Here is a 57,671-nt window from a genome sequence, read left to right as displayed (position 1 = left end):
CATTGCTTGCAAGAAAAACTGAAGAAGCTAATACATTGCGAACTCAAATTGAAGATCTTTTGTCACAACTCAACAACTTGAAAGTTGAACACCAAAAGGAGGTGAACAGTAAAGAGCTATTAATAAATCAACAAAAAGCAAAAATCCTTCAGGCCATGGCCGACAAACTGGAAGCTGATAAGGCTAAATTAGAGGCGCAGTCAAAAGTTGATCAATTAACAGCTCAACTGGAGGAGGGTATGAAGGTATCTTCAGAAAAGATCCAGGAAGAAGAACATGCTATAGTTGAACAAATAGCTGAATTGTCGCAAAAACTTCAAGAAGAAAAGGAACTTGCCCCGAATAAAGAAAGAACATTTATTGATAATGATGAGAAAGTCGATAAGCCAAAGAAAAAAAGATTTGGCATGAAGGAAAGAGTTTTGAAGGAATTCAACGTTGGCAAAAACTCTCTTGATTTTGAGCAAATAGGTCTGATAGAACGCGAGCTTGAACACTCTATGATTGTATCAGGTTGCGCGGGCAGTGGAAAATCTGTTATCGCAATGTATAAAGCTCAGCAAATTTTAGACGAAGGAGGCGATGTTATCATGATTGCATACACAAAGTCTCTCAATCGTTATATGCAACAAGGAGAGCCAACCCCTAAGACGGAAAAATATTTTTATTATCATTGGCAGTGGCTTGATGCAGGAAAACCGTCAGCTGACTATATAATCGTTGACGAAATCCAGGATTTCTCTCGTGGCGAGATAAATGATTTTATCAGATCTGCAAGAAAGTGTTTCTTTTTCTTTGGTGATACAGCACAATCGATTTATAAAGGAATCAAACAGACCTTAAGCATAAAGGAGTTGTCTGACATGACAGGTATTGCAGTTTCTAATCTTAACAGCAATTATCGGTTGCCTAAGACTGTCGCAAAAATTACACAAGAGTATGTAGCAATAGATGCGAATCCTTATGCCGAGGCTATTTATCAAAGCAAAGAAACAGAACTACCAAGGTTCGTCAAGTTTGACGATGAAAAGTCACAGATTGAAGCGATAATTGACATTATTTCAAAAAAGAACATGAAGAATGTCGGTATCTTGGTACCGAATAACGATTTGGTACTTTCAACGATGAATGCATTCAATGACCTAAACTTCCCCTGTGAGTTTAAATATAATGCTGGCTACAATGATAAACGAAACAGAGTAACACTTGATTTTACAACAGACCTCCCCAAATTGATGACATACCATAGTGCAAAAGGCCTTCAATTTGAAACTGTTATTTTGCCCTTTTATGAAGGGGCGAACGATAAAGAGACGCAAAAAGCCCTTTATGTTGCAATGACAAGAACATACAGATACTTGTATGTAATGTACTCTGGGGGCATCATAAGTAAGCCGTTGCAAAATGTGCCATCTTATCTATATAAGAAAGAATTGTAGCATTATAAATAGTAATAAAAACCAATGTCAATAATATATGGAAGAAACTTATAAAATGATTCCTGCAAAGGACAAACTTGCCAATGCTGTGCAAGTTATAAAGGATGCGATTCTGCAAAGCCAACAGCGAGCGTTAGGTGCTGTGAATCAAGAACAACTGGCTCTTTACTATGGCATTGGCAGATATGTCTCTGCTAATACTCGGACAAAGAACTGGGGAAAAGGTTTTATTGAGGGTATCAGCGAACAATTGCGAAAGGAGCTGCCTGGTCTTCGAGGATTTTCAGCTCGCAACCTAAGGAATATGCGAACCTTCTACGAAGAATGGCAAATCCTTGAAAGTCCTAATTTGGCAGTCCAAACTGCCAAATTGGAGAACGACAAACAAAATTCGTTAGTTGAAACGAACAAAGATTCTAATTTGGCAGTTCCGACTGCCGAAATACAAGGTAAGGATGAAATCCGTCAGTTGCAACTGACGATCTCGCCAGATTTCCCCATTGCAGCATTCTTCAGTCTCAGTTTTACTCATCATACGGCGATTCTGTCGAACGTAAAATCGTATGAGGAGCGTAAGTTCTATATCCAATTCGCTGTAGACTATAAAGTAAAGTGTGAAGATTTGGAACAACTGATGAAAGATGATTTATACAATCACCAAGGATCATTGCCCAACAACTTCAGACGGACTATCCCCGACCAGCTGCAAGCCTACCGTGCCATCACAATGTTTAAGGATGAGTATCTGCTCGACTATATCAATACGGAAGAGCTGTTTGTCCGTGAGAAAGATAGAGACGAACGGGTGATAGAACAAAGCATCATCAACAATGTGAAGGACTTTATCATGACTTTTGGACGTGACTTCACATTTGTAGGCAACCAATATCATTTGGAGAAGTTCGGAATAGAACAGTTTCCCGATTTGCTATTCTTCAATAGAGAGTTATCAGCCCTTGTCTGTGTGGAACTCAAAGATGGTCCATTCAAAACTGCTTATTTGGGGCAGTTGGCTGGTTACTTGCGTATCCTTGATGATGAGGTTCGCAAACCCAATGAGAATCCATCAATCGGAATCATCCTATGCAAGAGTGCAAACAAGAAGTTTGTAGAATATGTTATCCAAGACTATGACAAGCCTATGGGTGTAGCAACATACAAAACTTCTGCTGACATGGATGACAGGCTGAAGAAACTACTTCCTCCTGTAGAAGATTTGGAGAAGCTATTATAACCAATTAGAAATGTAATACGAATATGATATTTGGAAAGAAAATAAAAGAGCTCAGAGAGGAACATGGTCTATTGCAACGACAGTTGTCAGCAGCGTTAGAGATTGATACCCCAATGTATAGCAAAATTGAGCGTGGAGAGCGTAAGGCGAAGCGCAGCCAGATTCCCATTATGGCAAAACTCTTCGAGATAGATGAGAAGGAGTTGCTGACCATCTGGCTTGCTGACAAGGTTCTTGACACCGTCGAAAACGAAGATGAGATAAAGAGTGATGCCATCGTCTATGCACAGAATGAGATCAATTCTCAACTCTAATCGAAATTGCAGGAGTAACTGCAAGTTTTTTAATCGTATTGATTTGCGATTAAAGACATTTATTGGCTTCCTGCAATACACTCTTCATTCCGGAATAGATCTACGATTCATCCCAAATTCGTGCTTTTCTGGTGGGGAAAATTGGTCTCCTTTGCACGAATTCTTGCAGATGTGGGGAAAATGTGGGGAAATTTGAGGAAAGAAAAATCGCTAAACCTCTTGTTCTTAAGGGTTTAGCGATTGCTTTCGAGTCAAACTCGTACCCAGAGCCGGGGTCGAACCGGCACGGATTGCTCCACTGGTGTTTGAGACCAGCGCGTCTACCGATTCCGCCATCTGGGCAACTCTATCCAATAATTCGGATGCAAAGGTAAGACATTTTTCCGAATTAACAAACTTTTTTTCAGAAAAACGCAAAAATGCTTGCGCCATTCGGGGATAATGGTTATCTTAGCCGCCGATTAGAAACCTCATCTTACAGACATATATATATGACTAACATAAACAACAATTACTGTGTAATCATAGCAGGAGGCAAGGGACGACGCCTCTGGCCCTGCAGTCGTGAAGCACGGCCCAAACAATTCATAGACTTCTTCGGCTGCGGGCGCACGCTGCTGCAGCAGACCTTTGACCGCATGCGGAGGATGCTGCCTCTGGACCACATATACATCAACACCAATATGGCCTACCTCGACCTGGTGCACGAACAGTTGCCCGAGGTGGACGACGACCATATCCTGGCCGAACCCATACACCGCAACACGGCACCCAGCGTGGCGTGGGCGTGCCACCGCATCAACCATGCCAATGAGGATGCCTGTCTGCTGGCCATCCCCTCCGACCAGATGGTGCTGGACGAGCAGCAGTTCTTCGCCAACGTGGGCGAGGGCTTCGATTTCGTAAGCTCCAACGACTGTCTGCTCACGATGGGCGTCAAGCCCACCCGTCCTGAGCCAGGCTACGGCTATATCCAGAAAGGCGAAGTGGCCCGCAACGAGGTCTACTGCGTGCAGTCGTTCACAGAGAAGCCCGACCGCGAATTTGCCCGCATGTTTATGGAGAGTGGCGAGTTCTACTGGAACACGGGTATGTTTCTCGCCAACACGCGCTTCCTCTACCACACGTTCAGCACCTTCCTCCCCAGCGTGCTGCGCAACCTCGACGAGAGCAACCCGCAATGGACGCTGGACGAGGAGAACCGCTTCATACAGGACAACTTCCCCTCCTACCCCAACATGTCGATAGAGCGCGGCGTTCTGGAGAAGTCGGGGAGCGTGTATGTGATGGAGTGCCGGTTTGGATGGGCAGACATAGGCACATGGCACAATGTGTATGAAGCCATGAGGCGCGCCGACGGCGACAACGTGGTGATAGACTCGGAGGCGATGACCGAAGACGCCCACAACAACATCATCAAGCTGCCCAAGGGCAAGCTGGCGGTCATCAACGGGCTCGACGGTTTTATCGTGGCAGAGGAAGGCAACGTGCTGCTCATCTGCAAGAAGGAAGACTCGTCTGACCTGATACGCAAGTATGTCAACGACGTGCAGATGAAGCGTGGCGACGAATACGTGTAAACCCTTAATAACATAGGTATGAAAGCAAGAAAGTTTTGGCTTGCAGCCATGGCAGCCATGGCATGCTGGAGCGCACAGGCGCAAGCGGTGAAACCCGTCAAGATGGTGATAGGCCCCGACGGTATGGCCTGTGAGTACATCGGCGAGACCGCCGACAAGTACCACGTGATGTGCCAGGACGACGGATGGGTGGACAAGAAGGAAAGCCGCATCGAGTACTGGTCGCCCGAGAAAGGCAAGGGATGGGTATGCTGTCGCAAGGCCGACGGCAAGGTGAACATCTACAAGTCGGCAGACGCCAAGTCGGCGGTGGTAGGCCAGCTCACCAACACCAAGGGCTACATTCCCGAGTCGGCAGCCTGTCTGGGCCTCGAGAAGGGATGGTACAAGGTAAACAAAGACGGCGTGGTGGGCTATGTCAAAGCCCGCACAGCCTGGTGGAGCGCCAAGTCGCTGGACTAAAGGTCATCCACTACAACACAAGAGCCGCCGGCAGGCCGCTTCTCCATGACCGGGGAAGCGCGCCTGTCGGCGGCTCTCTATGTATGAGGGTGTCGGGGGCGATGCTCAGAGCTTCTGGAACTCGGCGTAGATGCTGTCGGCTATGCGCTGCATCTCTTCAGGCTCGAGAGAGAGGTGCTCCTTGCGGAAATCCACGTCAGCCTCTGAATTGATGGGCATGAGATGGATGTGGGCATGAGGCACCTCGAGACCCAGCACCACCTGAGCCACCTTGCGGCAGGGGAACGCGGCGCGGATGGCCTGTGCCACCTTCTTGGCAAACACCTGGAAAGCGGCCAGTTCGGCGTCGTCCATATCAAAGATGTAATCGACCTCCTTGCGGGGTATCACCAGCGTGTGACCCTTGGTGAGAGGACTGATGTCGAGGAATGCGTAGAAGTCGGCACTCTCGGCACACTTGTAGCTCGGTATCTCGCCGGCTGCAATCTTAGAGAAAATGGTAGCCATAATCGTAATGTTGGTTTGGGTTGATGTATAGAGCGTGGTTGCGAGCCCGCTATCAGTCGATCGAGATGCGATCGATGCGCAGATGGATGACGCCGTTGGGAATCTTGATGTCGGCGACCTCGCCCACCTTCTTGCCGAGGAGTCCCTGGGCGATGGGGGTGTGGATGGAAATCTTGCCCTCGCGCAGATTGGCCTCACTCTCGCTCACGATGGTATAGGTCATCTTAGCCTGGTTGGCCACGTTGGTCATTTCGACCTTGCACATAATCTGTACAGTGTCTGTGCTGAGACGCGACATATCTACTATCTTGGCCTCGGCGATGGTTAGTTTCATTTTGTTGATTTTGCTCTCCAGGTGAGCCTGTGCCTCCTTGGCAGCATCGTACTCTGAGTTTTCACTTAAGTCACCCTTGTCACGGGCTTCAGCGATTGCGGCTGATGCCTTGGGGCGCTCAATCGATTCGAGCCTGCGGAGCTCGGCTACGAGTTTGTCGTAGCCCTCTTGCGACATGTAAGCCATAATTTTTGAATTAATTTGTTCTACATTGGACAGACAACAATAAAATAAGGAATTCCAACAGCTTTGCAGGTTGTCGAAATTCCAACTTTTATTATCCTCTTCTTTTCTAATACTTTTGCAAAGGTAATGAATAAAGAAGACAATACCAAATCAATCATCAATTATTTTTACTTTCTCGTGGTTTTCGCCATCGGCAGAGGCGCCATCAGGGCTCGCTGAGGTTCACTTAACCGTTGAGGGTCAAGCAGATGTTTGATATATGTCAAGAAAAGATACCTTCGGAGACAATTCCGGCCGAAACATTTGGCTGATTCGCGCAATCTGGATATCTTTGCATCGTGTTTTTCATAGTATTAGATTTAAGGTTAACAAGGTTTTGGACTCAGCGGAGTCCATTTTTTTTGCCCTTAACCCAAGTACGCCGGCCGTAGCGCCCCTTGACGACAAGGGATGACGCCACGCGGGAGAGCTCGCGCCATCCAAAGCCCACCCAGAGAAACCGTCCTCTCATCCGCTCACACCATCGACCTCACCCATACACCACAGACGCCCATACGCAGCAGCCCGACCCAACCGCCGCGCGCCATCACTCTACCCCACCGACCAACCCGAAAACCACCGAGCCCCAAGACATCCTAACGGCAAACCACGAAACGGAAAAATCGAACCGCGAAACGATTACGGCAAGCCACGAAATGATTAAGGCAAACCACGAAACAGGAATAAACCACATCGCCACGTAGATTATCGAAACGTAGATAGGCGAGTGGATGCCGAAAAATCAAGCCAAACCCATCAAAAAAGTGCGGGAAAAACACAAAAACGACGAAAAACACCCAAAAAATGTAATACGTAACTTTGTACCACCAAAATTTCGTAAAGTTAGATATTGCTGTCGTTCTGAGCCGCTGCGGTGAGCGTAAGGGCTGAGAGTGCAGAGGCAAGAACAAGCAGCTTGCAGGAAGAATTGTTTCGGTTAATTATCAGTATAGATTTGTTGTTTGAATAATTATTGAGTGATTGTCTTTATAAAACAGTAACAGGAGGGTATGACAATAATGCCACACCCTCCTAAAAAATACCATTACAAAAATCAAAACGTTTTTATTTCGCCATCAGACTTACGGCAAATCCTCCGCCGCGCGCCTGCTTCAGCTTCAGCACATCGCCCTTCTTTACCGTACGATGGGTGATGACGTAGGCTGAAGGATTCTTCTCATAATCAGCATCGGGTGCATCCTGATAGATGGCGCAGTCGTACTTGCGTCCTTTGTCAAGGAAATCGAGGCGCACTACCGACTGATGGCCTTCGGCATCGCACTTTCCGCCCACAAACCAATTGTCTGTTCCTTTAGCCTTGCGGGCTACTGTGATATACTTGGCAGGCTCGGCTTCCAGATAGCGAGAGTCGTCCCAGTCGCAAGCTACGTCGCGAATGAACTGGAAAGCATCGTCATACTTCTCGTAATTCTCAGGCAGATCGGCTGCCATCTGCAACGGAGAGTACATAGTTAGATAGAGTGCCAACTGTCCGCAGAGCGTTGTGTTGACATTGGATTTATTGTTGCACCACTCGCTCAGCTTCGTTACGAATATGCCGGGAGTATAGTCCATCGGACCACCCTGCAATCTGGTGAACGGCAGAATGACCGTATGGTAAGGCTCACTGCCTCCGAATGCCTCATACTCTGTGCCTCGTGCCGACTCGTTGCCTACGAGATTAGGCCATGTACGGCACAATCCAGTAGGACGTGTAGCCTCATGCGCGTTGACCATTATGTGATGCTTGGCCGCCTCCTTGATGCAGTAGAGATAGTGGTTGTTGGTCGACTGCGAATAATGGTAGTCGCCTCGTGGAATGATGTCGCCCACATAGCCACTCTTCACGGCATCATATCCATACTTGTTCATAAGCGTATAGGCTGCCTCCAGATGACGCTCGTAGTTCTGTGTGGATCCGCTCGTCTCGTGGTGCATCATCAGTTTCACGCCCTTGGAGTGGGCATAGTCGTTGAGATACTTTATGTCGAAGTCGGGATAAGGTGTCTGGAAGTCGAACACATAGTCCTTGTAATGACCGAACCAGTCTTCCCATCCGATGTTCCAACCCTCTACCAGCACCTCCTGAAGTCCGTTCTTGGCAGCGAAATCAATATAACGCTTCACATTCTCGGTATTGGCAGGATGCTGTCCGTGCGGCCGGCACTTTGAATAGTCAAGGCTTTCAAGATGCACCGAAGGCAGATCGAAGGTGTAGCTCCACTGCTTGCCTCCGGCTATCATCTCCCACCACACTCCGCAATACTTAGTAGGATGAATCCACGACGTATCCTCTATCTTGCACGGCTCGTTGAGATTGAGTATGAGGTTGGACGCAAGCATGTCGCGGGCATCGTCGCTTACAATCACCGTACGCCACGGTGTGTTGAACGGAGTCTGTACATATCCCTTCATACCCGTAGCGTCTGGCGTGAGCCACGACTCGAACACCATGTTCTTGTCGTCGAGATTGAGGTGCATTGTGGGGAAGTTGACACAGGCGGCTTCATGCAGATTGATGTAGAGTCCGTCGTCGGTCTTGAGCTGCAGTGATGTCTGTACACCCGTAGGCGAGAACGATGTCTGCGAAGCATTGGAAGTTATGGCTGCCTTCATTTTCGAACGTATCTCGCTCATCTTCGATATTACGGTCTCATACTCCTGCGTGTCGTAGTCGCCCGGAATCCAATAGGCTGTATGGTCGCCCGCCATTGCAAACTGGGTGTGCTCTTCCTTCACTACGATATAGTTGAGCTTGGGCTGTTGCGGAAACTCATAGCGCAGTCCCATACCGTCGTCGTAGACACGGAAACGAATGCAGATGTCACGTTGCATTGAAGCCTGATTGAGCGTTACGGCAAGTTCGTTGTAATGGTTGCGTATTGTTGCGGTCTCGCCCCATACCGGTCGCCATGTCTCATCGAACGTGGCAGTCTGCGTGTTCTTCACCGTGAACCCGTCCATGAGGTTCTGTTCGTTCATCTCGTTGGATGCATGCTTGTCTTTGGCAAGTTCCAGTCCGAGATGCGACGGACGTATCACTTCCTTCTTCTTGTATGTCATCTCATACGTGGGACGTCCGTCCTGCAGATAGAACTTCACCGAAACGTTGCCGTCAGGCGATGTCACAGTCTGCGCACCTGCCCCCAATGTGAGGGCAAGTGCAAGTGCTGAAAACAACAGTTTCTTCATGTGTACTGGCTTATTTATTCTACAACAATCATTGTCCAATACTTAAGCTGCGGAACGGTAAATACAACGAAGTCGCCATCCTGACGATATTGCAGTTCCTGCGGAGCGCCTCCGAGTTGGTCGGGCGATGCCACCCACAGCTTCTTTACGTTCTTTGCACGCATACGCAATGTTAGGTTGTCGATGGCTTCGGGCTCGGGCATCGTTCCGTCCTTGTCGCGCCAGCTCAAGCTGTTAGCCTGACGGAAGTTGAGCAGACTCACCACTTGCTTGCCGTCTACGCTCTTGCTGTATGCCGTTACGTTGCCAAGTACGGGCGGCCATGCATTGATCGTTACCACAGACTTGGCTGCTGCAATATCGCATTGTGTCTCTGTTCCACCGTTGCGAAGCAGGTTCTGATAGGCTGTAAGGAAATCGTAGTACGCCACTATCTGCTTCTTCAGTCCGGCGCTCATCTTCACATCGGCATAAGGGAAGTATTCTGAACTCAGCATATGTCCTGCTCCGAGTTCGAGATGTGATGCTCCGAGGGCGAACATTACGGCATCGGTGAGCAGCACTCCGGGTGTATTGAACTCCGGCTTATTGTGTCCGTAGTCCATATATGCGGCATACACCTGACCTAACGTATTTCCGGAATACAGGCGATTGGCCTTCAATATGTCATGGAGGTCACTGAACTTGTCTTCACCATCCCACAATTCGGAGTACATAAAGTCAACGCATCCCGTTGACACAATCTTGTCTGAGCCATAATTACTGACGGCATTCATCACCAGACGTTTGTCGGGCTGACGCTCTTTCATAGCTCGTATGAACGATGCATAGCCGTTAGGCAGATTCACCTGTGATCCATAATAGTCGTAATCGGTGCCACGTGAGCCAAGCTGGTCGATATGGAATCCGTCAAAATCGAGTGCTTCATACACATCGTCGTTGCGGTCGGCAAGGTAATTCTGCCAGTCTTTGTTCGACGGATCGACAAGATATATGTCGCTCTTCCAGTCGGACGGCAACTGATGGCGGTCGCATTTAGAGTGATTCTGGTCGGTATATATATACCAATGGTCGTCCACTCCATCAGCCTTTGCATCGTCAAATGCACCGAAACAGAGATTGTAGAACATAGCCTTCATGCCCAACGAATGTGCCTGGGCAATGTAGTCCTTCACCACCGAAGTGTAGTTGTCGCGGTTGGCAATGTCCTTGTAGCTCTCGAGCAGATTGCCTGGTGTGCCGCCGAGCGGCCAATGCTGCTTGTATTGCCAATCGTAGAACTGCAATCCATTAATGTGGCAGCGGTTGAGAAAAGACAATTCGGAAGCAATAACATCTGAAGTGCGGTCGCTACCGTATGAAGCTATGAAGCCATAGCGTGGGAATCGCGCCCAATCGCTCGACACATCTACGCCAATAGTGGCGTAGATGGTCTGCTGATTGTTGCCGTCAACTGTGTATATGTCGGCCATATAGCCTGTATAATCAGCTTGCGGAGCTGTCCATGTCCACGAAGTTGAACCTAAGTTTTCGTCGGCTATCACCTCAGAACCATGACGGTAGCGTATGCGAGCCGATGCAGGCAGAGTACCGTCAGTCACGTTGAAGCGTACTGTCTCGCCCGGTTTGTATGCCGCCTTGTCTGTAGTGACAGTGAGCGAGAGATCGGCTGTGGTCTTCACCACGGTCTGTATAATGTCCGTAGGAACGGTAGCGGGGTCGTTGTAGCTATTGTTGTCATCGCTGCATGAGCCTATCAATAACGGCAACGCCATTAGCAATACATTCATTTTCATTTTATGCTTTTGTTAGATTGTTATTTTTTTGAGATTATTACGGTCTCGTTGAGCTGGTCGAGCGTTATGGTGTATGTGCCCGACGATGTTATCTTCCACTTGTAGTCGAGGTCGCTAACGTTCACAGTCAGATACTGCGATTTAAGTGTTTCGTCACTCTTGTTGATGAAGAGAGCCTGCTCGGCAGTACCCTTTGGTTCGGCATCGGGAGCAGAAGGCATAAACCACGCTCCGTACCAGTCGCTCTGCTTGTCGCAAGAGAACTTGAGTTCGCCTGCGTTGAGCTGACCTGTCCATGTGAATACATAAGGACTCGCTGTAGAAGTCATCGGTGTGGCATGGCCAAGATCCCATCCGTTGGGTGTAGCATCACCTACAAGGTATATCATTTCGTATGGAGTGAACTCGCTCATCATCATACGTTCCTTGCCCGAACGAATGTCAACGCATATCTTATAAGCCTTGCCGGTCTCGCTGTCCTGCAGATTCCACTTGTTGTCGGGGTCGAAACCAGATACGAATTCCATGCTCTTGTCTGTGTAAGGAGCGTTTGCCTGTGTGGCTTTATACATGTTCTCCCATGAGTTCATGGATGTTCCGAACTTAAACTCGCCGCCAACTCCCTGCTCAAAGTAGCGTCCCATGCGGAAGAGGAAGGGATCAAGAGCATCCTGTTTCATCGGTTCAAAGCTCCATCCGGTTGGATTGCCTACGAAGAACAGCTGGTCGAAGGCAGGGCTTATGCCTTCAGTCTTTTCTATGCTGACTGTAGCAGCAAGCAAATCCACGGTCACCTTATAGTCGTGTGCTTCGTCAATGGTCCATTTCTCGTCGGGTTGGTCGTCGCTTGTGCGGAGCACTGGACCACCGTTGTCGCCGCGTCCGTATGAAGGCAGAAACTGTCCGAGAGTGGTTATGAACTTTATCTCGCCGCTATTGAGCTTGCCTTCCCAAGTGAAGAGGCCGTTGGTGGTGCGTGTCATCTCCGATGCATTGTCGGCGCTCCATCCGTTTGGAGCTGCGCTACCTATAATATACAATGTGGATGTGACGGGTTCGTATGGTGTAGCGGTGAACTGCGTGGTGGCAGTCTGTGTCTCTTCCACGCCGCTGACTATGGCAGTGACGCGTGCTTCGATGTCAATGGGTGTGCCAACGGTGCCTCCCATCTTGTCGAGAATGATGTTGTTAAGATTCTCCACGTTGGCGCTCCACGTGTAAGTCTGCGTCTGTTCGTCCACAGCCACGTAAGGCTGGGCGAAGTCGGTGCCAGCCTTAGCCAACTCCAGACGATAGCTGATGCGGTTGCCGGTACCGTAATTGTTGCCAGTGGTCCAGTTCAGGGTGACGGCGTCACTTGCATGGCTGGTCTCTTCCAGAGCAGACAGGGCTTGGTCAGCCGTGATTGTCAGCTGGTCGCGTCCTTTGTCCAGTTCGGTGTAGTCCTGGTCTGAGCAAGCGGAGAGTGCGAAGCCGATGAAAAGAAGAGCCAACAGACTATGAATGCAATTTATATATCGTTTCATATTGATTCTTTTTTTATTGTTTATAATGTTTCTTGACCTTTAATATCCAGGGTTCTGTGTCATCAGCTTGTTGGCGTCTCTCTCCGTCTGCGGGATGGGGAAGAGCAGGCGTTCCTTTGTGACGCGCGACTTTCCGATGGACTTGAGGAACTTCACGGCATAGTCGCCATGCTGCAAGCGTATCATGTCAAACCAGCGATGGCCCTCAAACGCCAGTTCAATACGACGTTCGTGTATGATCTTTTCGCGCATAGCTTCCTGCGACAATCCACTCACTCCAGGCAGTCCGGCACGATGACGGACAATGTTAAGAGGCTCGGCTGCCTCAGCAGTCTTGCCCTGCTCGTTGAGAGCCTCAGCCTTCATAAGCAGCACATCGGCATAGCGATACACCACAAAGTTGGCAGGATTGGTGTTATATTCTGGTGATACGCTCTTTGAAACGAGAAACTTGCGCACGTTATATCCGGTAGTTGAGTAGCTGCTCTTGTATGTCATGCCGTCAAAATCGGGACATCCATCATACAATACGGTAAGGTCCTTGCGCTTGTCGCCTTCCTCATACTGCGACATGAACTCTTCTGTAGGCAGGTTCCATCCGTAAGATCCTGCCACAAAGTTGGAGTTTCGTGGTCCCATGAATGTCGACAGCCAGCTCGACTGCGGATTGTTTCCCCAAAAATCGTATTCGGTATTGCCAGAGAACTGCACTTCGAAGATTGACTCAGGACCATTGTTGATGGTAGCGTCAAAGTTTGATTCGTACGTGCATTGGCTTAGATCGTAGCCAAGAGCTGTCACATCGTCGCACAGGCTCACAACCTTCTGATAGTATTCATTGTTGTCGGGAGCGAGTGTGAGGTATATATCGGCGAGCATTGTATAGGCTGCGTCCTTCGTAGCACGTCCAAGATTGTCGTTATCAAGCTGGCTTTTGGCAGGAAGCAGATCGGCTGCGCGATTGGTATCGTCAATTATCTGTTTGTAAACCTCGTCAACTGAAGCACGTGCTATGTCCGTGCTCTCGCCTGGATTGAACGGCTTCAGACGCAGAGGTACCCCACCATACAAGCGTACAAGTATATAATAATAATGTGCACGGAGGAAGTAAGCCTCACCGAGCGAACGTCCCAAAATGGTGCCCTTTTCCGGATTCTTGTCTTCGAGAGCATTGATGAGGATGTTGCACTGTCCGATACCGACCCAAGGCGAGCGCCACATGTACAGCGCCATACCATTATCGCTCTGCGTGGTGAAGTTGGAAGCCTGAACGGTCTCAATGCCGTCGGTACCTCCACCAGCGCCTACTATGCTGTTACCAGCAACGATGTCGAGTGTCCACAGACGTTGATTGTACATATTCGACGACTGGAGTGTACGATAGCAGGCATTTGCCATCGACACCGCCACGTCCTCGTCGACCGTCGTTTCGGGGTCGACTGTGTTCTTAGGCTCACGGTCGAGGAAGTCGCTGCATGAACACATCGAGCCTACAAGCGCTATGTTGAGAGCCAGAATAAATATCTTTTTCATAATGATTCAGTTGTTAGAAGTTTAGGTTTAATCCGATGTTGAACGTGCGCGAGATGGGATAGCTTGAGAGGTCGATTCCGTTGACACCCACTTCGGGGTCGAAACCTGAGTATCCGGTTATCGTTGCCACGTTCTCGCAAGAGAATGTGATGCGTGCAGCATTGAGTGTCAGGGCACGAAGCCACTGCTGCGGCACATTGTAAGAGAGCGAAATGCTCTTCAGACGCAAGTATGCACCGTTCTCAACGAAGCGGTCGCTGATGCGGTTGTTTTGGTTGGGATCGCCATAAACGGCACGTGGCATCGTGGTGCTTGTGCCCTCGCCATGCCAGCGTGACAGCACGTCGGTGAGCTGGTTGTAGGCTGCCGACATGCCCGTAAGGTCTATCTTGTTGGCATTGAATATCTTGTTGCCAGCCACGCCCTGCAAGTATACCGACAGTTCCAGACCCTTCCATGCGAGCGTATTGCTCATCGAGAAGATGTGGGTGGGGTTAGGATTGCCTATTACGGTGCGGTCGTTGTCGTTGATAACACCGTCGGGGGTGAGGTCCTTGAAGCGTATGTCGCCAGGCTCGGCACCTGTCTGAATGGCGTGTTCTTTTACTTCCAGCTCGTTCTGGAATATTCCGTCGGTGACATAACCGTAGAACACGTTGATGGGCAGATTGTTGGCGAGCATCGTTACGTACGAGTTGTTCACCTGATTGATATAGTAAGGCACGTCGCTGTTGAGACTCTTTATCTTGTTGCGGTTGTATGTATAGACGATACCTGTCTCCCACTGCAGCGGACCCTGAATGTTGACGGTATTGAGCGAAACCTCAAAACCCGTGTTGCGAACCTTTCCGGCATTGGTGTAAGTGGTGCTTGTGTCCTCAAATCCCGAAGTGATTGGGATGGAAGCCTTTACGAGCATGTCGGTCGTATTCTTTATATAATAGTCGAATGTGAGGCGGGCACGCTGATTGAAGAGTGCTGCATCGAAGCCAATGTTGGTCTGCGCCACCTGCTCCCAATGAATGTTAGGATTGGCAAGCGTTGCCGAAATAAGTGCCGACTGTTCTGTTCCTGTCTTGCCGAACGGATATACGCTGGTGTTGTATGAAGCCAGATAGCTGTAGTTGCCCACACTGGCCTGACTACCCGTAACGCCGTATCCAGCACGTATCTTGAGGTCGTTGAGAATATTGTTCTTCGGGAACCACTCTTCTTCAGAAGCGCGCCATGCCAGCGATACAGACGGGAATGTTCCCCAACGGTTGTTGCGGCCGAAGCGCGACGAGCCGTCACGGCGTACTGTAGCGGTAAGAAGATAGCGGTCGGCATACTCATAATTGAGTCGTGCCATATACGACATAAGCGCCCATTCGGTCTCGTTGCCGCCGATGGCATGCATCTTCTCGCCGTTGTCCATCTCGTGTACGCCATCATAAGCGAACACGTTCTTCTGTGCGTTAAGATAATCAAAGTTGTTCCACTGTGCCGATGTACCAGCCATCAGTCCTACGTGATGCTTCTTGGCGAACGTATGGTCGAAGATGAAATAGTTGTCCCAAAGATATGTGAACGACTTGTTGTCGCTCTTGTAGCGGCTGCTCTCCTCAACGGGCGAGGGTTTCCAGTTGTGCTTGGGGGTATAGCTGTCGTTATACCAGAACTTGGCGTCAATGCCGAACGTGCTCTTCAGCTTGAGCCACTTAGCCAAAGTCACCTCTGCCGAGATATTGCCAAGGAGGTTATAGCCCTTAGTGCTGCTGCGGTCGGTTGTGGTTGGGCCGATCGGGTTGCGTACGCTGCCATACCAAAGCGAATTGCCCTCAGGTCCGGTCCACTCGCCGCTGGCGTCCTTAACGGCAAAGACGGGCAGTGCTCTGTATGTATTGCCCATGTCATAACTGCCCTGCTGCTTGCGGTCGGCCGAAATGGTTATGTTGGATGTCATCTTCAACCAAGGCTGCACCTGGGCATCAGAGTTCTGCTGGAAGGTGAATCGGCGGTACTTGACGCTTCTTACAATACCCGTCTGATCGAGCATACCTCCCGACACATAATAGTGTGCCTTGTCGCTGCCACCCGAATAACTCAACGTGTAGTTCTGCATATATCCGGTACGGAACAACTCGTCTACCCAATCGGTTCCTTTGCCAAGAGCCGACGGATCTGCCCATTCGGGATTGGCGGTGTTGCCCGAATTGTTCATCATGTCGTTGCTCAGCGCTGCATACTGGCTTGCATTGAGCAGGTCGGGAGTACGTGTGGCATTCTGCACGGCAAGATTGGCAGAGAGCGAGAGGCGTCCCTTGCCTTCCTTTCCCTTCTTGGTGGTTATCATTATGACACCGTTGGCACCGCGGCTACCGTATATTGCCGTTGCCGAAGCGTCCTTCAGCACGTCCAGACGCTCTACGTCTGCCATGTTGATGGCATTGATGCCGAGGTCGGTTGGCACTCCGTCTATTACTACAAGAGGGTCGCAGTTGTTGATAGAACCCATACCGCGCACCTTAATAGTAACGTTGTCGCCCGGCTTGCCGGCATCTACAACCTGCAATCCTGCTATCTTACCCTGAATGGCCTGTCCGATGTTGGCTACCGGCGAGTTCTCTATGTCCTTGGCAGCAAGCGAACCGACAGCTCCGGTGAGGTCTTTCTTCTTCATAACGCCATAACCTACAACGACAATTTCGTTGAGTTTGTGGACATCTTCGGTCAATACGATTTCAAGCGACGACTTGCCACCTACGGCAACACGTTGGTTGTTGTAGCCGATGTACGAAATTTCGAGTACTGCATTGTCGGGAACTGAAATCGAGAATTCTCCGTCAAGGTTGGTTACTGTGGCGTTTTTAGTGCCTTTTTGTCCAACGGAGGCTCCAATGATAGTCTCACCATTGGCATCCTTCACTACACCATGTATTGTCTTATTGTTCTGTGCGTATGCGCCTATGGGCAACATTGCAAGAAACGAACAAGCAACAATCTGGCTGATCCATTTTCGATTGGTTTTGTTCATACTATTGGTTTTTAGTTGTTGTGTCGTTATGACGGTTGCAAATGTAGAATTTATTTTCATAAGTTGTTCATTAAAGTACCCAATATGTACACGTCTATGACTAAATAAAATATTAACAATATGATAATCAGATATTTACAAAAGCGCATTCACACTGCCAAGTACATCGTCCGAAAAGCAATAATATTATCAAAGCAAGGGGGAATCAATGAAAAAATATGAATAGGAAAGAAAAAAAGGCAATCATCTAATATGTTATTTCTGCAAAATTTGTAAATTTGCAGAAGCCTATAGAAACCACTAACAATTCACTCTATGCAACGTTACATAGCCATTATCATACTCTTTATTGCCACCGCCACCTCCTCAATGGCAGACACCAACGGCGAGCTTATACAGCGTATTGACAGCATTATAGACAACATAACGCAGATATACGGCAAGAAGCAGGCACGCATCGACTTCTACAAGTCGATGGCACACAAAAGCCAAAAGCCCGAAACGCTGCTTTCGGCTTACGACAAGCTGTACGATGAGTACTTCGTTTTTCAATTTGACTCTGCCATGGTGTATGCCGACAAGGCTATAACGCTTGCCGACCGCATCGGTGACAAATTCCATCACGACAAATGCCGCATTAAGAAAGCGTCGCTGCTGGGCATAGGCGGACTCTATGGCGAAGCCGTTGCGCTGCTTGACGAGATTGATTCGACTCACCTCGACAACGAACTACGGTTCGACTATACCATAGCCTACTACTTCATCTACACCTATTGGGCTGACTACTGTCACGACTATTACTATTCGCCACGCTATCACGAGCGTGCCAACAATTACCTTAAGCAGGCTGTAACGATGCTCCGCCCTACCGACTCTTACTACAATTTCTTCTGGGGTGAGTATTTTATATATGTGGAACGCAACGACAAGCGCGCCCTGGAGCACTACTTCAAGACTCTGAGTACAGCCCCCGTAGAGTCGCGATGGTATGCCATGGCATCGTATGCCATTGCCAACAACTACAGCGCCAACAACAATAACAACAAGTATGAGGAGTACATGCTGCGTGCATGCATTAGCGACCTGCTCAACTGTACGCGCGAAAACCTCGCCATGCAAGACCTTGCAATGTATCTGTTCAAGAAGGGCGACGACAACATTCTGCTCGCCGAGCGCTACATCAATTTTGCTATGGACGACGCCAAGAACTACAACAACCGACTGCGTATCATTGAAATATCGCAGAAACTGCCCGTCATCGTGTCGACCTATCGCGAAAAGCTGTCATCGCAGAACAACATCATGCGCTTCGCATTGTTCGGAGTGTCTATCCTATTCGCGTTCGTTGTAGTGCTGCTATACTTCTACAGCCGACAAAACCGACTGCTGGCACGCCACCGACACGAGCTATCCGAGAGCAACAACCTGCTGTCGTCGCTCAACGACAAACTTAATACTCTCAACTCACGATTGCTCGACACAAACAGCCGACGCGAACGTCTGGCTAAACTCTACATCGACCTTTGCGCCAAATACATCGACCGTCTGAGCAAGTTTGAGACTCTTGTGAAGCGCAAAATAAAGGTAGGCCAGGTCAACGACTTGCTCAATACGGCATCGTCGTCGCGCCTTTCGGAAGAGGATGCAGCTACGTTCATGAACAGTTTCGACACGGCTTTCCTCGACCTATACCCCTCGTTCGTCGACGAATTCAACGCTCTGCTGCGGACCGACGAGCAGATTGTGCCTCCACACAAGGGACGGCTCACCACCGAACTGCGCATTTACGCTTTGATAAGGTTGGGCGTCAAGGAGAGTTCGGAGATTGCGGCATTGCTATTCTATACTCCTCGCACCATCTACAACTATCGCTCTACGATAAAAAGCCGTGCCATTAACCGCGAAACTTTCGAGTGCGACGTCGAGCAGCTGTGCCGTGTAATACACTCCTGACAGCAATGTTCGGCACATGCAAACATTGTACTGACGGTAAGAAATTGTTACAAACGAAAAACTGATTCTATAGATTTCACGGGCGGTTTTTTATAGTCCACGAAAGCGCTTCTGTCACCTCAAAACATAAAAAAAGCGCGGAAAAAACACAAAAACGACGAAAAACACCCAAAAAACAGCACTTTTATCCCCTAAAAAGGGTATATGGAAAATTTGGAGCGTGTCAAAATTCGTTATAAATTTGCAAGCGTCAATAACATCATCTGCGCAAATACGTAAAGTAGCTAACAATTACAAGGATAGATAATCAAAAACAATGAAAAGACTCTAAACAACAACGGCTATGAAAAGATTAAGTATCATTTTGGCCGCATTACTATGCGTGGTGCTGGCCGCCGTGAAAGTTTCGGCAGGAACTGGTGACGCAAACGAAGTAGAGAAGGTGCGCGAATTCTATCGGCAGTATGCTGTAGCTTTCAGCATCAGTGACAACAAGACCAGTTTTGCCAAATGCGACTCTGTAATGAACATCTATTGCTCTGCCGAAATGTGCAAGGATACCAAGAAGGACCGCATATCAGGCATAGCCTATGATTTTGCGACCGACGATATCGGCATTGACTCGCTGGCTCTGCAGACCCTGAATGTCAAGTATGACAATGGTGCTTACACCGTCACCTATAAGTATAACGACATGAACGACAAAAGACAAAAATTCATTCGTAATGCCAAGCTGAAAGTCGGTATGAAAGATGGAAAAATCAACACTGTCAAAGCAATAGAATAACCATGGAGACGATTTGACTTAGATAGCAGTAATAGCTATCAGAGTATCAAAAAGTGGTATAATTGAAAAAACAACAACAGCTATGAAAAGATTAAGTATCTTTTTGGCCGCATTGCTATGCGTGGTGCTGGCCGCCGTGAAAGTTTCGGCAGGAACTGGTGACGCAAACGAAGTAGAGATGGTGCGCGAATTCTATCAGCAGTATGCTGTAGCTTTCAGCATCAGTGACAACAAAACCAGTTTTGCCAAATGTGACTCTGTAATGAACATCTATTGCTCTGCCGAAATGTGCAAGGATACCAAGAAGGACCGCATGTCAGGCATAGCCTACGACTTTGCAACCGATAACATCGGCATTGACACGCTGGCTCTGCAGACCCTGAACGTCAAGTACGACAATGGTGCTTACACCGTCACCTATAAGTATAACGACATGAACGACAAAAGACAAAAATTCATTCGTAATGTCAAGCTGAAAGTCGGTATGAAAGATGGAAAAATCAGCACTGTCAAAGCAATAGAATAGTTATAAAGATGATGCGGCATGGCTGTCCGGTAAATTCCGGATGACCATGCCGCCAACTATTGGCACAACAGCCTACCCTAAAACTATTTACATCCTATGAAAAGGATGGCAGGAACAATAATTTACCAGAAAGAGCGTTATTATAATGAGTATCATCGCACATTCGACACATGCGATGGACGAGTAATTAACATTAAATTCTAATATAAACAATCATGATAGATACAGAGTTGTTGTCCCAAATACAGGCTGCAGGAATCACCGATGCAGACTATGAACGCGCTGAACGACACATCGAAGTTCTCAAGACCTTGTCAAATCTCACATATAAAGGAATTTTCATCTACGACAACTTCAAGAGGAAATATCTTTATATTTCTCCTAATCCTTTCGGTTGGTTAGAATATAATAAAGAAGCGTTTGAAAATATGGGGTCCATCTTTATAGATGCGTTTATCAAACCCAATAGCAAGAAAGCAATAATAGATGCTTTTGTATATTGTTATCAATACATTAAGAATCTGAGCCAAGAAGAAAAAGAAAACATAGCCATCTATTGCAACTACGACTACATGTCTATAGACGGCAAGCATCTCCCAAGCACCAAATGTACACCACTGGAATTTGCCCCAGACGGAAGTCCATGGTTGATGTTAGGCATAACCACATCTGAGCCACACGGAAAGCATGACATGTTCTGCATTCACAACATCTTAAGAAAAGAGCTTGTTTCATACAACCCGAAGAACGACAAATGGGAGAAAAAGCAGGTACCTACCCTTAGCCCCAAAGAGAAGACCGTCCTCCTGTTGCTAAGCCAAGGACAGGCAGCCAAGTCGGTGGCTGAGCGCTTGGGGATGTCGGAGTATACGGTGGCGACGCACCGCAAGAACATCTTCAGGAAACTGGGGGCGCACACGGTGGCTGAGGCAATGGCATTTGCGGTGAAATACAAAGCGATATGATGCATCGGGGGCTGGCCGGCGACACTGCCACGACTACCGAAGACGACGAGGGCGGCACGCAGGGCAGACTGCCTATATATATAATAAGGAGAAAAAAGCACAGCAAAGACCACGATAATACCTAAACAAACCTTAAAAAACAGCAGATGTAGACGGTTTTTGATTAATAATCGTCTAAAGATAGGTGGTTTTTGAATTATTCTGATTAAATTTGCACCCAAAATTGTTAAAATAGAGTGTAATGAAAAGAAAGTTCATACCTTTTATCTTATTGGTATCGACTATATTCTTCGTGTCTTCATGTTTGGGTGACGACAACGAAGAGATAGTATTTTCTGACCAAGTGGGCATCACTGCGTTCTCACTCGGCACCCAGAAGATTATCCGCGACACAGTGTCGAAGAAAGGCGCAGACAGTACGTATCAGACTACGCTGGACTGCAGCAAATATATATTCTACATAGACCAGACCAAGCACGAGATATACAACCCCGACTCTCTGCCCGTGGGCATAGACTGCAAGAAGATAATATGCAACGTGACATCGAAGGGCTCTTCGGTAACGCTGGTGAAAAACATAGACAGCGACACGCTGCAGGCCTTTGAGACCATCGACTCGATGGACTTCTCGAAGCCCCGCACCCTGCGCATGGTGAGCATGTCGGGACGCGCCAGCTGCGACTATACCGTCAAGGTGAACATACACAAGCAGAAACCCAACGTATTCGAATGGAAGATAGCTACCGGCTGCACCGACATGGGGCTGCTCACAGGCATGCGCGCCCTGGCTATGGGCGGCAAAGTCTATGTGGTGGGCCGCGACGACAGTCAGCTGCGCATCTATGCTGCCGAGGAGCAGCACGTGGTGAGCTGGACCGAAATTACTCCCAATGTGGAGCTGGGCGCCGACAGCTATAAGGATATGACCGTGATGGGCGGCAAGCTCTATGCCCATGCCGAGGACGGCGTGTACTGCTCGACCGACGCATATACGTGGACCCGAGTGGGAACGCCGGCGATAAGCCGACTCCTGGGCGGCAGCAACAAGCGCCTCTACGCCCTGAGCACCGACAACAGAATCATGGCATCGGCCGACGGCGCCACCTGGACAGCCGAGAAGATGGACACCCCCGCCGACTCGCTGCCCACAGGCAACGTGAGCATGACGGCCCGACCCCTACTGACCAACCCCGGCACAGACCGCGTGGTGATGGTGGGCACGGGAGACAAGACGAGCAAGGTGTGGTCGAAGGTGGAAGAGACCGACGAAGGCAGCGAGCAGCAGGCATGGACCTACATGGACGTGGCGGGCGACAACCGCTTCCGTCTGCCCAATCTGGCCAACCTGCAGATGACCTACTATGACGACTTCATGATGGCGCTGGGCGGCAGCGGTATCGGCAACAGCCAGGGCACGACAGCCTACGGCGGATGCTACACCAGCAGCGACGGCGGCATGACCTGGCGCATCAGAAAGCTCTATGCACTGCCCACCAACTTCAACATAGAGAGCAACAGATTTGCCTTCACCGCCGATAGCCAGAACTATCTGTGGCTCATAGACGGCAAAGGCAACCTGTGGCGAGGCCGACTGAACCGGCTGGGCTGGGCGAAGAACAAGACATACTTCGGCGAATAACGACAAAGGACAATGAGGAAGGGCCTGGTGACACTCCTGATGCTCTGCGCCACGCTCACGGCAAGCGCACAGCAAGACGACGAATACCTGATGGAAATAGGTGGCGGCGTGGGGATGGTGTCATACCAAGGCGACTTCAACGGCAAGATAACATCGGGCATGCAGCCCGCCGGCGCCATCGTGTGGCGCAGACTGCTCAACCCCTACATGGGGTTCAGAGTGATGGGCATGATGGGCAAACTCAAGGGCGACGCCACGCGGGTGGAGACCTACTACCCCGACGAGACGACGAGAGCCTACAGCTTTGACCGCTCGCTCACCGACGTATCGGTGACCTACGAATACAACTTCTGGCCCTACGGCACCGGTCGCGACTATCGCGGCGCCAAGCGTCTCACCCCCTTCGTCTTCGGCGGAATAGGCGCCACATACGTATCGGGCGGAGAGAAGAAGGTGTTTACCGCCAATGTACCGATAGGCCTGGGCATCAAATACAAACTGAAGGAACGCCTCAACGTGGGGCTGGAATGGAGCATGCACTTCTCGCTGAGCGACGAGCTCGACGGCATGGCCGACCCCTATGGCATCAAGAGCAGCGGAGCATTCAAGAACACTGACTGCTACAGCGGGCTGATGCTCACCCTCACCTATAGCTTCAAGAGCAAATGTCGAACCTGTAACAACGACGACTAAATGGCAATAGAAATAGATAAAACCCGTGTGCCACAGCATGTGGCTATCATCATGGATGGCAATGGACGTTGGGCTGCCGAGCGTGGCAAGCCCCGCAGCTATGGCCATCAGGCAGGTGTAGATACCGTGCGCCGCATCACCTCTGAATGTACCCGACTCGGTGTGAAATTCCTTACACTCTATACTTTCTCCACCGAGAACTGGAACCGTCCGGCCGATGAGATATCGGCCCTGATGGGATTGGTACTGACATCGCTCGAAGATGAAATCTTCATGAAAAACAACGTGCGTTTCAGAGTGATAGGCGACATAGCCCGTCTGCCACAGATGGTGCAGGACAAGCTGCAGGAGGTGATGGACAACACCGCCGGCAACACCGCCATGACTATGGTGGTGGCGCTGAGCTACTCGGCACGCTGGGAGATTACCCACGCCGTGAAGCAGATAGCCGCCGAGGCGCTGCAGCAGAAAGGCTCGGCCGACGACGCTGCCATCATAGACGCCATCAGCGAAGAGACGGTGGGCCAGCATCTCGCCACGGCGTTCATGCCCGACCCCGACCTGCTGATACGCACGGGCGGGGAGCTGCGCATCTCCAACTATCTGTTGTGGCAGATAGCCTATTCTGAACTCTATTTCAGCGATGTCTATTGGCCCGACTTCAGCGAAGACGACCTGCACCGCGCCATACAGAGCTATCAGCAGCGTCAGCGCAGATACGGCAAGACCGAAGAACAAGTAGAAAATGAAAAGTAGGATGAAAATGAATATAAATAAGGTATTGCTGGTGGTGACCGCCCTCTTGTGGACCGCCGCCATGCAGGCACAGGACAAGATCGTATATCCCGAGATAACTTATGCCGGTACGCCCCGCACGGTGACCATCGGCGGTATCAACGTGTCGGGCGTGGACAACTATGAGGACTACGTGCTCACCGGCATCTCCGGACTCACCGTGGGCCAGGAGATAGACATCCCCGGCTCACAGATTACCGACGCCGTGAAGCGCTACTGGAAGCACGGCCTCTTCTCGAAGGTGAAAATCTATGCCGACTCGCTGATAGCTGACAAAATCTATCTGCACATCTATCTGCAGGTGCGTCCGCGCGTGTCGACCATCAACTACATCGGTCTGAAGAAGTCGGAGCGTGAGGATATGGAGACCAAGCTGGGTCTGCTCAAAGGTATGCAGGTGACGCCCAACTCTATAGACCGTGCCAAGATTCTGGCCAAGAAGTATTTTGACGAGAAAGGCTACAAGAACGCCGAGATAGACATAAACCAGCGCGAGGACGTGGCTGGCAAGAACCAGGTAATCCTCGACGTGGTGGTCGACAAGAAAGAGAAACTGAAGGTACGCAAGATATACATCGAGGGCAACCACCAGCTGAAGACCAAGGTCATCAAGGGCGGCCTCTTCAAGAAGGGCGCCTTTGCCAAGACCCATGAGGCGGGTACGCTGAGCAGCTTCCTCAAAGCCAAGAAGTTTACCCCCGAGCGCTGGGAGGCCGACAAGAAGCGTCTGATTGAGAAATACAACGAGTACGGTTTCCGCGACGCCGAGATTATCTCTGACAGCGTGTGGAACCATGACGACAAGCACGTGAGCATACGCATCAAGGTGAATGAAGGCAAGAAGTACTATCTGCGCAACATCTCGTGGGTGGGCAACACCGTCTATACCACCGACTATCTGAGCCGCGTGCTGGGCATGAACAAGGGCGACGTGTACAACCAGAAACTGCTGAACAAGCGACTCACCGAAGACGAGGACGCCGTGGGCAACAACTATTGGAACACGGGTTACCTGTTCTACAACCTGGTGCCTGCCGAAGTCAACGTGGTAGGCGACAGCATCGACCTCGAAATGCGTATTCAGGAGGGTCCGCAGGCCCACATCAACCACGTGCGCATCAACGGTAACGACCGTCTGTATGAAAACGTGGTACGTCGAGAGCTGCGCACCAAGCCCGGCGACCTCTTCTCCAAGGACGCCCTGCAGCGTTCGCAGCGTGAGTTGGCATCCATGGGTCACTTCGAGCCCGAGAAGGTGCTGCCCGACGTGCAACCCAATGTGGAGGACGGAACCGTGGACATCAACTGGAATCTGGAGCAGAAGAGCAATGACCAGATAGAGTTCTCGCTGGGTTGGGGACAGACTGGCGTCATCGGCCGCATCGGTCTGAAGCTGAACAACTTCTCGATGCGCAACCTCTTCAACAAGAACCGTGAGCACCGCGGCATCCTGCCTGTGGGCGACGGTGAAGTGCTGCAGTTGGGAGCCCAGACCAACGGTACCTACTACCAGAGCTACAACGCCAGCTATTCGACCAACTGGTTTGGAGGCAAGCGCCCCATCCAGCTCTCTGTCGGCGCCTTCTTCTCTAAGCAGACCGACGTGTCGAGTACCTATTATAATAGTGCTGCGATGAACAACTACTACAACTATCTGTATGGTTATGGCAGCAGCTACTACAACAACTACGAGAACTACTATGACCCCGACACCTTCGTCAAGATGTTTGGTCTCTCGCTGGGTTGGGGCAAGCGTCTGCGTTGGCCCGACGACTACTTCCAGCTGTCGCTCTCGCTGGCTTACACCCGCTATATGCTCAAGAACTGGCGCTACTTCCTCATGACCAATGGTAATGCCAACAACCTGAACCTGAGCATCTCGCTGAGCCGTACCTCTACCGACAACCAGCTCTTCCCCCGCCGCGGTTCGGAGTTTATGGCTTCGGTAACGCTCACTCCGCCATGGTCTAAGTGGGACGGCAAGGACTACAAGAACCTCGCCAACAACTACCAGTCGGCCACCTACTCTCAGGAACAGCAGGAGAAATATCGCTGGGTGGAATACCACAAGTGGAAGTTCAAGGCCAAGACCTACAGCGCCCTGACCAACGGCCAGAAGTGTCTGGTGCTGATGACCCGCGTGGAAATGGGTCTGCTGGGCAGCTACAACAAGTACAAGAAGTCGCCCTTTGAGACCTACTACATGGGTGGTGACGGTATGAGCGGCTACTCATCAGGCTACGCCGAAGAGACTGTAGGTCTGCGTGGTTATGAGAACGGTTCGCTGGCATACAACGGCTACGCCTACGACCGCTTCACCATGGAGCTGCGCTACCCCTTCATGCTGGGCAACACCACCATCTACGGTCTGGGCTTCGCCGAAGCCGGTAACGCATGGACCGACACCAAGAAGTTCAACCCCTTCGACATGAAACGCTCGGCAGGTATCGGTGTCCGCATCTTCCTCCCGATGGTTGGTCTGATGGGTATTGACTGGGCTTACGGTTTCGACAACGACAACATCAACGGAAAGAAGGGTGGCAGCAACTTCCACTTCATCCTGGGTCAGGAATTCTGATAATAATCATTAAAAGCGACGCGGGCGCTGTAACTTACATCACAGCGTCGGCGTCACATACATAAACCAAGCAAAGGAAAAGTATGAAGAAGATATTGGCAATATGCGTCTTCGCGCTGATGGCAATCACGGCGCACGCACAGAAGTTTGCCCTGATGGACATGGAGTATGTGCTGAAGAACATTCCCGCCTATGAGCGTGCCAACGAGCAGCTCAACCAGGTGAGCAAGAAGTGGCAGGCCGAAGTGGAGGCTCTCAACACCCAAGCCGCCACCATGTACAAGAACTACCAAAACGAGGTAGTATTCCTCTCCAAAGAGCAGAAGGCCGCCAAGCAGGAGGAAATCATGCTGAAGGAGAAGGAAGCCGCCGACCTGAAAAAGAAGTACTTCGGCCCCGAGGGCGAACTGTTCAAGAAGCGCGAGAGCCTCATGTCGCCCATTCAGGAAGAGATATACAACGTGGTCAAGGAGATAAGCGAGCAGCGTGGCTACAGTCTGGTGCTCGACCGCGCCAGTGACAGCGCCATCATCTTCGGTTCGCCCAAGATAGACATCTCCAACGAAATCCTCCAGAAACTCGGTTACGCTAACAATAACTAATAACAATTAAATACAAACGAAATGAAAAAACTTATTTTGATGCTGATGCTTTGCGCACCAATGGCTGTATTCGCCCAGAAGTTTGGCAAAGTTAACACCCAGGTAGTAGTACAGTCATTGCCCGACTATGCCAAGGCACAGGGAGAAATGGCTGCTCTGAGCAAGCAGAAGGAAAACGACCTGAAGTCAATGCAGGACGAGCTGACACGCAAGGCTCAGGAGTACGAGAAGTCTAAAAGCGCCATGAACCCTACCAAGCAGAAGGAGACAGAGGAAGAGCTGCAGGGTCTGAACGCCAAAATCCAGCAGGCATACCAAGACGCTCAGAAGGAACTCTCTGAAAAGAACAACGCACTGCTCGAGCCAATCCTCACCAAGGTACAGAACGCCATCACAGCTGTAGGCAAGGCTGGCGGATATACCTCTATCTTCGAGATTGGCACATCTGGCGTAGTGTTCTTCGGCGACAACGTGAAAGACGTTACCGAGGAAGTAAAGGCCAAGGTAGGCAAGTAATCCAGACACTCATTCATCACAAATGACAGGGCAGGCCAGAGTGCCTGTCCTTTTTTCTCAATACACAAAACTTACCGATATGAGAAAGCTGCTTTTTTCCTTAGTTATGTTGGTGCTGCCTATGATCTCACAGGCACAGACTACCATCAAGTATGGTTATCTCAGTTATCAGGAGGTGCTGAAGTTCATGCCCGAGTATGCTGTGGCACAGACCAAACTGGCCGACCTGAAGCAGAAGTATGACAACGAGATGAAGCGCGTGGAAGACGAGTTCAACAAGAAGTATGAACAGTTTCTTGAAGGTCAGAAAGACTTTGCTCCGACTATCCTCCGCAAGCGCCAGGTGGAGTTGCAGGAACTGATAGCCAAGAATATAGCGTTCAAGGAAGAGGCCAAACGACTGCTGGCACAGGCTGAGACAGAATCTTACGCTCCCCTCAAGGCCAAGCTGGCCGAAACCCTGCGTGGTATAGGCGAAGCACGCGGATTCATGTTTATCCTCAACACCGACAACGACAATCTGCCTTACGCCAACAGCGCCTTTGGCGAAGACATCACGACCTTGGTCAAAGAGTGTCTGAAATGAGCGAACGGCTGCCCATGACTCCAGGCCCTATCGGCATCTTCGATTCGGGCTACGGAGGACTCACCATCCTGCATGGCATACGCCAGCTGCTGCCCCAGTATGACTATGTGTTCCTGGGCGACAATGCTCGCGCGCCTTACGGTCCGCGCTCGTTTGATGTGGTCTACGACTTCACCCGCCAAGCGGTGCTCAAGCTCTTCCGCATGGGTTGCCAGCTGGTTATCCTGGGCTGCAACACCGCCTCGGCCAAGGCTCTGCGCACCATACAGCAGAACGACCTGCCCCAGTGGGACCCCTCGCGACGCGTGCTCGGCGTGATACGCCCCACGGTAGAGGCCATCGGCCATCTCACACGCAACGGCCATGTGGGTCTGCTCGCCACCGAGGGTACCGTGAAGAGCCACAGCTACGACATGGAGATTCGCAAGCTCTGGCCCGACATCCACATCTCTGGCGTGGCCTGTCCCTTCTGGGTTCCGCTCGTAGAATACAACGAGGCCGACAGTCCCGGTGCCGACTATTTCGTCAAGAAGCGCATCGACGAGCTGATGTCGCTCGACCCCGACATCGACAGCATCATCCTGGGCTGTACCCACTACCCCATCCTGCTGCCCAAGATACTTAAATACACCCCACCCGGCGTGCGCATCATCCCTCAGGGCGAGTATGTGGCCAGTAGCCTCAAGGACTATTTCGTGCGCCACCCCGAGATTGAGCAGAAGTGTACACGCAACGCCACCAGCCGCTACCTCACCACCGAGAACGCCGACAAGTTTGCCGAAGGCGCTCGGATGTTCCTCCACGAACACGTAAACATAGAACATATAGATTTAGAGTAAATGCAAGAAACAAGACAAAACCGTATTTCACGACTCCTGCAGAAAGAGTTATCATCCATTTTCCAATCGCAGACGCGCAAGACCAGTGGCGTGCTGGTGAGCGTGACCCGCGTACGCATCAGCCCCGACCTCAGCATCTGCACCGCTTATCTGAGCATCTTCCCCTCAGAGCGCAGCGAAGAGATAATGAAGAATATCAACGCCAGCGAGAAGAGCATACGCTACGAACTGGGTACCCGCGTGCACAACCAGCTGCGCATCATCCCCGAGCTGAGATTCTTCATCGACGATTCACTCGACTATCTCGAACATATTGACGAACTTCTGAAAAAAGGATAGTGAACTTTCCGTTATTCATCGCCAGGCGCTATCTCTTTTCCAAGAAGAGTACCCACGCCATCAATGTCATCAGCCTCATCTCTGTCATCGGAGTCGCCGTGGCTACGGTGGCGCTGGTCATCGTGCTCAGCGCCTTCAACGGCTTCCACGACCTGGTGGCCACGCTGTTTACCAGCTTTGACCCGCAGATAGAGATTGCGCCGGTCAAAGGCAAGACGGCTCCTGCCGACGACCCGCTGCTCACCCGCATACGCCAGTTGCCGTATGTGGATGTTGCCACCGAGTGTGTCGAGGACAATGCGCTGGCTGTATACCAGGACAAGCAGGCGATGGTAACCATCAAGGGTGTCGACGACAATTTCCGCGACCTCACCCGCATCACCGACATTCTCTACGGCGACGGAGAATTCTGCCTCCACGCCGCCAACCTCAACTACGGCATCGTGGGCGTACAGCTCGCCCAACAGCTCACGCTCGGCACCCGTTGGACCGACGCGCTGCGCATCTATGCCCCCGTCAGAGAGGGTCAGCTCGACCTGGCCGACCCCACGCAGGGTTTTGTCGTCGACTCGCTCGACTCTCCTGGCGTGCTCTTCATGGTCAAGCAGTCCAAGTACGACTCGCGCTACATCATCGTTCCCATCGCCTGGGCCCGCAATATCTTCGGGCAGCAGGGCATGATTTCCTCGCTCGAACTGCGCCTCAAGCCCGAAACCGACATTGCCGACGCCAAGCGCGAGATAGCCGACATCGCCGGCGACAGCTACACCGTCAAGGACCGCTTTGAGCAGCAGGACGACACCTTCAAAATCATGAAGATAGAGAAGCTCTTCGCCTACGTCTTCCTCACCTTCATCCTCATCGTTGCGTGCTTCAACATCGTGGGCTCGCTCTCCATGCTCATCATCGACAAGAAAAACGATGTGGTCACCCTCCGCAATCTCGGCGCCACCGACAGCCAGATAGCCCGCATCTTCCTCTTCGAGGGTCGTATGATTTCCGTCGCCGGTGCAGTGATGGGTATCGTCATCGGCCTCCTGCTCTGCTTCATCCAGCAGCAGTTCGGGCTCGTGCGCCTCGGCGACAGCGACGCCTCCTTCATCGTCGACGCCTACCCCATCAGCGTCCACTACGACGATGTAGCCCTCATCTTCATCACCGTCATAGCCGTAGGCTGGCTCGCCGTCTGGTACCCCGTCCGCTACCTCAGCCGCCGCCTGTTGGGCTAATCCCGCCACCGCCAACCCCATATCCCCATCATTCCCCTCTCTTTCGCTCCCAAGTCCCTACGGAATTGGAAGGGAAGCCGACAGCCTCGTGGCAACCCAATGAGAGTAGCCAATGGGTATGAAAAAGCCCAGGATAGAGGCACTGTTGGCCTCAACCCTGGGCTAAATAAATTCAACTCCTTCAGCATTGCCATACGCGGCACAATTCCCAACTTTACCGAGGTGGAATAGGTAAAATTCTGACTCGTTAACCCGTAGTGTGATTGAGCTTCCGCACCTTGAAGAGAGGCACAAGGAAAACCTGTGATTAGTCCTTCAAGCAAGCGAGGGGAATAACTTTGACACCATCAGGACGAGTATAAGCCATTTCACCTCCGGTGATAACCATCAGCAGGTCAGGCTCACGTAGTTGGACTTGCTTTTCAGTCTTATTATGTTCTTGCACGAGTCTTTTGATTTCTTTCAGATGCTGCGCACCCTCTTCTATCTCCCGACTACCTAACTTACATTCTATCAGAGCATATCGCCCGTCATCGAGATGAAGCACCAAGTCGGCTTCCAGTCCATAACGGTCACGATAGTAGGATAAATGATTGCCAAAACCAGGAGTGTAAGCACGAAGGTCTCTTGCACACATCTGCTCAAAGATAAACCCGAATGTCTTGAGCTGCATTTCCAGTCCTTCAGCATTCACGCCCATTGCAGCTATAGCTATAGAGGGGTCAGAGAAACCTCTCTTTGGCATACTTCGAATGGCGGTTTTGCTTCTTATAGCTGGACACCAGGCGTCAATATCTTGGATAACAAAAAGTCTCTCAAGCACACTGATGTAGTCATCCATTGTATCCATCGACAGGGTAATGTCTCCAGATGTAATATCAGCCAGAATACTGGTTCGCTTGGCCAAAGTACTGATATTACGTGCATATGAGCGCATTAGCTGTCTGGCTATCTTAGGATTTCTCTGCTTATTGTCAATAGACGAGATATCTACTTCGCAAACACTGTTTACATAGTCGCTTGCGACCAGCATGCTCGATTTCTCGGACATTTGCAGAGCCACAGGCCATCCACCTCGGCAAGCCACTCTAATAAGGTCAGGTATATTCAGCTTGCTGGTAGCACCATCAATATCGTAATCAGGATTGTCAAACAGTTGTTTAAGCGAAACTTCACCCGATGAATCGTTTGATTCCCATAGACTCATTGGAAACATTTTCATACGTGATATACGTCCTATTCCACTATGGTATATTTTTCCCATATCAACCGTATTACTACCTGTAAGGATGTACTGACCAGGTATTCCACCAGATTTGTCTACCGCAATGCGCACCGCATCCCAGAGCATGGGAGCGTCTTGCCATTCATCTATAAGGCGTGGCTGTTTGCCCTTCAACAGCAATGATGGCATGGTTGATGCAGTTGCAAGATTCTCCTCTCTTCTATCAGGGTCTTGCAGTTTCAGCACACTTTGGGCTTGCTGCTGGGCAGTGGTCGTCTTGCCCGTCCATTTAGGGCCTTCAATGAGCACAGCGCCAAAGGCGCCCAACCTTTCTCTCAATACATCGTCAGCAATTCTTGGTAGATATTCCATAATGACATTAATATTGTTACTGATGCAAAAGTACGTGATTTTCTTTATATTACCAAATGATTCGGCTTTTTTGTGGCATTCCGTTCGGCTTTTTTGTGGCATTTCAATCGGCTTTTTTGTGGCATTTCGTTCGGTTTTTTTGCGGTAGAGGCCATCGATACGAGGTTGATTGGCTGTTGTGATTGCATCGCTGAAGGTGACTACAGCAGGCGGAGGGCGTAGAGGATCTTCGCCAGTTGTCCCTACGGAGAAGGAGTTTATGGACACGATAGATACCATACTGCTCCTTGCGCTATCGCTGAACCTGATATACTTGGCGCGGCATTTTACGACTCTTAGAGGCTGGGCATTGCGATTACGTAGCCCTCCGACAGGCATCATCCGTGCTTTCGCAAAGAGGAAGATGCCACCCAAGCCCATAGCCCACAATATGATGGGAATACTCGTCACTTGGGAAAACACGGAGAGATGAGTCGCAGTTCTCCTTATATAAACCTGTTCAACTCTTCAACGAGTTTGAACACTGTTGTTGACGATACAGCTTGCGATGGTGGCGTTTGACCAAACTCTGCCAATATTTTTCTTGCTCTTGATATGGCTTCCGACTGATATGGCAACAGTAATCCATATATTTTGTTCGTGAAGCTACCCTTCTTGCTATACTTGACCTTCATCTGTTGGCTGAGCATTTGCTCGTAGTCATTTCGGTGGATATAGCCACGGTAGATATTGAAATGCAGCAGAAACCAATACTCAAATGCCTGATTACTATAGGCAACCTGAAATCCATTGGACTCCGCCAGACGTATGGCTTCATTGAAGTCATGGCTTGGGAAATCATCCTTGTCAAACACCACCCAATATTGGTCAAAGACATGGCCTTTTCGTCGTTCTTCATCCCTGATGATTACCGCTTCTTCAACAAGTTTGATGGTGTTCTTCCCTTTTCCCAGTGCCTTTACCGAAGCGGAGGTCAATCGGAAAGCATTGAAATAGTCTGGCTCAGTATTCTCACCTTCACAGATTATCAAGAACGATTGCTTGATATCTCTGTAACTGGTACGGCGCTTCAGGCTCCGTTCCTTTCTCGGATTATAGTTTGCCATTGTCAGTCCTCCTCATTGACAAACAACTTGGAGAAGTCACCGACAATGGGCGTTCCACCATATTTGCCCTCAAGATATTCCTTCTCGAAAGACGCATTGTTTCTCACCTTGTAGTCGGCAAGGGAATATAGCTTGGTAGCACCGTACATATCTTTTTGCGCAAACCACACCTGGTCCCTTCTGAGTATCTTGGCACTCAGAATATTGGTATCATGGATGGTGAATATCAGCTGGGCATGATTAGGATTGGTTGCCTTCGTGTTGAACAACTCTATGATTTTGCTCGTCAACATGGGGTGCATCTTGCTGTCTATCTCGTCTATCACCAGGCGTTTACCATTATCCAGCGCGTCAATAATGGGATACGCCAACTGGAAATATTTCACCGTTCCTTCCGACTCGTTGCTTTCAAATGGGAATGAAACTCTCTGCGTTTCCCGACCATCATCGTCATACTGTATATGACTGCTGACCACTTCATCATTCACCTTATATATATCCTCTATACCCAAGTCGGCATAGCGCGAGAAGTCAACGATGCGCTTACGCATCTTCTGGTCATCCAGTTTGATGGCAGCCCGTTTCCACATCACTTCATCATCATGACTGGTGATGATTGATGTGTCGTTCAACCAGTCAACGATGCTGACAGCCGTCTCATCATTGAACTGTGCAGCCACCGAAACAAGCAGCGCATTGTCACGCACCATCTTGTTGGCTACAACGCTTTTCGCTATTGCGCACGAAGGATGGACATTGTAGATATCACCCTCGCGATACCACAACTCCACTTCTTTAGCACGCTTCTTGTTGTTTCTACGATACAGCCACTCCTTATGCACCTTAACGCCGTCAACCTCAAAACCATAACGGAAAATATAGTCTACATTGCAAAACACAATTTCAAAGATAGAGGGCTCCTTGGCTGTCGTGTCATTGAGCATGAAGCTCTCCACATCCAGAGCGTCTCCAGCTTGCAGTTCTTTGATTGAATTGATGACAAGCCACTTGAATGTTGCAAACGCCTTGGCAAAATTGGATTTGCCCGAGGCATTGGCTCCATAAATGGCAGCTCCATGAAGCACCGCAGGGATAGCACCTCCCATTTCCGTCATAGAGTCGGTTTCGGATATCGCTGTCTCCTTCAAATTAGTGGTCGCCAAAGAGAGGGTAGACATTTCCTTAAACGACAAATAATTGGCTACTGAAAACTGAACAATCATAAAGATAACTATTATATTTGTAATATTTTTGCAAATGTACGTGTTTTCTTTGAATATCACAAAAGTTTATCGCATTATTATGACCTCCACACATTGTTTTTTCCCCTCCCGAAGACAAAAGAGGCTAAACAGGACTCCCATGAGCTAACCCTCTACATGATAGCCACTCCAGCCCTTTGAGCAGAACGTAGAGACGGGCTACTCTGAGTGTTTTCCCTACCTCTCCTGGTTGCAAAAACTTTGGAAAATGATATTTTCCTCTTATTTTTGATACTTATTCCAACTAAAAGCGTTACCTTTGCACACTGTGGGCTGGTTTTCGTGGATAAGGCCAGCACTGATGGCGGAGAGCAGAAGCCCTCCAGCCCTACCGGAGGCCTGCCCACTCTGCAGCCAAGCAACCCCTATCTGCAGAAAGCTGCCATCCAGCCTTACCGGAGGCCTGCCCAATCTGCAGCCAAGCAAACCCTATCTGCAGAAAGCTACCATCCAGCCCTACCTGAGGCCTGCCCACTCTGCAGCCAACCACCCCAACCCAACAGCCAATCACCCCAACCCGCAGCAAACCACCCCAACACCGCAACCAAGCACCCCAACCCAACAGCCAAGCACCCCAACCCAGCAGCCGAAGCCACTGACGCGGCGGAGGCAATCATCCGAGACTACGGAATAACAAACTAATAATACATTGTAATTATGAGCAAACAGAACATTGCCCTCATCACGGGCATTACAGGACAAGACGGTTCGTATCTGGCAGAACTCCTGCTGGACAAAGGTTATGACGTGCACGGCATCATCCGCCGCTCGTCGGTAGACCATCGTGAACGCATAGCCCACCTTGAAGGACGGCCCCATTTCCACCTCCATTATGCCGACCTGGGCGACTCCATGTCTATCGTGGGCGTAGTGGCAGACGTGCGCCCTACTGAGATATACAACCTGGCAGCACAGAGCCATGTACAGGTGAGCTTCGACTCACCCGAGTTCACCGCCGATGTAGACGCCGTGGGCGTGCTGCGCATCATCGAAGCCGTGCGCAAGGTGGGACTCGCCCAGTCGTGCAAGATATACCAGGCCTCGACATCCGAGCTCTACGGCAAGGTAGAGGAAGTGCCTCAGAATGAGAACACGCCCTTCCACCCCTTCAGCCCCTATGCCGTCGCCAAACTCTACGGATACTGGATTATCAAGGAATATCGTGACGCCTACAACATGTTCTGCTGCAACGGCATCCTCTTCAACCACGAGAGCGAGCGCCGGGGCGAGACTTTCGTGACGCGCAAGATTACCCTCGCCGCAGCACGCATTGCCCAGGGCCTGCAGGACAAGCTCTATCTGGGCAACCTCGACTCGCTGCGCGACTGGGGCTACGCCAAGGACTACGTGGAGTGCATGTGGCTCATTCTCCAGGCCTCCAAGCCCGAAGACTATGTCATCGCCACCGGCGTCCAGCACAGCGTGCGCGAGTTTGCCGAGCTGGCCTTCCACTATGTCGGCATCGAGCTCAAGTGGGAGGGCAAGGACGAGAACGAGAAGGGCATCTGCGTGAGCGGACCCGAGGCTCTCGTGGGCAAGACCCTCGTCGAGGTGTCGCCCGACTTCTACCGCCCCACCGACGTGGTCAACCTCTGGGGCGACCCCACCAAGGCACGCGCCCGACTGGGCTGGAACCCCAACACCACGCCTTTCGAGGAACTGGTGCGCATCATGGTAGACCACGATATGGCCAAGGTCGCCTCTGAGGGAGCCGCCGCCAAGGTGCGCATGAACCTCGCCGAATATCTGGAAAAGGGAATCGTAAAATAACACACCGATGACACTCGACAAGAACGCCAAGATATACATCGCCGGGCACCGCGGGCTCGTGGGCTCGGCCATCTGGAGCAATCTCCAGTCGCGCGGCTACCACAATCTGGTGGGCCGCACCCACAGCGAGCTCGACCTCACCGACCAGCAGGCTGTCAAGGCCTTCTTCGACCAGGAGCGCCCCGACGCCGTGGTACTCGCCGCAGCCTTTGTGGGCGGCATCATGGCCAACTCGCTCTACCGCGCCGACTTCATCATGCAGAACATGAAGATGCAGTGCAACGTGATAGAAAACGCTTACACCCACGGCGTCAAGAAGCTGCTCTTCCTCGGCTCCACCTGCATCTACCCCAAGCAGGCGCCCCAGCCCATGCGCGAGGACTGCCTGCTCACCTCGCCCTTGGAGTACACCAACGAGGAGTATGCCATCGCCAAGATAGCCGGACTCAAGATGTGCGAGTCCTACAATCTCCAGTACGGCACCAACTTCATCGCTGTGATGCCCACCAATCTCTATGGACCCAACGACAACTTCCACCTCGAAAATTCGCATGTCATGCCAGCCATGATGCGTAAGGTCTACCTCGCCAAGCTCATCCACGAGGGCGACTGGCACAGCATAGCACGCGATATGGACAAGCGCCCCATCAACCCCACCGACGCCCTGCGCGACATCATCGGCGAGGGCAACGTAGACGGCCACAGCCAGCCCGACCGCATTCTCCGTGCGCTCGCCTACTACGGCATCTACGACAACCGCGTGGTGCTCTGGGGCACAGGCTCACCCTTGCGCGAGTTTCTCTGGAGCGAAGACATGGCCGACGCCAGCGTCCACGTGCTGCTCCATGTCGACTTCAGCGACATCATCGGCATAGACCGCTACAGCTCCGTGTTCTATGGCGCCAAGACCGACGGCCGCGTAGACCGCAACAACTCCGAGGGTCGCGGCGGAGCCATCCCCGAACTGGGCGAGATACGCAACTGCCACATCAATGTGGGCACGGGCAAGGAGCTCACCATCCGCCAGCTTGCCCATCTTGTGGCCGAAGCTGTAGGATTTGAAGGCACCATAGACTTCGACGCCTCCCGTCCCGACGGCACCATGCGCAAGCTCATCGACGTGACCAAACTCCACTCGCTGGGCTGGACCCACAAGGTGGAGATAGAAGACGGCGTGCGCCGACTCTACGACTGGTATCGCGAGAGTCTCAGCTGCCCTCGCCCACGGTGCCCTCACCGCCACTCTCTTTCCCCCTACCCCTACGGCAGCAGTCGACACGTGTCACTGCTGCCGTTTTTAGTTCTGCCGCTCACCACCTTCAGCGGCGCCGCGACCATCCGGCGGGGCTCGTGACTTATGATACGTGACCACGTGACATTTGATACGAAGGCTCGTGACTTATGATACGCGGGCTCGTGCCTTCCGTTACGAGCCGCCCACTGCGCTTCCGGCGGCGCTGTATGCCCCGTGGGCTACCCGCATCGATGGTCTTCGCCGCCGCTCTCCGCCATCCCGTGCGCTCCCTGTGGGCAGCCACGGCGCGCTTATGCTTCCTCGGTTTCACCAACTCTATACTGTCAAAAAACGCCCATTTCATCGTGATTTTTCCCAAAATGTCCGATTTATACCAGCGAATGTCCGATTCATACCAATTTATGTTGCGATTTTTTATGGCCGGTCACATCTTTAATAGGTATATTTGCAGCAAACTATCCATCTATCCTGCCCCGCCCCTACCTGGGCCTGCAGTCTGGAGAGAATTATTATAACTTGCGAGATAATCACTTAAACCGATATAACAATGAAAAAGATGAAAACCTACTATGTGAAGCCCGTGGCGGAACTCATACGCGTTTCCACCCGGCTGATGAATGTGACCTCTGGCACCGTCAGCGGTCCCGATGGAAGCTCCATCGGCAACGGTGGCAGTGCAAGCGACAGTGGCAACCCACCCATGCACTCAGGCACCTATCTCTGGGATACCGACAACACTGATTATTAACTTAACCCTTACCAATATGAAAAAAACTCTCCTACTCACCGTAGCCCTCATCCTGACTGGGCTCAACAGTGCCATGGCAGCCATAGACGAAGAGCTGCGCACCATCATCACCAAGAGTGATGGCATCGAGCTGACCGAAGTGACCAACGATGCCAACAACCCCTGGGCCATAGCCGACGGAGTGGCGACAAGCACCGTGGGCAAGTCGTCTAATACCACATCGCAGACCTTCACCATCAAGTTTCGCGCTACCGGACGCACCATATTCTCCTACGGCTACACCGCCGACTTCTATCCCTATGCAGAGTATGACTGCAAGATTGTGACCTTCGACGACAACACCCTGTACAGCAGTTATTCCAGTTACACGACCAAGTCGTACTACACCCATTATTTCATTCTGGACGAGGGCGAACATACCATCACCTTTACCCACAAGCATCTCAGCAACGTCAACAACTACAGTCAGGTAATGACCGTGAGCGACATCGCACTCTACACTGCCGAGAGCCAGATGATGACCATAGACCTCGCCGCACCAGGCACCCTGGGCGTAGAGGCACTCAATCTGGTCAGCACGCTCCCCGAGATGCAGTTTCTGAGGCTCTCGGGCAAGCTCAATGCCGACGACTGGAACTCCATCAAAAACATGACGGGACTCAGATGCATTGACCTCACCAATGCACAGATAACCGACATCCCCGACAACGCCTTCCGCAATTCCCAGCTGCGGTTTGTTGACCTGCCTACCAGTCTCAAGACCATCGGCGCTCAGGCTTTCTACGACCGATACCTTACCGGCAAGCTCACACTGCCCGCCACGCTGGAGACAATAGGCAAAGAAGCCTTCGCATTCAACAACATCACCGAAGTAGAGATACCCGACAATGTGACCTCTATGGATACACATGTATTCAGAGACAACAAAAAACTCATCACCGCCAAGTTGGGCACAGGCCTCACCTCTCTCAACATCGGCAGCTTCTACAACTGCCAAGCCCTGAAGACCGTCAGCGGCGGTGCCAATATCAAGACCATCTATGGCGATTGTTTCAAATACTGTGAAGCCTTGGAGACCGCCAGCGACCTGCAGCCCCGTGAGGTCAAGAGCAATGCCTTTGAAGGCGCAAAGAAGCTGCAATCATTCAACTTTGCCGATATCACCGACCTGGGAGAATATGCTTTCAGAAACTGCCAAGCCCTGAAGAGCGTAGAGCTGCCCAAAATCAGCTCTATGTCGTGGTATTGTTTCAACGACTGCTCTTCGATTACCACGGTGAAGCTGGGCGACAAGATAACCTACATCCCAAGCGATGCATTCCACGGCTGCTCGAGTATGGAAGAAGTGGTCTTGGGCAGCTCTATACGCGAACTGGGCAGCTACTGTCTCTATAGCAGCTCTGGCAGCCTCAAGCGCGTCTACCTCGCCGCTCCGGCTCCCCCATCGACCAGCACCTCGCCATTCTACCGCCTCTCGGGCGTGACGCTCTATGTGCCCGACTACGCCATGATCAGCTACAAGCAGCACAGCTACTGGAGCCAGTTTACCTCGGTAGACAGCAACCCCAACCCGACTGGCTATATAGACCTCTACGGCAAGCTCGAGCTGAGCACCAACTCGCGCATCCCCGGCAACCCTGACGTCACGATGAACTACCAGGGCGGCTCTTATCCCATCAAGGGCATCCTCATCGTCAATGGCAACAATCCCCAGTCGCTGGGCAACTATTACCACTGGGCAAACACAAGCGACAACTGCCCCGTGACGATAAGCCGCTGCAACCAGATGACGGCAGCCTCGGTCAAGGTCAACCACTATCTGGCCAACAACTACTGGTACTACATCACCATGCCCTTCGACGTGAAGCGCAGCGACATAACCATCTCTAAGGGCGCTGTGGCCGTGCGCTACTACGATGCCGACAGCCGCGCCCAGAACGGTGCCGGCAACAACTGGAAGGACGTGGCCGACGACGCCATCCTCCGCGAGGGCCAGGGCTACATCTTCTGCGCCAGCGACGACAGCTGGTGCCAGTTTACCGCCAGCGACGACACCCGCAACCACATCTTCAAGAGCCACGACGTGACGCTGACGCTGCAGGAGCATGCTTCGTCGGTGAGCAACGACGCCAACTGGAACCTCGTGGGCAACCCCTACCCCTCATTCTTTGACATCTACTACATGGACTATACCGCCCCCATCACCCTGTGGGACACCGACAACCGCACCTTCACCGCCAAGAGTGTGGCCGACGACCAGGTGGCGCTGCGCCCCTTCCAGGCATTCTTCGTGCAGAAGCCCACGCTCATCAGCGAACTCACCTTCCGCACCGACGGCCGCCAGGCTACCAAGACGATAGACCGCTCTGCCGCCGCACCACGCATGACGCCCGTAGTGGCAAGCCGCCACTTCGTAGAACTGGCCATCACCGACGGCAGCACCACCGACCTCACCCGCGTGGTGGTCAATCATGCTGCCTCAGATGACTTCTGTGCCGACAACGACGCCACCAAGATGATGGCCGACGGCACCACGCCGCAAATCTACACCCACGCTGCCGGCGACATCTATGCCATCAACGAGGGAGCCCACCAGAGCGGCAGCGTCAAGGTGGGTGTGCAGATTGCCCATAGCGGCACCTACACCATCACCATGCCCCGCAACGACGTGCGCGCCCGCCTCTACGACTACGGCGTAGAGGTCGAACTGCCCTACACCTTCGCCGCCGATGAAGGCGTGGAAGACAACCGCTTCACCATAGGTTTCGACACTACCACCACCGGCATCGACGCCATCAAGCCCGGCGCCCAAACCGACGGTGCCATCTATACGCTCGACGGCATCCGCGTGAGCACTACCGCCCCCAAGGGCATCTATATCCAGAACCACAAGAAAATCGTGAAGTAAGATGAGGACTACAAGATATATACTGACCATCGTAGCGCTCATGATGTGTCTGTGGGCGCGTGGTCAGGGATGGAACCCCGACAGCCCCGCCGAGCCCTCGTCGCGCTACAGGCTCAGCGTCAAGGCTGTGCCTGCCGAGGCGGCTAACACCTCGGGCAGCGGACACTATACGGTCAACTCCCGGGTGACGGTCTCTGCCACCGCCACCGCCGAGTGCTGGCAGTTCAGAGGCTGGACCGACAGCAAAGACCAACCCGTGAGCGACTGGTCAAAGTTTACCTACACCACGACCAATGCCCACGAGACCCTCACCGCCCACTATGAGCGCGTGGCTACCAGCCGCCTCACCATAGCCTACGACCCCTCGACAGTAAACAAGGAGAGCACCAGCGAGTATAAGGAAGGCACCATCGTGCATCTCGAAGCTGGCACCTACTCCAACTTCACCTTCGTCAACTGGACCAACAGCGCCGGCGACGAGGTGAGCCGCGAGCGCAAGATGCAGTACACCGTGACCGCCAACGACGAGACTCTCACCGCCCACTACCGCTTCAGCCCCGGCAGCCCCGGCGAGCCCTCGGAGACCAAGCCCCGCCACTGGGTACACTTCTCTGCCGAGCCGGAAGCGGCTGCTTCGTTCTCGCAGAGCAAGAGTTTCCAGGTGTCGGAAGGCAGCTGGTTCAGCATCTCGGCGTATGACAACAACAACTACGTACTGAAACAGTGGACCCAGGACGGCAAGGTGGTCGGCACGGCCAACGGCTATGGCGCCACGATGGGCACCGAAGACATCAGGTTGGTGGCCCACTATGTCTATCAGCCTCCGTCGCCCGCAGACCCATCGACCGACAAGAACCACCACTTCGCGCTCTACGCCACATCGACCTCCATCTACCGTGGCGAGACCACCCTGATGCCTATCTATATGGAGAACACTTTCGGCATCAAGCAGCTCACCTTCACGCTGGTATTGCCCGACAACATCCAGGCCGACGCCTCACGGATAGAGACCACGCTGCGCACCTCGGCGTATAGCGTGACAGCCAGTCAGGACGGCCAGCGGCTCACGGTCAACATCAGCGGCGGCACGCAGATAAGCGAGAGCAACGGAGCCGTGGTGCGCATCCCCGTGACCACCCTCAGTGCCATCGAAGACGGCGTCTACGACGTGGGCTTTGCCGACATCAGCGCCATCAATACCGACGACAATGCCGTAACCTTCAGCTCTCGTCCTGGCAAGATAACCGTCGTCACCCTCGAGGAGGGCGACCTGCAGGCACAGTTCTCCGTAGACCGCTACATGAACCGCGCCCAGTTTACCAACCTGAGTACCGACAATGCACGCAGCTTCGCGTGGGACTTCGGCGATGGCACCACCAGCACCGAGCGCAACCCCATGCACATCTATGCCGAGGCTGGCAGCTACACGGTCAAGCTCACCGCCCGCGGCGTAATCAAGACCGCCGAGGCAGAGCAGACCATCGTGATAAACCCCGCCAACACGTGGACAGCCAATGGCGACTACACGCTGGACGCCACGGCGGTGGGTGCGCGCAACTTTACCTCGCTCCACGAGGCGTTCAGCCTGCTGTCACAGTGTACTCCCGACGGCGCCATCAGCATCCGCGTGGCTGGCGCCAAGGACCACACGCTCGACGCGACCGATGCCGCCACGCTGGCTCTCGTCAAGACGCTTGCCGACAAGCTGGCTGCCGCCAAGGTCAAGATGACCTTCTGCAACGAAGCCCCGCGCAAGATTACCATCAACTTCAGCGCGGGTTCCAACCAGGCCCGTCTGCAACAGCTCATGGCGCTGCTGCCCCATCTGGAGGGTGTCAATGCCGACATGGCTATCAACGGTGCCGTCATCCTTGCCTCAGAGATAGGCCGATACAGTAGCCAGACCATCTGTTCGGGCACTCAGACCCAGCCCGAGACATTCACCTCTATCAGCACCAGCGACAAGGTAAAGGTAAGGTGGACTGCCAGCGTGGCAGAGGGTTGCCAGGTCGAGGGCTATCAGGCCATAGGCACCGGCAATCTGCCCGCCATGACGCTCACCAATAAGGGCACCGCCAAAGACCTCGTGACCTACCACGTAGAGGTGACCCTCGACGGCACGCCCATATATACATATATATATAAGGTGTACGTGAAGCCCGTCATCACGGGTCGCAAGCTCACTCTCGGGGTGCCCGACAACAATGCGCTCAAGGACTTTGCCCCTGTCTACTTCACCTGGACCGGTCTGGGTACAGGCGTCGAGGGCTACAGCGTCCATCTGCGTCGCACCGACATCACCGCCGACGAGGTAGTCAAACGTACCACCGGCACCGCCATCTCGCTCGAGGTGGCAGAGGGTGCCACGTATGAGTGGTACGTCACCGCCCACGGCGAATGTGGTGAAACCGTAGACAGCGAGAAACGCACGCTCAACATCAGTTATCTCGCCGACCTCGAAGTGGTATCAATCACGGTGCCCGAGGAGGTCAAAGCCAATACCGACTTCACCATCAAGGCCGTGATACGCAATGTGGGTCGCGGCGCCACCACCAGTTCGTGGAACGACGCAGTGCACTACAGCCCCAATGCCGACTTCTCGGGCATCAAGGCAGTGGCTTATCAGACCCACTACGGCACGGTGGAGCCAGGAGGCGAATACGAAGTCACATTCACGGTGAGAAGCCCCGAGGCATCGGTGGGCACCGCCTACTACAATGTCTACGCCAATATCCACTCGGGCGAGAGAGAGAACAACCGCAGCAACAACTGTATGAATGCCGACCCCGTAGCCATCGTAGACCGTTATATCGCCGACGCCGACTATCTGGCGTTGAAGAAACTATGGCAAGCCACCAACGGCGAGGTATGGATAAAGACATGGAAGATAAACTCCAGTGCGATAACCGCGATGGGCTGGCCCGGCGTAACCTTCGACACCGAGGGCCACGTCACCTCCATCAACCTCAGCAACAACAACCTCCAGGGCGAACTGCCCGTAGAGGGTTTCCAGATGGACCATCTCACCTCACTCAACCTGAGTCGCAACAGTCTGAGGGGCAACGTAGCTGCCTTCTGCCGACAGTTGCCCAAGTTGGAGAAGCTCGACCTGAGCTACAACCAAATCTCGGAAATCACCGACCTGCTTCCCGCCACCATCACATCGGTCGACCTGAGTTATCAGAACGAAGGCAAGAGCCTGCAGACCATACCTCTACAGGCGTGGACCGTAGGTGACCAGGGCGCAGGGGTGACTCTCAACTCGCTGTTGGCATACAGCCACGCTGGGCAGCACTTCAACGGCCGTCCCACGCTGCGCTTCTACACCGTGAAGGGCGAGAACTATGTGGGCGAGATGGTCTATCGCGACGGCGCTTACCGCTACGACTTGGGCGGAGACTACCGCCAGCCGAGCGGCACCGAGTTTGTCGTACGCCCGCAGTACTGTCCGGCGGCCGGAACCCGCATGAGGGCGACGCTGGCTTGGGCCAAGGGCGACGCCAATGCCGACGGCGGCATCGATGTACTCGATGCCCAGCACACGCTCAACTATATTATGGGTACGCAGAGTGGCTCATTCAACTTCATGGCTGCCGACACCTACGCCAGCAACTCTATCAATGTGCAGGACGTGGTGGCTACCATCAACCTGTTTATAGGCACCGAAGAGAGCAGCGAGGCTATGGCTGTGCGCATGTCACGCATCAAGGCTCGCGGAGCGGCTACCGCCAACAGGCTGGCTATGGCCGACGGCGAGCTGTGGATAGATGCCGCCGACAATGTGGGCGCCATCGACATCACGCTCAAGGGTGTCGCTGCCACCGATGTCAAACTGGCACTCAGCTCGATGCGCTACCAGATGATCACCCGCAACACCCGCGACGGAGTGCGCATAGTCATCATCAGCCCCACGGGCGACAGCATGAGCGGACACCGCTGTCTGCTCAGGACCACCCGCCCGGCACGTGTCGCCCGCGTAGCGGCTGCCGACACTGAGGCTCAACCCATAGGAGTCGAGATAACCGACGGTACCGCCACCGGCATAGACACCATCGATGCCGACAGCCACGACCGCAAGCTCTACGACATCCAGGGCCGCAAGCTCGAGCAGACCCAAGGCCACGGCATTTATATCGTGAACGGAAAGAAAATGATTTGTAAGTGAAACTGAAGACCATGAAGATGAAAGAAAAAGCAATATATATCCTGCTGTTGCTGGTGGCCATGACCTTAGGCGCCAAGGCACAGAACACCATCTCTGTGGCCCACCTCACGGGCGGACAGGGCAAGGATGTGATGATACCCATAAGCATGGACAACAACGAGGACGTAGTGGCGCTGCAGTTCGACCTGCAGCTGCCCTTCGCCAAGACCTCGGGCAAGCAGCCCACGCTGACCAACCGCAACACCAACGGCCACACCGTATCGGTGAGGGGCATGGGCAGCAACCGCTACAGGGTGGTAATCGTGAATATGAGCAACAAGCCCATCGCCGGAAGCGGCGGCGTGCTGCTCAACTTCCCCATGACGGTGCCCACGGGGCTCGATCCCGAGAGCGTCCACGCCATCACGCTGAGCGATGTGGTGATAACCAACCGCAACGGCGACAATATCCAGACTGGCTCTACCAACGGTAGTTATACCATCCAGCGCGCGCCGAGCCCCGACCTCGAAGTGAGCGATGTGGCCATCAGGCAGACCACGCTCACGCCGGGCGAGAGGATCAGCGTCAGCTGGAAGGTGAGCAACGTGGGCAATGCCGACACGCGCAGCGGATGGACCGAGAAGGTTTACCTCGTCAACACCGAGACCGAGGAGGCTGTATACATTGGCAATGTGTACTTCAACAACACCATGCTGCAGGGCGGACACACCGCGCGCAGCGCCGAGTTTGTGCTCTCACAGACGGTGGGTGTCGACGGTGAAGTGGCTGCCAAGGTGGTGGTCGAGCCCAACAGCAACACGGGCGAGTATGCCACCGACAGGCTCAACAACACCGCCATCGGAGGCAAGGCAACGGTCGAAAAAATGCTCTTCCTGACCGCCCCAGCCACCCGGTTGAAGGAAGGCCAGAGCATGCGTCTCCAGCTGAAGCGCAGTGGTAACCGCGCTACCGACGAGACCTACAGCGTGGCCACCTCGCAGCCCGACCACGTGAGCGTGACTACCCAGGTGACGATAAGAGCCGGACAGTCTACGGCCACCTTCGATGTGACGGTACCCGACAATGACTACGTCAACTCCTACAAGGCTGCCAGCGTGACGGTGACCAAGGCCCACGGCTATCCCGCCGACGTGGCTGTCAGCTTCGACATCGAGGACAACGAGTTGCTTCCCCTCAGTCTGCAGCTCGACAAGAGCGAGTACAACGAGGGCGAGTCCATCAAGCTCAGAGTGAGCGTGCCCTATCGTATCGAGGGCGAGGAACTGACCGTGAGCCTGAGCATAGAGAAGCCACGCCGCTTCCGACTGCCACAGACCTCCCCCTCCCCCGCCGGTGCCACCGAGGCGGTGATAGACATTCCCATCGTCCAGGACAATCTGCCTGCCAACGACGAGACCATCAAGATTATCGTCTCTGCCGACCACCATCTCACGGCCAGCACGCTCTTCATCCTCCACGACGACGACGTGCCAGCCATCAGCATGACGCTGCAGCCCACCACGGTAAGCGAGGCGGCGGGATACAATGCCGTCTACGCCACCATAACCCGCAACAGCGCGGTGAACAGCAAGATTACGCTGAAACTGAGCGACGACAGCAACAACGAACTCTACTACACCCAGACCATCACCATGAACGAGGGCGTGGAAGAGGTGACCTTCCCCATCGGCGTCAAGGACAACCAGAAGGTCGACGGCACACGCACGGTCAAGTTTACCGCTGCCGTCTACATCACCGACTGTGGCTGCTCGGCCATAGGCAACAAGCAGACCACCGTGACAGAGACCATCACCATCACCGACAATGACGGTCCCACGCTGAACATCACCTCAGACAAGACCACCATTCTCGAGGGCGACGCCACCGGCGCACAGCTCACCATAAGCCGCAACGACGACACCTCCCAGCCGCTCACCGTGGCGCTCTCTGCCAAGGGCAACGACCTCGACTTTGCCCAGACCGTCACCATACCCGCCGGCAAGGAGAGCGTCACCACCCCGTTTGTGGCGCTGAGCAACTCGACCACCGAGGGCAACCGCACCATCTCGGTCATGGCGAGCAGCGAGGGCTATAGCCCCGGCACCGTGTGGCTGCTCATCTCCGACCAGACGCTGCCCGACGCCGAGATGCAGAAGCCCGAAGTGGCAGCCGGTGTCGAGGCTGGCTCGCAGGTCAAGGTGATGCTCCACATCAAGAACGTGGGCGCCATAGCCATGCCTCAGTCCACACCCATCACCGTGACTCTGGCCGACGCCACCACGACCCTACAGACCGACAAGCCCATCGCCCCGGGACAGACCTATGACACGTGGGCAGAGGTCAAGGCACCCGCTGTGCCCGGAACCTACCGCGTGACAGCCCACATCAACCCCGACGGCAAGGTGACCGAGCTGCAGACGATGAACAACAGCAGCACGATAGACATCAAGGTGGTGGCTGCCTATACCTTCACCATCGCCGCAGCCAAGGACAAGTATCTCTTCGGCGACAAGGTGGTGCTCACCGGTAGTGTCAAGCGCACCGACGGCACAGCCGCTGCCGGCATAGAGGTAGAGCCCTATATCGTCTACGCTCGTTCGCGCACCAGACTGGCAGCCGTGAGCGACGCCGCCGGCAACTTCTCTATCGACTATACCATACCCGCGGGCATGGGCGGAGAGTTCGGCTTCGGCGTATGCACCCCTGGCGAGAACCTCGCCACCGAGAAGGGCAACTTCAAGGTCTATGGCTTCAGCCGTACCACCACCGACTATATCACCAACAAGCTCTTTGTGGGCGAGCCCTTTGTGGGCAAAATCCAGCTGAAGAACATGTCCGACCTCGACCTGCACAATGTGCGCGTGGCCTGTGCAGATGCCGGAGCCTACACCGTCAGCTTCAGCACGGTGGCTGTATTGCCGGGCAACGGCACAGCCGAGATTACCTATACCCTGCTCTCCACGGCGCTGTCCGAGACCAAGGACTGGGACAAGCTGGTCTTCGCCATCACCACCGATGAGGGCGCACGCCTCGATGTGACCACCTACAACTACACCAATGAGCACACGCCCACGCTGGTGGTCGAGACCAACAGCATCAACACCACGGTGACCAAGAACAAGACCCGACTCTACCCGCTCATCATCACCAACACCGGACTGGCGCCCACGGGCAAGATTACCGTAGACCTGCCCAAGGCTCTGTCTAAGTTCATCAGCCTCGCCACACCCGCCACCATGCCGTCGATGGCCACCGGCGACAGCGCCACGGTGATGCTGAGGTTCAATGCCGCCGACTTCGATGTCAACATCATCCAGAAGGGCAGCATAGCCATCAACTGCGAGAAGGGAGACGGCAAGCAGGTCTTCTTCAATGTCAAGGTGGTAAGCGAAGACAAGGGCAGCCTCAAGGTGCGTGTACAGGACGAAAACACCATCTACGGCAACAAGAACGGAGAGCGGCCCTATGTGAGCGGAGCCACCGTCAGACTCACCGACTACAACACCGGCGCGCTGGTGATGAGCGATGTGACTGGCGACGACGGCTACGTGCTCTTCGAGCATCTCAACGAGGGATATTATCATCTCAATGTGACCGCCGAGAAGCACGACTCCTACAGCCAGAACGTACTGGTAAGCCCCGGCGATGTGACCACCCATCTCGCCACCATCAGCTATCAGGCCATCACCGTCAACTGGGATGTCGAGGAGACCGAGGTGGAAGACGAGTACGAGGTGGTGACCAAGGTGACCTTTGAGACCTACGTGCCGGTGCCCGTGGTAGACATCACCGCGCCCGACATGCTCATCCTGAAGGACATCCAGCCCGGCACCACCACGCTCATGAACGTGGTGCTGCGCAACCGCGGACTCATAGCCGCCCAGGATGTAAACTACTATCCCCCCACCGCCCACGGGTTTACCTTCATGCCGATGGTCGAGCACACCGGACTGACCCTGGCGCCCGAACAGAGCTACGTGATACCCGTCCTGGTGATGCACACCGAAGACTTCGACAACCCGCAGTTTGCGCCCCACGTGAAGCGACTGATGCCACGACGCGCACCGTCGTCGGAGAAGAACTGCAAGGGCAAGATGGGCACCGACTACAAGTGGCCCTGCGGAGCCGGAAGCAAGTACTCGTATCTGGAGAAGCCCATCCAGTGGGCTTACGGCAACGACAGCGACTGTAAGAACATCACCAACGAAGGCGTAGAATGGACTCCACCCACGCAGATGGGACGCCCAGGTGGACCGGGCGGCCCCGGCCACAATGCCACCGTCACCATCAACCCCGGTGGCGAGGCTGTGGCAAAAGCCGTCATCACGCTCATGTGCGAGGTCTGCAACTGCGTATGCGTAGACCCCGTGGCATGGCTGCCCTGTGCCACCAGCGGCATCATGGTTGCCCAAGGTTCATGGGACGGTGTCCAGGGTGCCAAGGGCTGTGGCAACGAACTCGTGCAGTGGGCTGCAGGAATGGCTCTCGGCCCTGCCGGCAAACTGTCGTGTCTGATCAAGCCCTTCGACCCCGACAAGGCGCCGATGGCAAAGGCTTCTGCCGACGACGACTCCAAGCCCACCGTGCTGCCCGCCCTGCTCGAGTCGTCGGGCAGAAAGCAGGTGATGTACTGGCGTTACTATGAGTCGTTCTTCAACTACAATGCCGAGCTCACCGGTGCCCGCGAGGCGCTCGCCACCGAGGGCTTCTACGACGAACTCGTGAGCGCACTCGCCGACATCGACTTCGCCCTGAAGAAGATGCAGAACGACGGCGACCTCTGGGACTTCGACCTCTCCACGATACCCGCCACCACCACCGTCGACGACAAGTCGCAGGGACTGGGTGCCTACCTCACCTCGCTCATGCCCAACAAGCGCGCCAACGTGGCCGACTTCTCGCTGCGCAGTTATGTGGAGCGCATCCGCAACAAGTGGCGCAAGCTCGAAGGCATGGACTACGACAGCGACAACCATCCCGACGAAGACAAGCTCGCCCGCATAGTACGCGAGAGAGACGACATCGTGGCACAGATGGTCGACATGGGCTTTGCCACCCTCGACGACCTGATGAACAGCGCCCGCAAGGACTGGCTGCTCTACCAGGAGACTGCCTCGCAGAACACCTGCGCCGAGGTGAAGCTCGAAATCAAGCAGAAGCTGGTGCTCACCCGACAGGCATTCCGGGGCACGCTGACCATCGACAACGGCTCCAACTCTGACATGAGCCACATCATGGTCAATGTCAACGCCACCAACATGGAGACCGGAGCCATAGCCACCCGACACGAGATGGAGATACAGGTAGAGAAGATAGAAGGCTTCGGAGGCGAAAAGGACGGCGAGTGGACCCTCCCCGCAGGCAAGAAGGGTGTAGCCACATTCCTCTTCATACCCACCAAGTATGCCGCACCCGAGAATGTGACCACCTACAGCTTTGGCGGAACGCTCGCATTCAACGACGGCGCCACCGACCAGACCCGCTCGCTCTTCCCCGTGAGCCTGCAGGTGAAGCCATCGCCCGACCTCGACCTCACGTATTTCATGCAGCGCGACATCTATGGCGACAACCCGCTTACCGAGGATGTCATAGAGCCCGTGGTGCCAGCCGAGTTCTCCGTGCTCATACACAACAAGGGCAACGGCGACGCCAACAACGTACGCATGATTACCCAGCAGCCACAAATCGTGGACAACCAGAAGGGACTCATGATAGACTTTGCCATACTCAGCTCGAGCCTCAACGGAGGCGAGAAGACCATGGCGCTCTCCAGCGATGTGGCCACACCGTTTGGCACCATCAAGGCGGGCGAGGCGTCGTATGCCACATGGGAGCTCACCTCGTCGCTGCTCGGCCACTTCACCCAGTACGATGTGAGCGTGACCCATGTCACAGACTATGGCAACCCTGACCTCTCGCTCCTTGACCGCGTATCCATACACGAGCTGATACACAGCATCAATGCCAGGATAGGCGACAAGACCTACCGCGCATGGATAACCAACGACTATCCCGACGCGTTCGACGACCCAGACCATATCTACTTCGCCAACGGCACCGACGAAGACCTCGTGGCGCTGCGCGATGCCACCAGGATAGAGGCGCTCGGCGACAGCAAGTACCGCATCACCGTCGATGTGGCGCAGAGGCAGTGGTTCTACACCTCGGTGGCCAATCCGGCGGGCAAGTATGCCAAGATACTGAGCATCAAGAACGAGACCACGGGCGAGACCCTCGATGCCGACAACTTCTGGACCACCGACTACACGCTGCAGGACGGCATAGACCCGCTGCTCGACTACCGTCTGCACATAGCCGACCTGAGCAGCGGCCCAGGTACAGTGAAGTACATAGTGGAGTTTGAGCCGATGCCCGAGCTGCGCCTCGACGTGGTAAGCATCGAGACCGTGCCCGAAGACGACCAGATAGCCGAAAAGCCCATCACCGAGCTTACGGTCAAGTTCAACAAGGACATAGACACCCAGACCTTCACCCGCGACGACATCGTGCTGCGACTCGAGGGCAAGCCCCAGACCACAGCGCTGCCCATCACCCCAGCCACCGCCGACAACAAGCGCGAGTTCAAGATCAACACCGCAGCCCTCACCGACAACGGCTTCTACGCGCTGCAGGTCAAGAGCGAGAACATACGCGATGCCGAAGGCTTCATGGGGGCCGAGGGCAAGCAGGTGAGATGGATGCTCTTCAAGGACGGTCTGGTGCACTTCAATGTCAAGGTGCTGCCGCTGCCCGAGTGTGGCAACGTAGACTGCGTCATCGAGGGCGAGGAGGGCCGCAAGGTCACCACGCGTAAGGCACCGCTCAAGGCGGGCACCGCAGCCATAGCCAGCACGGCGCCCTATGGACGCACGATGACCTTCACCGCCACGCCCAACACGGGATATAAGTTTGTACACTGGAAGAGTAATGCCGACGACCAGATAGTATCGACCGACGAGGTGTTCACCACCGAGGCGCGCAGCACCAAGGACTTCGCAGCGGTATTCCAGGCCGAGTCGTACAAGGTCGATGTAAACTGCAACAGCGCAGAGGGCGACATCGACGCCTCGACCGGCTACTACGACTACAACACCAAGCTGGTGCTCGACGCCAGGGCAAAGGACAACTTCCGGTTGGTGGGCTATCGCATCAACGGTACCCTCAAGGAGATGACGCCCTACACCCTCACCGTCGAGGGTCCCACCGAGGTCGAGGTGGTCTATCGCGACATGACGCCCGTCAACGTGCTGCTCAACGAGGGTGCCGACTACACCCCCGAAGATGTCGAGGCAGCTAAGGTGAGCCTCTACCGCTCATTCCATAAGGGCACATGGAACACCATCTGTCTGCCCTGCGCGGTAGACAACCCAGAGGCAGTGTTCGGACAGGGCACCCTGGTGGCACAGATGACCGGCGTAAGCGGCACCACGCTCATGTTTGCCCCCGTCAACACGATGGAGGCCAACACGCCCTACCTCATCAAGCCCACCAAGATTAACAGCCCGGCGTATGCCCATGACGAGAATCCCACCATGCTCTACGACCTGGGCGTCACCACTACCCAGACACCCGAGCGGGGCGTGCCCGCCGACAGCAAGGACGGCTACAGCTTCATAGGCGCCTATAGCGTCTATCCCATAGCCACCGACGCCGGCAACTACTACATCAGCAGCGACAAGTTCTACTATGTCGACGCCGCCGCGAGTGTCAATACCACCCGATTCCGTGGCTATTTCCATGCCGACAACGGCTCGGCGTCGCCCATATCACTGGGTATAGGCAGCGCCACCGGCATCACCCCACCCGTGAGCATCACCGACAGCCGCAACGCCGTCTACGACCTCAACGGCGTGATGGTGAGACAGCCCGGCGAGTCGCTCAGCGGACTCAAGCCCGGTGTCTACATCACCCGCGACAAGAAGATAATAATCAAGTAGCCGCCCGCCGCTGCGCCCGCGACGACAAAAGAGCGCAAGGCAGCGGCAAGAGAGCGCAAGGATGCGGCTATAGGACGCAAGGCTGCGGCAAGAGAGCATAATACAACAACGAGAGAGAGCGTAAAGCCCGTCATGGGCATTACGCTCTCTCTTGTGGTATATCCCGCAACCATCTCCACCAATCTGCTGATGACCTCCAGCAGAATTATGATGACCTCCAGCAGAATTATGATGACCTCCAGCAACCTGCTGATGACCTCCAGCGGCTCGTGCCTATTGATACGAGCCCTCGTGACATTTGATACGTAAGCCCGTGCCTATTGATACGAGCCCTCGTGACTTACGTTACGAGCCAGCCAAGGCATCAGCCACACGACTGGAGGGCATCGCCACGGGCGCAGAGGGTATCGCCTTTAGCGCAATGGGTATCGCCCTGCGCGCAGCGGCCCTTGCGCTCGCAGTAGCGCTCACACTGGGTGCAGATATCATAACCCAGCATGGCGCCGAGCATGAAGTCCTCTTCGGGGGTGAGCAGATTGAGCGAGCGCGTCACCATCATGCGTATGGCGTTGAGACACTCCTCGCGCCCGAAGTAAAGATTGAGGCGGTCGTTGCCCACGGGCTGGATGATGTAGTGGATGTGCTGGCTCTCCAGACGGCGCCGGGCAAATTCCTCATACTTCTTGTTGAACGTGAAGAGCACCATACGGCGCACTCCCTTCTTGTATTCGTAGATATGGTTCATCAGTACCTTCATATCTACGGGTAATAGCGTGGTTTGCTGCATGATTGTGACTTTTAATGTGGAGGATGGCGAAGCGGGGATGGTCTGGTCAGAGACTGGGGGTGATGGCGGCTGCCCAGGCGTCGATGCGCGCGTCGGTCTTGTCGGACTCGTTGACCTCGTCGAGGGCAAGGCCCACAAAGTGGCCGTCGACCACGGCGTCGGAGGCATCAAAGGTGTAGCCGTCGACAGGCACCGCTCCCACCACGTGGGCTCCGGCACCGACGACAGCCTGGTAGAGTTCGCCCATACCACCCACAAAGGTGTCGGGATAAGACTCGGAGTCGCCGCAGCCGAAGAGGGCCACGGTCTTGCCCGAGAGGTCGGCACCGCGGAGGGTGCGCACGCCGTCGTACCAGTCGTCCTGCATCTCGCCGGCACCCCACGTAGACGTACCCAGGATGAGGTTGTCGTTGGAGGCTATGACGCTGTCGTCGAGGTCACCGACGCCGATGACATCGTCTACCCCCAGTCGGGCGCCTATTCTGCCGGCGAGTTCCTCGCAGGTGCCGGTGCTTGAGCCGTAGATAATCACTGTTTTCTTCATAATCTTCTTGGTTTTTGAATTGATAATAATGAGTCTGTAGTCGATGATTGTATCACCGCTACAAAGTTAGCGAGGTTCAGAGGACTGCACAATACCCAAAAATAATGATTTTGGCGGCAGAGAGATGACTATATAATAAGGTAAGAGTATGGGGGCGCTTCTGCAGACCGATGGCGCAGAAGCGGAGACGGTGGCTGGTCAGGCCTTGACAAAGCCCAAGGTGAGGATGGAGAAGGTAACATCGCCCGCCTTCTCTATCTCCTGGGCGCAGGCGCAAAGGGTGGCGCCGGTGGTGGCCACGTCGTCGACGAGGAGTATGTGGCGGTGGCTGAGGCGCTCAGGGTGAATGGTGCGGAAGACATGGGCTACGTTGTCGTTGCGGTCCCAGCGCTGCTTGTGGGTCTGGCTCGACTCAAAGTGCATGCGCCCCACGGCACCGGCATCGACGGCGATGCCCGTGACATGGCTTATGCCGCGGGCAATCTCGACGCTCTGGTTGTAGCCACGCTCGCGGATGCGGTCGCGGCTCAGGGGAACGGGCACGATGACATCGATGCCGTCGAAGAAGGACGCTGCACCATACTCGGTGGCAAGCATGGCGCCAAGGGCTTCGGCGGTGTCGGGCGAGTCATTGTATTTGAGGTCGTAGACCAACTGGCTGGCTCCGCTGCCGCCCTTGTAGAAGAACAGGGCGCCACAGCGCTCGATGGGGATGCGGCCCCAGAACATGTGGGCCATATCATTGTCGGCGGGAGAGGCGTCGTAGCCCGTGCGGGGCAGGCAGGCGTTGCAGACCGAGCAGAGCGCGTGCTCGCCGGAAGAGAGTCGCTCGCCACACATGGCGCAGTGGCGCGTGCAGAGCAGGTCGTGGAGTCGGGCGGAGAGGTCAATCATCGGGCAGAGAGGTGATGCCGTCGATGCAACGACGGATGATGTCATAGTCGAAGCCACGGCCAAGAGCAAAACGGATGAGTTTCTGACTGCGTTCGTAGTCATTGCGACCGGTAATGGTGCGCCACTTCTGGGTGAGCATAGGCCGCAGGATGTCGACATAGGTCTCGGCGGGCACCTCATCGAGGATGGGGCGATAGATGCTGGCAGATACCTGCTTGGCATACAGTGCCTGTTCTATCTTGCGTCGTCCCCAGCCGTTGTACCTTATCTTGTCTTCGACAAAACAGCGGCAGTAGCGGCTGTCGTCTACATAGCGGTTGTCGACGAGATAGTCGATGATGCGGCTGCAGGCATCGTCGGCGAGTCCCCACTGCTCCATCTTCTTCATCATGTCGCCCTGGCAGTATTCGGCTTGAGAACACAGGGCGGCGAGGCGGTTGAGCGCCTGTTCTTCGGACAGTGGTTTCATAGTCGGGCGATGATAAAACGTGGACGGTCGTACTGGTCGCGCTCTACGGAGGCGGCAAAGCCCAGTGCGTGGAGCATGGCGCTGGTCTCGGAGGCATAGAGGGCGTTGATCTCGAAAAGCAGGGTGCCGCCGGGCTTGAGCGCGCGGGTGGCATAGCGGGCTATGGCGCGATAGAAGAGCAGCGGGTCACTGTCGGGCACAAAGAGCGCCGTGGCAGGTTCGTGGTCGAGCACATGGGGGCTCATCTCGGCTCGCTCGCTCATGCAGATATAGGGCGGATTGCTCACAATGACATCCCAAAGGGCGGTGTCGGCGGGCGGCGCCAGGGCATCCTGTCGCTCAAAGCACACCTGGGCACCCAGGCGGGTGGCATTGGCGCGGGCTATGCGAAGCGCGTCGTCGGAGATGTCCCACGCCGTGACCGTGGCGTCGGGATAGTCGAGCGCGGCGGTGATGGCGATGCAGCCCGAGCCGGTGCCGATGTCGAGCAGGGTGAAGGGGCGGGCGGCGGCGCTGCCTATCATGGGGATGAGCAGAGCTGTCTCGGGGCGGGGAATAAGCACTCCCGGCGCCACGGCAAAGCGGCGTCCGCTGAAGTCGGCATGGCCCAGCACATACTGGACGGGCTCGTAGTTGGCTATCCTTGCCACAATTTCCTCCAGATTTGCTCGCTCGTCTGCGGATAATTGGTTAACTTTGCCCATATATATATCGGTGGGCGAAAGGCCGAACTCGTCTTCGACCACCATGCGCACGATGGCGCGAGCCTCGCCTTCGCCATACAGAGGCGAAAGCCTTCGGCACAACTCATTGTATGTCATACGCACAAAGTTATAAAAAAATATGGATATGAAACGGAAAGAGGGTTATAAAAAATCAGCAGGCGGCAGAATAGCCGCTATCGCGGGCCGAATGTGGGTCGCGGCAGCCGCATTGTGGCTCGCCGGCAGCGCCCGGGCACAGCAGACGGCCATCATCCCGCAACCCGTAGAGATGGAGACCGTGGGCACCACGTGGACTCTGCCCGCCACGCTCACCGTAGGCA

Annotated in this window: 43 protein-coding genes and 1 tRNA gene (2 of these 44 cut by a window edge); 28 read left to right on the top strand and 16 right to left on the bottom strand. The window is 53.6% G+C overall.

Annotated elements, in window-relative coordinates:
• The 3 genes in view from CIK87_RS03015 to CIK87_RS03005 are tightly spaced (at most 37 nt apart) and all read left to right on the top strand, a layout consistent with a single transcriptional unit that may run on beyond the window.
• On the top strand, positions 1–1,439 hold the 3' portion of the coding sequence (locus tag CIK87_RS03015) for a 3'-5' exonuclease (RefSeq protein WP_094385343.1). 694 nt of this gene lie to the left of the window's left edge; 1,439 of the gene's 2,133 nt are visible here — the last part of the coding sequence; its start codon lies beyond the left edge, outside the window; it ends in the stop codon at positions 1,437–1,439.
• Between the two features lie 37 nt (positions 1,440–1,476).
• Entirely contained in the window at positions 1,477–2,673 is a 1,197-nt protein-coding gene (locus tag CIK87_RS03010) for a PDDEXK nuclease domain-containing protein (RefSeq protein WP_094385341.1), read from the top strand.
• Positions 2,674–2,696: 23 nt separating this feature from the next.
• The gene (locus tag CIK87_RS03005; protein WP_094385339.1) at positions 2,697–2,987 is read left to right on the top strand and encodes a helix-turn-helix domain-containing protein; all 291 of its coding nucleotides are present in this window, start codon (positions 2,697–2,699) and stop codon (positions 2,985–2,987) included.
• Positions 2,988–3,247: 260 nt separating this feature from the next.
• Here CIK87_RS03005 and CIK87_RS03000 read toward each other — a convergent pair.
• Positions 3,248–3,329, bottom strand: a tRNA-Leu gene (locus CIK87_RS03000).
• Between the two features lie 149 nt (positions 3,330–3,478).
• Between CIK87_RS03000 and CIK87_RS02995 the strand changes: the two genes are divergently transcribed.
• Both CIK87_RS02995 and CIK87_RS02990 read left to right on the top strand, forming a co-directional pair.
• Entirely contained in the window at positions 3,479–4,567 is a 1,089-nt protein-coding gene (locus CIK87_RS02995; RefSeq protein WP_094385337.1) for a mannose-1-phosphate guanylyltransferase, read from the top strand.
• 18 nt (positions 4,568–4,585) lie between these two features.
• Positions 4,586–5,029: a hypothetical protein gene (locus CIK87_RS02990; protein WP_144008083.1), complete on the top strand. Its 444-nt coding sequence runs from the start codon at positions 4,586–4,588 to the stop codon at positions 5,027–5,029.
• A gap of 105 nt (positions 5,030–5,134) precedes the next feature.
• On the opposite strand, the gene CIK87_RS02985 is transcribed toward CIK87_RS02990, so the two are convergent.
• The 7 genes from CIK87_RS02985 to CIK87_RS02955 form a co-directional block, all read right to left on the bottom strand.
• The gene (locus CIK87_RS02985) at positions 5,135–5,536 is read right to left on the bottom strand and encodes an HIT family protein (protein ID WP_094385333.1); all 402 of its coding nucleotides are present in this window, start codon (positions 5,534–5,536) and stop codon (positions 5,135–5,137) included.
• Positions 5,537–5,588: 52 nt separating this feature from the next.
• Positions 5,589–6,056 (bottom strand): transcription elongation factor GreA, encoded by a 468-nt coding sequence (greA, locus tag CIK87_RS02980; RefSeq protein ID WP_094385331.1) that lies wholly within the window; start codon positions 6,054–6,056, stop codon positions 5,589–5,591.
• 1,104 nt (positions 6,057–7,160) lie between these two features.
• The gene (locus CIK87_RS02975; protein WP_094385329.1) at positions 7,161–9,287 is read right to left on the bottom strand and encodes a glycoside hydrolase family 97 protein; all 2,127 of its coding nucleotides are present in this window, start codon (positions 9,285–9,287) and stop codon (positions 7,161–7,163) included.
• Between the two features lie 14 nt (positions 9,288–9,301).
• Positions 9,302–11,083 carry a glycoside hydrolase family 66 protein gene (locus CIK87_RS02970; RefSeq protein WP_094385327.1) on the bottom strand — a complete coding sequence of 594 codons (1,782 nt, stop codon included), beginning with the start codon at positions 11,081–11,083 and terminating at the stop codon, positions 9,302–9,304.
• Between the two features lie 20 nt (positions 11,084–11,103).
• A complete protein-coding gene (locus CIK87_RS02965; RefSeq protein ID WP_094385325.1) occupies positions 11,104–12,609 on the bottom strand; it encodes a SusF/SusE family outer membrane protein in 1,506 nt (501 codons plus the stop codon).
• 39 nt (positions 12,610–12,648) lie between these two features.
• On the bottom strand, positions 12,649–14,142 hold the full coding sequence (locus CIK87_RS02960) for a RagB/SusD family nutrient uptake outer membrane protein (protein WP_094385323.1): 1,494 nt from the start codon (positions 14,140–14,142) through the stop codon (positions 12,649–12,651).
• A 13-nt stretch (positions 14,143–14,155) separates the two neighbouring features.
• Positions 14,156–17,101, bottom strand: coding sequence for a SusC/RagA family TonB-linked outer membrane protein (locus tag CIK87_RS02955; RefSeq protein ID WP_371327100.1), 2,946 nt, complete (start codon positions 17,099–17,101; stop codon positions 14,156–14,158).
• Between the two features lie 372 nt (positions 17,102–17,473).
• Here CIK87_RS02955 and CIK87_RS02950 point away from each other — a divergent pair, with 372 nt between their 5' ends.
• The 15 genes from CIK87_RS02950 (at position 17,474) to CIK87_RS02885 (ending at position 31,205) form a co-directional block, all read left to right on the top strand.
• Positions 17,474–19,111, top strand: coding sequence for a DUF6377 domain-containing protein (locus tag CIK87_RS02950; protein ID WP_094385319.1), 1,638 nt, complete (start codon positions 17,474–17,476; stop codon positions 19,109–19,111).
• 343 nt (positions 19,112–19,454) lie between these two features.
• Positions 19,455–19,898, top strand: coding sequence for a hypothetical protein (locus tag CIK87_RS02945; protein WP_144008082.1), 444 nt, complete (start codon positions 19,455–19,457; stop codon positions 19,896–19,898).
• Positions 19,899–19,980: 82 nt separating this feature from the next.
• Entirely contained in the window at positions 19,981–20,424 is a 444-nt protein-coding gene (locus CIK87_RS02940) for a hypothetical protein (RefSeq protein WP_144008081.1), read from the top strand.
• Between the two features lie 215 nt (positions 20,425–20,639).
• The gene (locus CIK87_RS02935) at positions 20,640–21,389 is read left to right on the top strand and encodes a helix-turn-helix transcriptional regulator (RefSeq protein ID WP_022309624.1); all 750 of its coding nucleotides are present in this window, start codon (positions 20,640–20,642) and stop codon (positions 21,387–21,389) included.
• Entirely contained in the window at positions 21,386–21,514 is a 129-nt protein-coding gene (locus CIK87_RS14715; protein ID WP_256387322.1) for a hypothetical protein, read from the top strand. Before CIK87_RS02935 ends, CIK87_RS14715 begins: the two co-directional genes overlap by 4 nt.
• Positions 21,515–21,630: 116 nt before the next feature.
• Complete coding sequence (locus CIK87_RS02930) at positions 21,631–23,028, top strand: DUF6242 domain-containing protein (protein WP_144008080.1); 1,398 nt, start codon at positions 21,631–21,633, stop codon at positions 23,026–23,028.
• A gap of 12 nt (positions 23,029–23,040) precedes the next feature.
• Complete coding sequence (locus CIK87_RS02925; RefSeq protein ID WP_094385311.1) at positions 23,041–23,721, top strand: DUF6089 family protein; 681 nt, start codon at positions 23,041–23,043, stop codon at positions 23,719–23,721.
• Complete coding sequence (locus CIK87_RS02920; protein ID WP_094385309.1) at positions 23,722–24,477, top strand: isoprenyl transferase; 756 nt, start codon at positions 23,722–23,724, stop codon at positions 24,475–24,477. It begins immediately after the preceding gene.
• A 7-nt stretch (positions 24,478–24,484) separates the two neighbouring features.
• The gene (locus CIK87_RS02915) at positions 24,485–27,094 is read left to right on the top strand and encodes an outer membrane protein assembly factor (protein WP_094385376.1); all 2,610 of its coding nucleotides are present in this window, start codon (positions 24,485–24,487) and stop codon (positions 27,092–27,094) included.
• 83 nt (positions 27,095–27,177) lie between these two features.
• A complete protein-coding gene (locus CIK87_RS02910) occupies positions 27,178–27,696 on the top strand; it encodes an OmpH family outer membrane protein (RefSeq protein WP_094385306.1) in 519 nt (172 codons plus the stop codon).
• Between the two features lie 21 nt (positions 27,697–27,717).
• A complete protein-coding gene (locus tag CIK87_RS02905; protein ID WP_022309617.1) occupies positions 27,718–28,212 on the top strand; it encodes an OmpH family outer membrane protein in 495 nt (164 codons plus the stop codon).
• 79 nt (positions 28,213–28,291) lie between these two features.
• Positions 28,292–28,798, top strand: a complete 507-nt coding sequence (locus tag CIK87_RS02900) for an OmpH family outer membrane protein (RefSeq protein WP_022309616.1) — start codon at positions 28,292–28,294, stop codon at positions 28,796–28,798.
• Positions 28,795–29,637 carry a glutamate racemase gene (gene murI / locus CIK87_RS02895; protein ID WP_094385304.1) on the top strand — a complete coding sequence of 281 codons (843 nt, stop codon included), beginning with the start codon at positions 28,795–28,797 and terminating at the stop codon, positions 29,635–29,637. Before CIK87_RS02900 ends, murI begins: the two co-directional genes overlap by 4 nt.
• Positions 29,638–29,976: a 30S ribosome-binding factor RbfA gene (rbfA, locus tag CIK87_RS02890; protein ID WP_094385302.1), complete on the top strand. Its 339-nt coding sequence runs from the start codon at positions 29,638–29,640 to the stop codon at positions 29,974–29,976.
• Positions 29,976–31,205 (top strand): FtsX-like permease family protein, encoded by a 1,230-nt coding sequence (locus CIK87_RS02885; protein WP_094385300.1) that lies wholly within the window; start codon positions 29,976–29,978, stop codon positions 31,203–31,205. The genes rbfA and CIK87_RS02885 overlap by 1 nt, the downstream gene beginning before the upstream one ends.
• A gap of 307 nt (positions 31,206–31,512) precedes the next feature.
• On the opposite strand, the gene CIK87_RS02880 is transcribed toward CIK87_RS02885, so the two are convergent.
• From CIK87_RS02880 to CIK87_RS02870, 3 genes are all read right to left on the bottom strand, one after another.
• The gene (locus tag CIK87_RS02880; protein ID WP_094385374.1) at positions 31,513–32,802 is read right to left on the bottom strand and encodes an ATP-binding protein; all 1,290 of its coding nucleotides are present in this window, start codon (positions 32,800–32,802) and stop codon (positions 31,513–31,515) included.
• Between the two features lie 485 nt (positions 32,803–33,287).
• The gene (locus tag CIK87_RS02875) at positions 33,288–33,908 is read right to left on the bottom strand and encodes an RloB family protein (protein WP_094385298.1); all 621 of its coding nucleotides are present in this window, start codon (positions 33,906–33,908) and stop codon (positions 33,288–33,290) included.
• Positions 33,909–33,910: 2 nt separating this feature from the next.
• On the bottom strand, positions 33,911–35,131 hold the full coding sequence (locus tag CIK87_RS02870) for an ATP/GTP-binding protein (RefSeq protein WP_094385296.1): 1,221 nt from the start codon (positions 35,129–35,131) through the stop codon (positions 33,911–33,913).
• Positions 35,132–35,827: 696 nt separating this feature from the next.
• Between CIK87_RS02870 and gmd the strand changes: the two genes are divergently transcribed.
• The 7 genes from gmd (at position 35,828) to CIK87_RS14225 (ending at position 54,241) form a co-directional block, all read left to right on the top strand.
• Positions 35,828–36,940 carry a GDP-mannose 4,6-dehydratase gene (gmd, locus tag CIK87_RS02860; RefSeq protein WP_094385292.1) on the top strand — a complete coding sequence of 371 codons (1,113 nt, stop codon included), beginning with the start codon at positions 35,828–35,830 and terminating at the stop codon, positions 36,938–36,940.
• Positions 36,941–36,947: 7 nt separating this feature from the next.
• A complete protein-coding gene (locus tag CIK87_RS02855) occupies positions 36,948–38,294 on the top strand; it encodes a GDP-L-fucose synthase (protein WP_094385290.1) in 1,347 nt (448 codons plus the stop codon).
• Positions 38,295–38,742: 448 nt separating this feature from the next.
• A complete protein-coding gene (locus CIK87_RS14230) occupies positions 38,743–38,943 on the top strand; it encodes a hypothetical protein (RefSeq protein ID WP_158216187.1) in 201 nt (66 codons plus the stop codon).
• Between the two features lie 16 nt (positions 38,944–38,959).
• The gene (locus tag CIK87_RS02850; RefSeq protein WP_158216186.1) at positions 38,960–41,851 is read left to right on the top strand and encodes a leucine-rich repeat domain-containing protein; all 2,892 of its coding nucleotides are present in this window, start codon (positions 38,960–38,962) and stop codon (positions 41,849–41,851) included.
• Position 41,852: 1 nt separating this feature from the next.
• The gene (locus CIK87_RS02845; RefSeq protein ID WP_094385286.1) at positions 41,853–46,016 is read left to right on the top strand and encodes a PKD domain-containing protein; all 4,164 of its coding nucleotides are present in this window, start codon (positions 41,853–41,855) and stop codon (positions 46,014–46,016) included.
• Positions 46,017–46,033: 17 nt separating this feature from the next.
• Positions 46,034–53,932: a CARDB domain-containing protein gene (locus CIK87_RS02840; protein ID WP_158216185.1), complete on the top strand. Its 7,899-nt coding sequence runs from the start codon at positions 46,034–46,036 to the stop codon at positions 53,930–53,932.
• A 132-nt stretch (positions 53,933–54,064) separates the two neighbouring features.
• Positions 54,065–54,241: a hypothetical protein gene (locus CIK87_RS14225; protein ID WP_158215041.1), complete on the top strand. Its 177-nt coding sequence runs from the start codon at positions 54,065–54,067 to the stop codon at positions 54,239–54,241.
• Between the two features lie 55 nt (positions 54,242–54,296).
• Here CIK87_RS14225 and CIK87_RS02830 read toward each other — a convergent pair whose 3' ends face one another.
• From CIK87_RS02830 to prmC, 5 genes are all read right to left on the bottom strand, one after another.
• A complete protein-coding gene (locus tag CIK87_RS02830; RefSeq protein WP_094385280.1) occupies positions 54,297–54,719 on the bottom strand; it encodes a DUF2023 family protein in 423 nt (140 codons plus the stop codon).
• A gap of 46 nt (positions 54,720–54,765) precedes the next feature.
• Positions 54,766–55,263 carry a flavodoxin FldA gene (fldA, locus tag CIK87_RS02825; protein WP_094385278.1) on the bottom strand — a complete coding sequence of 166 codons (498 nt, stop codon included), beginning with the start codon at positions 55,261–55,263 and terminating at the stop codon, positions 54,766–54,768.
• A 198-nt stretch (positions 55,264–55,461) separates the two neighbouring features.
• Positions 55,462–56,202, bottom strand: coding sequence for a ComF family protein (locus CIK87_RS02820; RefSeq protein WP_254046498.1), 741 nt, complete (start codon positions 56,200–56,202; stop codon positions 55,462–55,464).
• Positions 56,150–56,626 carry a regulatory protein RecX gene (locus tag CIK87_RS02815; protein ID WP_094385274.1) on the bottom strand — a complete coding sequence of 159 codons (477 nt, stop codon included), beginning with the start codon at positions 56,624–56,626 and terminating at the stop codon, positions 56,150–56,152. The genes CIK87_RS02820 and CIK87_RS02815 overlap by 53 nt, the downstream gene beginning before the upstream one ends.
• Positions 56,623–57,447 (bottom strand): peptide chain release factor N(5)-glutamine methyltransferase, encoded by an 825-nt coding sequence (gene prmC, locus CIK87_RS02810; RefSeq protein ID WP_094385272.1) that lies wholly within the window; start codon positions 57,445–57,447, stop codon positions 56,623–56,625. Before prmC ends, CIK87_RS02815 begins: the two co-directional genes overlap by 4 nt.
• Positions 57,448–57,475: 28 nt before the next feature.
• Between prmC and CIK87_RS02805 the strand changes: the two genes are divergently transcribed.
• Positions 57,476–57,671, top strand: the beginning of a protein-coding gene (locus CIK87_RS02805) for a family 20 glycosylhydrolase (protein ID WP_158216184.1). The gene runs 2,108 nt beyond the window's last position; 196 of the gene's 2,304 nt are visible here — the first part of the coding sequence; its start codon is at positions 57,476–57,478; its stop codon lies off the right edge, out of view.

Source organism: Prevotella sp. P5-64 (assembly GCF_002251285.1).
In the GTDB taxonomy this organism is placed as follows: Bacteria; Bacteroidota; Bacteroidia; order Bacteroidales; family Bacteroidaceae; genus Prevotella.
The sequence above is the reverse complement of the archived record's forward strand: the minus strand, read 5'-3'. Positions and strand labels throughout refer to the sequence as shown.

Coding starts and splice junctions, on each gene's coding strand:
- CIK87_RS03010 (WP_094385341.1), top strand. CDS start 1,477: ATGGAAGAAACTTATAAAATGATTCCTGCAAAGGACAAACTTGCCAAT.
- CIK87_RS03005 (WP_094385339.1), top strand. CDS start 2,697: ATGATATTTGGAAAGAAAATAAAAGAGCTCAGAGAGGAACATGGTCTA.
- CIK87_RS02995 (WP_094385337.1), top strand. CDS start 3,479: ATGACTAACATAAACAACAATTACTGTGTAATCATAGCAGGAGGCAAG.
- CIK87_RS02990 (WP_144008083.1), top strand. CDS start 4,586: ATGAAAGCAAGAAAGTTTTGGCTTGCAGCCATGGCAGCCATGGCATGC.
- CIK87_RS02985 (WP_094385333.1), bottom strand. CDS start 5,536: ATGGCTACCATTTTCTCTAAGATTGCAGCCGGCGAGATACCGAGCTAC.
- greA (WP_094385331.1), bottom strand. CDS start 6,056: ATGGCTTACATGTCGCAAGAGGGCTACGACAAACTCGTAGCCGAGCTC.
- CIK87_RS02975 (WP_094385329.1), bottom strand. CDS start 9,287: ATGAAGAAACTGTTGTTTTCAGCACTTGCACTTGCCCTCACATTGGGG.
- CIK87_RS02970 (WP_094385327.1), bottom strand. CDS start 11,083: ATGAAAATGAATGTATTGCTAATGGCGTTGCCGTTATTGATAGGCTCA.
- CIK87_RS02965 (WP_094385325.1), bottom strand. CDS start 12,609: ATGAAACGATATATAAATTGCATTCATAGTCTGTTGGCTCTTCTTTTC.
- CIK87_RS02960 (WP_094385323.1), bottom strand. CDS start 14,142: ATGAAAAAGATATTTATTCTGGCTCTCAACATAGCGCTTGTAGGCTCG.
- CIK87_RS02955 (WP_371327100.1), bottom strand. CDS start 17,101: ATGTTGCCCATAGGCGCATACGCACAGAACAATAAGACAATACATGGT.
- CIK87_RS02950 (WP_094385319.1), top strand. CDS start 17,474: ATGCAACGTTACATAGCCATTATCATACTCTTTATTGCCACCGCCACC.
- CIK87_RS02945 (WP_144008082.1), top strand. CDS start 19,455: ATGAAAAGATTAAGTATCATTTTGGCCGCATTACTATGCGTGGTGCTG.
- CIK87_RS02940 (WP_144008081.1), top strand. CDS start 19,981: ATGAAAAGATTAAGTATCTTTTTGGCCGCATTGCTATGCGTGGTGCTG.
- CIK87_RS02935 (WP_022309624.1), top strand. CDS start 20,640: ATGATAGATACAGAGTTGTTGTCCCAAATACAGGCTGCAGGAATCACC.
- CIK87_RS14715 (WP_256387322.1), top strand. CDS start 21,386: ATGATGCATCGGGGGCTGGCCGGCGACACTGCCACGACTACCGAAGAC.
- CIK87_RS02930 (WP_144008080.1), top strand. CDS start 21,631: ATGAAAAGAAAGTTCATACCTTTTATCTTATTGGTATCGACTATATTC.
- CIK87_RS02925 (WP_094385311.1), top strand. CDS start 23,041: ATGAGGAAGGGCCTGGTGACACTCCTGATGCTCTGCGCCACGCTCACG.
- CIK87_RS02920 (WP_094385309.1), top strand. CDS start 23,722: ATGGCAATAGAAATAGATAAAACCCGTGTGCCACAGCATGTGGCTATC.
- CIK87_RS02915 (WP_094385376.1), top strand. CDS start 24,485: ATGAATATAAATAAGGTATTGCTGGTGGTGACCGCCCTCTTGTGGACC.
- CIK87_RS02910 (WP_094385306.1), top strand. CDS start 27,178: ATGAAGAAGATATTGGCAATATGCGTCTTCGCGCTGATGGCAATCACG.
- CIK87_RS02905 (WP_022309617.1), top strand. CDS start 27,718: ATGAAAAAACTTATTTTGATGCTGATGCTTTGCGCACCAATGGCTGTA.
- CIK87_RS02900 (WP_022309616.1), top strand. CDS start 28,292: ATGAGAAAGCTGCTTTTTTCCTTAGTTATGTTGGTGCTGCCTATGATC.
- murI (WP_094385304.1), top strand. CDS start 28,795: ATGAGCGAACGGCTGCCCATGACTCCAGGCCCTATCGGCATCTTCGAT.
- rbfA (WP_094385302.1), top strand. CDS start 29,638: ATGCAAGAAACAAGACAAAACCGTATTTCACGACTCCTGCAGAAAGAG.
- CIK87_RS02880 (WP_094385374.1), bottom strand. CDS start 32,802: ATGGAATATCTACCAAGAATTGCTGACGATGTATTGAGAGAAAGGTTG.
- CIK87_RS02875 (WP_094385298.1), bottom strand. CDS start 33,908: ATGGCAAACTATAATCCGAGAAAGGAACGGAGCCTGAAGCGCCGTACC.
- CIK87_RS02870 (WP_094385296.1), bottom strand. CDS start 35,131: ATGATTGTTCAGTTTTCAGTAGCCAATTATTTGTCGTTTAAGGAAATG.
- gmd (WP_094385292.1), top strand. CDS start 35,828: ATGAGCAAACAGAACATTGCCCTCATCACGGGCATTACAGGACAAGAC.
- CIK87_RS02855 (WP_094385290.1), top strand. CDS start 36,948: ATGACACTCGACAAGAACGCCAAGATATACATCGCCGGGCACCGCGGG.
- CIK87_RS14230 (WP_158216187.1), top strand. CDS start 38,743: ATGAAAAAGATGAAAACCTACTATGTGAAGCCCGTGGCGGAACTCATA.
- CIK87_RS02850 (WP_158216186.1), top strand. CDS start 38,960: ATGAAAAAAACTCTCCTACTCACCGTAGCCCTCATCCTGACTGGGCTC.
- CIK87_RS02845 (WP_094385286.1), top strand. CDS start 41,853: ATGAGGACTACAAGATATATACTGACCATCGTAGCGCTCATGATGTGT.
- CIK87_RS02840 (WP_158216185.1), top strand. CDS start 46,034: ATGAAAGAAAAAGCAATATATATCCTGCTGTTGCTGGTGGCCATGACC.
- CIK87_RS14225 (WP_158215041.1), top strand. CDS start 54,065: ATGGGCATTACGCTCTCTCTTGTGGTATATCCCGCAACCATCTCCACC.
- CIK87_RS02830 (WP_094385280.1), bottom strand. CDS start 54,719: ATGCAGCAAACCACGCTATTACCCGTAGATATGAAGGTACTGATGAAC.
- fldA (WP_094385278.1), bottom strand. CDS start 55,263: ATGAAGAAAACAGTGATTATCTACGGCTCAAGCACCGGCACCTGCGAG.
- CIK87_RS02820 (WP_254046498.1), bottom strand. CDS start 56,202: ATGACATCATCCGTCGTTGCATCGACGGCATCACCTCTCTGCCCGATG.
- CIK87_RS02815 (WP_094385274.1), bottom strand. CDS start 56,626: ATGAAACCACTGTCCGAAGAACAGGCGCTCAACCGCCTCGCCGCCCTG.
- prmC (WP_094385272.1), bottom strand. CDS start 57,447: ATGACATACAATGAGTTGTGCCGAAGGCTTTCGCCTCTGTATGGCGAA.